The organism is Cytobacillus mangrovibacter, assembly GCF_042865275.1.
GTDB lineage: Bacteria > Bacillota > Bacilli > Bacillales > Cytobacillaceae > Cytobacillus > Cytobacillus mangrovibacter.
Window position 1 is genome coordinate 1 of sequence record NZ_JBIACJ010000021.1, and the last position, 48,100, is coordinate 48,100.

Consider the following 48,100-nt stretch of genomic DNA (forward strand, 5'->3'; position numbering starts at 1 on the left):
TACTTCTAAATCTAAAGGTAAAACTATTTGATTCATGTTATAATTTTTAAACATAAGGATCCTTCTTTCTGAGATTTGGTGTGGTAACTTTATCTTATCAGAAGTGGTCCTTATTTTTATGCAAAAATTAATCAAAGCCGGTGAAATTTTACTCGTCGTAAAATTCCACCGGCTTTTTCATTTCAGAGGTGGGTTTTGTCCCAGCCTCTTTTTTCTCATTATACAAGTTCAAATCTGTTTTGGATTTCTTTTAGTAATTGCTCTGCACCTTCACGGCTAACAATTAATTTACCGCTTGCTAGAGTAATATTATCGTCAGAAACTTCCCCAGTTACTTGACAAGTCATATTAGGCTTGTACTTCTTAAGGATAATTCTTTCATCATCTACATAAATTTCAAGTGCATCTTTCTCAGCTATATCTAATGTACGTCTTAATTCAATAGGGATAACAACGCGTCCAAGTTCATCAACTTTACGAACAATACCAGTAGATTTCATTTAATATTCTCCTCCTAAAATACATAATAATATTTTTCTATTTTTTATATCTATTCGTCAATATTCGACAAAATTCTTTGTACCTCAATAATACCAGTCATTCCAAAAAACGTCAATTATTTTATTTCTAATTTAAGTAGAAATTTTTACCTTCTTTATAGATGCTGGTACAAATGGATTTGTACGAAAATATTTGTATATTGTATCTCTTATTAAAGAATTGACATAAAAAATGGGAAATGTCAATAAAATCAACTTAATAATTCTTCGACAAACTCCTTTTTCTTTTGACAGATTGATATAATTATATTCGAAGATAAAAGAAGAGTTATTGAGGGCGTTTGTCTTGTCATTGTCATTATTCATTTTGTTGCACAAATACTAAATTTTAGGTATATTTTGATGGTATGAGCGGTAAAGATGATGGGTATGAGAATAGCCAGTTTTGATTTCTTTACATCTCTTCTTAGCAGCTTTAATATGTGAAGCTAAGGGTCTTTTCAAAGTATCACTAACTATTGATATCTATTCGTTTAAGGATATGGAGCTTTTATAAGGAGGGAAATTCCATGACGGAAAAAGCAAAAACTTTCTATTTAACAACACCTATTTATTATCCAAGCGGAAATCTACATATAGGGCATGCCTATACGACGGTTGCTGGGGATGCAATGGCTCGTTATAAGCGCATGCGCGGTTTTGATGTTATGTATCTTACTGGTACAGATGAACATGGCCAAAAGATTCAGGAAAAAGCAGAGGAAAAAGGAATAACGCCGCAAAGCTATGTGGATGAAATTGTTGAAGGGATCCAAGAGCTTTGGAAAAAGCTCGATATTTCTTATGATGACTTTATCCGTACAACACAGGATCGTCATAAGGAAATCGTGGAAAAAATCTTTGCTCAATTATTGGAGCAAGGGGATATTTATTTAGGAGAATATGAGGGTTGGTATTGTACTCCTTGTGAATCGTTTTTCACAGAACGCCAGCTTGAAGAAGGAAACTGCCCAGATTGCAGAAGACCTGTAAACAAAGTGAAGGAAGAATCTTATTTCTTCAAGGTTAGCAAATATGCAGATAGATTGCTTCAATATTATGAAGAGAATCCTTCCTTTATTCAGCCAGAGTCACGTAAAAATGAAATGGTAAATAATTTTATTAAGCCAGGCTTAGAAGATCTTGCCGTTTCAAGAACGACTTTTGATTGGGGAGTAAAGGTGCCTGGAAATCCAAAGCATGTCGTCTATGTTTGGATTGATGCATTATCCAACTATATTACTGCTCTTGGATATGGGACAGAAGAGGATTCGAAGTACAAGAAATACTGGCCGGCAGATGTTCATTTAGTGGGAAAGGAAATTGTCCGTTTCCATACGATCTATTGGCCGATTATGTTAATGGCTCTTGATCTTCCTCTTCCTAAAAAGGTATTTGGCCATGGATGGCTATTAATGAAAGATGGCAAAATGTCCAAGTCAAAGGGAAATGTCGTTGATCCTGTTACACTAATTGATCGCTATGGATTAGATGCTCTGCGTTATTATTTATTGCGTGAGGTTCCATTCGGCTCAGATGGTGTATTTACTCCAGAGGGGTTTGTTGAAAGGATTAATTTCGATCTTGCTAATGACCTAGGGAATTTATTAAATCGTACATTAGCCATGGTGGATAAATATTTTGATGGGGTCATTCCAACTTATAGTGGATCGACTGGTGAATTCGAACAACAATTATTGCAAGTAAATAAAGAGACGGTTACGAAATATGAAGAGGCAATGGAAAGTATGGAGTTTTCTGTTGCGTTAACAGCTGTGTGGCAATTAGTAAGCAAATCAAATAAATATATTGATGAAACACAGCCGTGGGCATTAGCTAAAGATGAGGAAAAGACGGAAGAACTAGGAAATGTAATGGTACACTTGGCAGAATCATTAAGAAGGATTGCTATCCTATTGCAGCCTTTCCTTACAAGAACACCTAAGGAAATATTCACTCAATTAAATGTGAATGAAGAGGGCTTGACCGCATGGGAGAGCCTAGATGAGTTCAGCTTAATTCCAGAAGGAACAAAAATTGCGAAGGGCAATCCTATTTTCCCACGTCTGGATTTAAATGAAGAAGTCGAGTATATCAAAACAAAGATGCAAGGTGCAGCACCAAAAGTAGAAGCAGTGGAAATAGAGGAAAAGCCTGATAGCGAAGAGATTACGATTGATGACTTTATGAAGGTGGACTTACGGGTAGCACAAGTCACTCATGCAGAACCAGTGAAAAAGGCAGATAAACTCCTTAAGCTTCAATTGGATTTAGGCTATGAAAAACGTCAAGTTGTTTCAGGAATTGCTAAGTTTTATAAACCAGAAGACTTAGTAGGAAGAAAGGTCATTTGTGTAACGAACTTAAAGCCTGTCAAGCTTCGTGGGGAGCTTTCTGAAGGGATGATCCTAGCTGGTGGAAAAGATGGGGAATTGTCTCTGGCAACGATTGCTGAGTCTCTTCCATTAGGCGCAAGGGTAAAATAATAAAAGTAAATAACATAGAAATGTTTCACGTGTAACATCTAGCGTTGGACATTTCTATGTTTTTCTTTTATAAAATAATTTATCTCGTGGGAAAATGTTGATAGGTGTGTAATTTGTGGATGTAATATAGTAACTTTTGTTATATTTACATACTGAATGAGAGAATTAAACTATTATTTCAAAAGAGTCATATTACTATTCGTTATCTCTATGAAATGAATGTAATTAAAAAATAATATTTGTTATAAAGGGGTGTTTTGATGTTATTCGACACACATGTACATTTGAATGCAGAACAATATAAAGAGGATTTAGAAGAGGTCATTGAACGGGCATTAAACGAGGGAATTTCTCGTATGGTTGTCGTTGGCTTCGATCGTCCAACCATTGAAAAGGCAATGGAATTAGTGGAGAAATATGATTTTATGTATGCAAGTGTTGGTTGGCATCCTGTTGATGCAATTGATATGAAGGATGAAGATCTTCTATGGATAGAGGAGCTTGCCAGTCATCCAAAGGTCGTTGCGATCGGAGAAATGGGATTGGATTATTATTGGGATAAATCTCCAAAGGAAATCCAGAAAGAAGTATTTAGAAGGCAAATTCAACTGGCGAAAAAGGTTAAATTGCCAATTGTTATCCATAATCGAGAGGCAACTGCTGATATTGTTGAGATTCTTAAAGAAGAGGGCGCAGAAGAAGTTGGAGGCATTATGCATTGCTTTAGCGGCAGTTCAGAGACGGCAAAGGAATGTGTGGATATGAATTTTTACATTTCACTGGGTGGGCCTGTTACGTTTAAAAATGCGAAAAAGCCAAAAGAAGTGGCAGAAGCTATTCCCCTAGAAAAGTTATTGATTGAGACGGATTGCCCTTATTTAGCCCCGCACCCATACAGAGGGAAGCGAAATGAACCGAGTTATGTAAAGTTAGTTGCTGAGCAGATTGCTGAAATTAAAGGGCTCTCTCTGGAAGAAGTAGCTGAAGTAACAACCGCCAATGCTCAAAAATTATTCGGCATAAACTGATAGGGAATATTGTCGCTTTTTCGGAAAGCTTGTCCCTTTATTTTCTATTTCTAAAAAGTTCTACATTTCTTCTCATTCTCATAGGATAACCATGTCGATAAGTCTCTCTTTCCAATCTCTTGAAACTTTTGCATAATAGGGAATATGTTTGAGGGGGTGGCTGGTTATTCTACTTGGAAAGAGAGATTTCGATTACTAGTTAGACAGTTTGCTTAACTCCCATATATTGGGGTAATTAAGACCGAGGAGTTGACAGTAAGCACGATTGTCTATATAATCACTCCGAGAGAAAAGGAGGCGTTTTTCATCGTATTCAAAAACATGAAAAACCTGTTATCCAAGTCTTTGAGTAAGAAGAAAGTAGCAATCATCACTGCTAGTTTCGTAGTTTTTGCAGCTGCATTTAGCTTCTTAATCTTTGAAACTACTAAGAAAACAGTAGCTATTACATTAGACGGCCAAGAAAGAAATATAAGAACCCATGCAGAAACGGTTAGTGAGCTACTTGCTGATCTAGATATTTCTTTACACTCAGCAGACTATGTGTTTCCTTCGAAAGGCACAAAGGTAAAAAACAATTCAGAAGTTGTTTGGAAACCGGCAAAACAGGTCTACATTGTCAAAGACAGCGAGAAGAAAACGATTTGGACAGTATCTGAAACAGTTAAAGAGCTATTGAATGAACAGAAGATCACTATATCTGAACATGATAAAGTTCAACCAAATCTCGAGGAAAAAATCAAAAATAACATAGAAATTGAAGTAGATACAGCTTTCCCATTAACATTATCAGATGGCGGAAATGAGAAGCAGGTATGGTCAACTTCGACTACGGTCGCTGACTTTTTAGAACTTCAGGGGATTGCACTAGGTGAATTAGATCGTGTTGAACCAAAAGCAGAAGAAAAGGTCAAAGAAAATGGCATCATTAAGGTCATTCGAGTAGAAAAGGTCACCGATGTAGTGGAAGAACCAATTCAGTTTGCGGTTGTAACAAAGAAGGATAGCAGTATGAATAAAGGCTCCGAAAAGGTTGTTAAGCAAGGAAAAGAAGGCCTTATAAGCAAGGAGTTTGAAGTTGTACTTGAGAACGGCAAAGAAGTCTCAAGAAAGTTAATTAGTGAGAAGAATGTTAGAGAAAAGGTAGATAAAGTAGTTGCTGTTGGTTCAAAGGTTGTTAAACAGGTTGTATCACGTAGCAATGATTCAAGCGGTGGTAAAGAAATTTATGTCGCTTCTACAGCGTATACTGCGTTTTGTAATGGCTGTTCCGGAAAAACGGCAACAGGCATTAATTTACGATCGAACCCAAATGTAAAAGTGATTGCAGTTGACCCAAGAATCATTCCTCTAGGAACAAAAGTATATGTAGAGGGTTATGGGTATGCAGTAGCTGCTGATACTGGATCTGCAATCAAAGGAAATAAGATTGACGTATTCTTCTCAACGAAAGCGGAAGCTTATCGCTGGGGACGTAAGACGGTTAAAATAAGAATCTTAAATTAATAATATTCTTTGGAGCAGGGGATTTAAAATCCTCTGCATTTTTTATTTTTTTTCTTTATAGGCTTTTTCATATATAATAAAAATCATTATTTAGTGTTCATAAATATAGACGTTTCATGTTACAGAAATGTTTCAGGTTTTTATCAATTATTTTATTTTAAATTATTTAGCACAGCCTAAGAGGTGCTGTTCGTTTTTCTAAGGAGGAAATATGAAGGTCAAAGAAATTATCGTTGTCGAGGGTAAAGATGATACGACAGCGATTAAAAGAGCATTAGATGCGGATACAATCGAGACAAATGGTTCAGCAATTAGTCAGGAAACGATTGAGAAAATAAAGCTAGCTCATCAAACAAGAGGAGTTATCGTACTAACTGATCCAGATTACCCCGGGCAAAAAATCCGTCACACAATTAAAGAGCAGGTTCCAGGCTGTAAACATGCTTTTATCGAAAAGGAAGATGCTATTCATAAATACGGGAAAGGGGTTGGTGTTGAACATGCAACTCCTGAAACCATTCGAAGGGCTCTCCAGCATGCGCATATGATGCATGAAGAGGTTGTGGAGGAAATTACTCAAGAGGATTTAATAATAGCAGGTCTAATTGGCGGCGAAGGGGCAAGAGAGCGAAGAGAGAAGTTAGGGAAGTTATTAAAAATTGGTTTTGCCAATGGAAAACAGCTGCATAAAAGGCTTATGATGTTCCAGATTAGCAAAGACGCATTTGCAGCAGCTATTCAAGCAATACGTCAGGAGGAAGAAAATGCATAAAGACATTGCAACACCCATTAGAACTAGCGCCATTCTTAAAAAATATGGTTTTTCCTTTAAAAAAAGCTTAGGCCAAAACTTCTTAATTGATACGAATATACTAAGGAGAATCGTTGATCATGCAGAGCTGACTGAAGAATCAGCTGCAATTGAAATTGGTCCAGGAATCGGTGCACTTACTGAGCAACTTGCCAAGAGAAGCAAAAAGGTCGTTGCATTTGAAATTGATCAGCGTTTGCTGCCCATTTTGGAGGAGACATTAGCTCCTTATCCAAATACGAAGATCATTCATCAGGATGTGTTAAAAGCAGATGTAAAAGGAATGATTGATCAGGAATTAGGTGGGATAGAGGATTTAATGGTTGTTGCCAACCTTCCTTACTATGTTACAACACCAATTATTATGAAGTTGCTTGAGGAAAAGCTGCCGATCAGAGGGATTGTCTGTATGCTTCAAAAGGAAGTAGCTGACCGTATCTCTGCAAAGCCAGGTACAAAAGATTATGGCTCACTTTCTATTGCCATCCAGTACTATACTGTGGCTGAAACAGTGATGATTGTACCAAAAACAGTATTTGTCCCTCAGCCTAATGTTGACTCAGCTGTCATCAGGTTAACAAGACGCAGTGAACCAGCTGTATCTGTAAGGAATGAGGATTTCTTCTTTCGATTAATAAAAATCAGCTTTGCCCAAAGACGAAAAACATTACTGAATAACCTAACGAATGGTTTGCCAGATGGTAAACAGAAGAAGGAGGCCATCCTTTCTGCATTAGCACAGGCAGAAATCGATCCTGGCAGAAGAGGGGAAACCTTATCTATGGAGGAATTTGCGCGATTAAGCGATAAACTAAACACTGAATTCTCTTAAGGTCTGCAATTTTGCAGATCTTTTTTTTATCTCTTAAAGAATAATGTTTTTTAAATAAATTGTGTGAATGAAAGCTGTGGACAAATAAGCTTGGTTGGTTGGAGCGAAATCAACCTTTACGAACTCATGCTAAAAAGCAACAATGCTCACATATTTATGGACATTTGCATATTTTATGAGATAAGAAACATTCAATTCGATTAGATAGCTCTATTATGTGTGGGCTAATTGGAGTGACGTTAGGTGAGCATAAACATCATGGATATTGTCGGCAGGATTTCTTATCATTGTGATATTTTGTTTCGAGTGATCGATATACGGGAGGAAAATGGCAGGAAATTTGCTGTTCTATACGGAGAAGATATTCGTCTGATTGCAGATGCACCTCTCGATGATTTGCTAGCCGTTAGCCAATCAACTAGGGAAAAGGCAGCTAAAGAATTCCATTCGATGGAAGAGCAATCTCTCCAATTGTTTCGTCAGGATGTGGATCTGCTAAAGCAAAGGCAAGAGTATGATGCAACAGATGGATATAGCAAAGCCTATAACTATTTCCAGATTCCAGGGAGAGTACTGCATTTAGATGGAGATCCCGCTTATTTGGAGAAATGCTTATCGTTATATGAAAAAATAGGTGTACCTGTTACGGGGATACATTGCAACGAAAAAGAAATGCCCGTTAAGATTGGCCAGCTTATTGATTATTACAGACCTGATATTTTAGTTATAACAGGGCATGATGCATACTCAAAGGCAAAGGGAAAAAAGGCAGATATTAATGCATATAGACATTCTAAGCATTTTGTTCAAACAGTTAAAGAAGCAAGGAAGAAGGTTCCTCATCTAGATCAGCTTGTAATATTTGCTGGTGCATGCCAATCACATTTCGAATCCATTATCCATGCAGGAGCAAATTTTGCAAGTTCTCCATACAGGGTGAATATCCATGCATTGGATCCTGTGTATATTGTGGCAAAAATCAGCTTTACCCCCTTCATGGAACGAATCAATGTGTGGGATGTACTAAGGAATACGTTAACAGGGGAAAAAGGATTAGGGGGAATAGAGACAAGAGGTGTGCTGAGGACAGGGATGCCTTATAATAGGGAACAAAATAATGAATCTTGATAATAAGCCGTTCGTTCTTTCAAACGGTTTATTTTTTTGTGAGAAGAGAATATAAAAGGTTTTATATGAATATACATATTACTTCTGGTATATGGATAACCTAAAAATGTTGAAAAATAGAAGATATTGCGGAAGAAAATATATTGACAATCTTTTTTAGTTCCTGTTATAATTTATATTTTTATTTGACTTCATGGTGTCAACGTGATATACTTAACATAGTGAGGTGGACCGAATGGGAAAAACATTATATGATATCAAAAAGGCTCTTGATTCAAACCTTGGGAAAAGACTTTTGCTCAAGGCGAATGGCGGACGGAGAAAGACCATTGAGCGTTCAGGTGTTTTAGCAGAAACGTATCCTTCCGTATTTGTAATTGAATTAGATCAGGAAGAAAATGCGTTTGAACGTGTATCTTACAGCTATGCAGATGTCTTAACAGAAACGGTTCAAATTACATTCTATGAAGATACAACAGGACAAGTTGCTTTAAATTAATATATTATGATTGACACGGGGCTACTGATAATTGTTGTGGCTCTTTTTTACAGGGTAAGGAATAATTACTTTCGGAGGCCAATCCTCACAAAAGGGTACAGAATACACCCTTTTGTGAGGATTGAGCCTTTTTATTTTCATGAAAAATCAAATATAACTCATACTATAATTACCGCAGCGTGGAAGGAGATGTTAATCATAGGCAAAAGAAGAGGGGTTATGTCAGAAGGGTTTAAAGAAGAACTTGCGAAGGAACTGGGATTTTATGATGTCGTCCAAAAAGAGGGATGGGGCGGCATTAAAGCTAGAGACGCCGGAAACATGGTAAAAAGAGCGGTTGAAATAGCACAGCAGAGTCTTCTGAAAAACAAATAACCTAAGCTTGCTTGATTAATGATTATAATGAATACACTGCGGTATGCCGGGGTAATATGCCCCGGCATATTTCTTTCTAAAAAGGACATCAAATAAATAATTTGTGACGAATGTGAGTTCAGAGGTCTTACTTTTGTTGTTTTGTGGTAAAATAGGACAAAAAATGGAGACGTTGAAATTTATAAAGTAGGTGGAAATGTTGAAGCTTATGGTAAAGGCACCGGCTAAAATCAACTTATCATTAGATGTTTTACACAAACGCGAAGATGGCTATCATGAAGTTGAAATGATTATGACAACAATTGATTTAGCGGATCGCCTGGAATTAACATTATTGGAACAGGATGAAATAAAAATTATCTCGCATAATCGCTTTGTACCAGATGATCAGCGAAATCTTGCTTATCAGGCTGCACTTCTTTTGAAAGAACGATTTAAAGTGAATAAAGGAGTGTCCATTACAATTGAAAAGACCATTCCTGTTGCGGCAGGCCTTGCGGGAGGAAGCAGTGATGCGGCGGCTGTCCTAAGAGGGCTGAATAAGCTCTGGGATCTTGGGCTTTCGATTGATCATCTCGCAGAAATTGGCGCAGAAATTGGGTCAGACGTTTCCTTCTGTGTCTATGGAGGGACTGCACTTGCGACCGGACGCGGGGAGATCATTACTGAACTACCAGCTGCACCAACATGCTGGATCGTTCTAGCTAAGCCATTTATCGGCGTTTCGACTGCAGATGTTTATCGCAGGCTGAATGTAAAGGGGATCGACCATCCAAAAACAAAGGAAATGATTCAAGCAATTGAAAAGGGAAGTTACGAGGGCGTATGTGGGCATCTTGGCAATGTCCTTGAAGAAGTAACCTTTTCGTTGCATCCAGAGGTCGAACAAATTAAAGAGCAAATGAAACGCTTTGGAGCGGATGCTGTATTGATGAGCGGCAGCGGGCCAACTGTGTTTGGACTTGTTCATCATGATTCAAGAATGCAGCGGGTCTATAATGGACTTAGGGGTTTTTGTGATCAGGTTTTTGCTGTTAGAATGCTTGGTGAAAGACATATGCTTGATTAAATCCGGATAATAATGATATATTAGCGATAAAATATTCGGATTTATTTGGGGGTCCTATGATGAAGTTTCGTCGAAGTGAACGTTTAATCGATATGACGAATTATTTACTAGAACATCCACATCAATTAGTTTCTTTAACATTATTTTCAGAAAGATACGGATCCGCTAAATCTTCTATTAGCGAAGATTTAGCTATAATTAAAGAGACTTTTGAACAAAGAAATATTGGTACTTTGCAAACAGTGCCAGGTGCAGCAGGTGGAGTAAGGTTCCAAGTAAAGGTGTCAGATGAAGAGGCAAGGCCATTTATTCAAGAACTTTGTGGATTAATTGCTAGTCCAGAAAGGCTATTGCCAGGCGGATATTTGTATATGACAGATATCCTAGGGGATCCAGCGATTGTCCAGAAGGTTGGGCGTTTGTTTGCTTCTGCCTATGCTGATACAAAGATTGATGTTGTTATGACTGTAGCAACAAAAGGGATTCCTTTAGCTTATGCTGTTGCTAATTATTTAAATGTCCCAGTGGTTATTGTTAGAAGAGATAGCAGGGTAACAGAGGGATCAACAGTAAGCATCAACTATGTATCAGGCTCTGCAAAAAGAATTCAGACGATGCTGCTCTCAAAAAGAAGTCTGGAGGAAGGCTCTAGGGTATTGATAGTAGACGACTTTATGAAAGCTGGCGGAACCGTCAATGGAATGGTTAGCATGCTCGAGGAGTTTAAAGCTCATGTAGCTGGTATTGCTGTATTAGTTGAGGCGGAGAAAGCTGAAAAGCGCCTAGTGGATGAGTATTTATCTTTAGTTAGGCTGTCAGATGTTGATGTAAATGAGAAAAAGATTAATGTAAGTGAAGGAAATTATTTTAAAAGATCTGTTTAGGGGGAAAGTCATATGAAAACAATTCAAACGCTTATGGCTCCAGCAGCAATAGGACCTTACTCACAAGGGATTATCGTAAATAATCTATTTTACAGCTCCGGCCAAATTCCGCTGACAGCTGATGGAGTAATGGTTGAGGGGGATATAAAAGCCCAGACCCATCAAGTTTTTAAAAACCTTCAAGCCGTTCTTGAAGAAGCAGGTGCCTCTTTAGATACTGTTGTAAAAGCGACCGTATTTATTAAAGATATGAACGAATTTGCAATGCTTAATGAAGTGTACAGTGAGTATTTCCATACTCATAAGCCTGCTCGCTCTTGTGTGGAAGTTGCTCGGCTTCCGAAAGATGCATTAGTAGAAATTGAAGTAGTTGCACTTGTAAAATAAAATATATGATTGTTTCCAGGCAAGCTTATTAATTAATGAGCTTGTTTTTTTATTATATAACTTAGCACATTTGTTCTATAGGACTATATATTTAGACCGATAAGGCATAATTGATTTTTTCTGTATATTATTAGGGGAATCTAGTCATAATGAATGAGGAGATATGAGGGAAATTATGACAACTTACACTATCAACAGAATAATTCGAAAAATTTTTTCCGTTTAAAGAAGGAGAAAAATAAACTATGTTGAATTTATACACTAGGTTTGTATCTTCTAGCAAAGGTGGTGAACAGGATGGAAGTAACTGACGTAAGATTACGCCGTGTTAATACAGATGGTCGGATGAGGGCTATTGCATCCATTACTTTAGATCATGAATTTGTTGTTCACGATATTCGAGTAATTGATGGGAATAACGGTCTATTTGTTGCAATGCCTAGCAAACGTACTCCAGATGGTGAATTTAGAGATATTGCCCACCCAATTAATTCAGGGACTAGAGGCAAAATTCAGGAGGCTGTATTATCGGAATACCACCGATTAGGTGAATTAGAAGTTGAATTTGAAGAAGCTGGAGCTTCCTAAATCATAAAACAGCAAGGGCCTACTTCCAAAGTACGGCTCTTTTTAATTATGGCCGTTTTCTAAAAGATTGCTGTTATTAAATAAGTTTTGTAAATACAAACTGTTACCAGAAAAGGCTGTTGATTGGAGCGGAAATCAACCTCTACCTTTCCCTCATTAATTACCACAAATGATCTGTATCTAAACCTATCCCATTTAAAAAAAGTGTTCACTAAATTGACAAAATTAAGTAGTTTCTCCTCACTCCTTGAAATAGAAGCCTATTTAAGATATATTTTTAATGGATAAAAAGGATATAATTGTGTTGGCATAATCGAGTTGCCTCCGTTTTATAGTAGGATGGCAGTATGACAATATATATTTTTTGGGAATGGAGGTCTGTCTATGTCTAATCGTTATGCGGTCATTTTAGCCGCGGGCCAGGGGACAAGAATGAAGTCAAAACTTTATAAAGTCCTTCATCCTGTGTGCGGCAAGCCAATGGTTCAACATGTGGTTGACCAAATTTCAAAGCTTAAGATGGAAAAAATCGTTACGATCATTGGCCATGGAGCAGAGCAAGTGCAAGCTCAACTTGGCAATGATATTTTATATGCATTGCAGAAGGAACAGCTGGGAACCGCTCATGCTGTTATGCAAGCGAAGGAAATGCTTAATGGGAAAGAGGGGGTAACGATTGTTGTATGTGGTGATACCCCACTGATCAAACATGATACAATGGAAGCGCTTTTTAAACATCATGAGGAGACTGGGGCAAAAGCAACTGTCTTAACAGTACAGGCAGAGGATCCAACTGGTTATGGCCGAATTGTTCGTGATGAGTTTGGACATGTTGAAAGAATTGTTGAACATAAGGACGCGACAGAAAAGGAACGGGAAATTCAAGAAATTAATTCTGGAACTTACTGTTTTGATAATGTGGCTCTATTCGATGCATTAAATCGAGTAGGAAATGATAATGTTCAAGGAGAATATTATCTGCCTGATGTCATCGAGATATTGAAGAATGATCAAGAAATTGTTACTGCTTATCAAACAGGAGACTTCGAAGAAACTCTTGGTGTAAATGATCGTGTAGCACTTTCTGAGGCAGAGCAATTTATGAAAAAACGAATCAATGAATGGCATATGAGAAATGGGGTTACAATTATTGACCCATTGAATACATATATTGGCCCAGATGTTACAATTGGAACAGATACGATCTTGCATCCAGGAACCATTCTTTCAGGTAATACAGTTATTGGTTCTGAATGTATCGTTGGTCCTCAAAGTGAAATTGTAGACTGTGAAGTTGGGGATCGTACAGTTATCCGCCAATCAGCGGCATTTGAAAGTCAGATTGGTTCTGATGTACAAATTGGCCCATTTGCTCATATTCGTCCACAATCAGACATTCATGGTCATGTGAAGATTGGTAATTTCGTTGAAGTGAAAAAAGCCGTTTTTGGCGAAGGAAGTAAAGCTTCGCATCTTAGTTATATAGGAGATGCAGAGGTCGGTCGTGATGTAAATATTGGCTGTGGAACAATCACAGTTAATTACGATGGAAAAAATAAATTCCTGACAAAAATAGAGGACGGCGTTTTTGTTGGCTGTAATTCGAATCTTGTTGCACCTGTAACAATAGGTAAAAATGCATATGTAGCAGCAGGCTCAACCATTACAGAGGATGTACCAGGTGAAGCGCTGTCAATTGCTCGAGCACGTCAAGTGAACAAAGAGAACTATGTTGATAAAATGAACAAAACGAAATAAATCGATGGAGGCTCAACATGTCTAACCAATATTTAGATCCTAATTTAAAGGTTTTTAGTCTTAATTCAAACCGTGATTTAGCAAGGGAGATCGCAAGTGTAATTGGAGTAGAATTAGGAAAGTGCTCCGTTCAGCGTTTTAGCGATGGTGAAATTCAAATCAATATCGAAGAGAGTATTCGTGGTTGTGATGTGTATGTTATTCAATCGACAAGCTCACCTGTGAATGAGCATTTAATGGAATTATTAATTATGATTGATGCTCTAAAGCGTGCCTCAGCAAAAACGATTAATATTGTTATGCCGTATTATGGTTATGCGCGTCAAGACCGCAAGGCAAGAGCACGTGAGCCAATTACGGCAAAACTAGCAGCAAATCTACTTGAAACAGCAGGAGCAACTCGTGTGATTACACTAGACTTGCATGCACCGCAAATTCAAGGTTTCTTTGATATCCCAATCGATCACTTAATGGGTGTACCTATTTTATCTGAGTACTTTAAAAATAAAGCAATGAATGGGGATCTTGTCATCGTATCACCAGATCACGGTGGTGTAACACGTGCCCGTAAGATGGCCGAACGTTTAAAAGCGCCAATTGCTATTATTGATAAGCGCCGTCCGAAGCCGAATGTGGCTGAAGTGATGAACATCGTCGGGAATATTGATGGAAAGGTAGCCATCTTAATTGATGATATCATTGATACAGCAGGAACCATTACTCTAGCAGCAAATGCACTTGTAGAGAATGGGGCATCTGAAGTGTATGCATGCTGTACACATCCAGTTTTATCAGGACCTGCTATTGAGCGAATCGAGAATTCAAATATTAAAGAATTAGTAGTTACTAATTCAATTGCACTACCAGAGGAAAAGAAAATTGGCAAGATTGTTGAGCTGTCTGTCGCACCGCTAATTGGTGAAGCGATCATTCGTGTTCACGAAGAACAATCAGTAAGTACATTATTTGATTGATTGACTAATTAAAGACTAGTAACTAGGCTTGCTATTTAGCAGGCCTAGAATTGTCCTATCTAAATCTAGTGTTAATGAATTTGAAGGTTTAGATTCCCTCCTTTTAGGGCATTTTTTATATAGAGTGCTTCGATTATAAATGAGGAAGGGGATCTATTAATGACAGCTGTATTGCAAGCGCAGGAAAGAAAAGAATTTCGAGGATCTGCTTTAACACATATTCGCCGGGATGGAAATATTCCAGCGGTCGTCTATGGAGCCAAATTGGAAAGTAAATCCATTTATTTTAGCGAGACAGATTTCACAAAGGTCATTCGAAAAGTAGGCAGGAATGGTGTGATTTCATTAGATTTGGCTGGTAATAAATATAATGTCGTGTTAAGCGACTATCAGGCTGATCCGATTAAAAATGAGGTTATTCATGTTGATTTTCTTGCTGTAGATCTATCGCAGGATATAACGGCCAATGTTCGTGTGAATTTGGTTGGGGATGCGGCAGGCGTTAAGGATGGTGGGGTCATGCAGCAATCCATGCATGAGGTATCTGTCACCGCGACTCCAGATAATATTCCTCAATCAGTTGATATTGATGTAACAAGCATTCAAGTGAATGAAACGATTACGATTGCAGATATTAAAGCAAATCGGGCTTATAAAATAAATGACAGTGATGAAGAAGTGGTTGCCTCCATCCTTCCTCCTAGACAGGAAGAAGAAATTAACAGTGGGGAGAAGCAGGAAGCTGGGACCCCTGAAAATGAGGAAGGCAGAGAAACAAAGTCAAGTGAAGTATAAAGGCTAATCGTGCAAATGCCTTGCAAAAAGAAAAGGGGCTAGGCTGATATCATTATTGGTCAGCCCCTTCTTTTCGTATAAAGAGGTGGAAAGATGAAATTATTTGTTGGGTTGGGGAATCCGGGTAAGCAGTATGAAAAAACAAGACATAATATCGGATTTGAAGTAATAGATGCACTAGCTGAGCGTTTAAACATCCCTTTGAATCAAGCGAAATTTCAAGGAATCTATGGGATGGGTATTGTGAATGGAGAAAAGGTATATTTATTAAAACCGCTTACATATATGAATTTATCAGGTGAATCTATTTCTGCTATAATGGATTACTTTCAAATTGAGGATGAAGAGCTTGTTGTTATATACGATGATTTAGACTTGCCAGTTGGTAAAATTAGATTGCGTCAAAAAGGCAGTGCAGGTGGTCATAACGGGATTAAATCCACTATTGCTCACCTTGGTACACAAGAGTTTAACAGAATAAGAGTTGGTATCGATAGACCGCCAAGTGGGATGAAGGTTCCGGACTATGTATTAGGGCGATTTTCGAAAGAGGAGCAAGAAGCGATGGGTGAAGTTATTCAAAGATGTGCCAATGCATGTGAAGACTGGATATCTACCCCATTTTTGCAAATTATGAATGAATATAATCAGTAATCCTTCATATTCTCTTATAAGTATCATAAAATGGTATATCTCTATATTTTAGAAAGATACAATCTAGTCGTCTTGTCTTATGCTATGCCTGAGTCTGAACGAGCCGCTTCCGCTTTTCGAATTGTCTAGCTTCAGCGCCTACCCCCTCGAGGTCACAAGCCAATCCTCCCAGAAAGGTAAAAAGCACCTTTCCGTGAGGCTCGTCTTGTGCTTGTCGGGGGTGAGCAAGGCGCTTCCGCTTTTCGAGTGAATAAGTTTCATGTAAAGCGTTCATACTATTTGTATTGAACTGTTTTGCAGGGAGGGACAGGCATGGCTATTCATTATCATTGCCGTCATTGTGGAATGAAAATAGGTACGATTGAAAATACAGCCATAACCACTGAAAATCTAGGATTTCATCTATTAAATCATACAGAACGGCAGGAAATGATTTCATATGATCAATCTGGTGATCTTCAAGTTAAGGCGATATGCGAGGATTGTCAAGAGCTGCTTGAACGTAATCCCGATTATCATCAGCATGACTTTCTAATTCAGTAACAGGCTTTGGACCACCATCCAAAGCGTTTTTCTATTTCTAATTATTATAGACTGTCTAGCACTAGCGGCCGATCCTCGAGCCATAAGCCAATTCGTCTTGTCTTATGCTTGTTGGATCTGACTAGACCGCTTGCGCATTTCAGATTGGAGGGTAGCCATGATTGGGCTTAAACATATGATAAGTCAGCAAGATGATGTAAGGTCTGTCTTGTCTGGTATTAAAGAGGGATTGAAGGAACAGCTAATATCTGGCTTATCCGGTTCTGCACGTACACTATTTCTTGCTGCTGTTTATGAGCAGACAAGAAAGCCGATGCTTGTTGTTACACACAATCTTCTACAAGCACAGAAGCTGTATGAGGATGTTGCCCACTTGGCTGGGGAGTCAGAAGTGTTTTTGTATCCAGCCAATGAATTGATTGCAGCGGAAATTAGCATTGCTAGCCCTGAATTAAAGGCGCAGCGAATAGAAGTGCTTAACTATTGGAGCAAAAGCAAAAAGGGAATTATGATTGCGCCGATGGCAGGATTGAGGAAGATCCTTCCGCCGGCACCACTTTGGAAATCTTGTCAGTTAACTTTAAAAGTAGGTGATGAGCTTCTCGAAGAGCAATTCATGCAATTCATCCAAATGGGGTATGCTCGGGTTGAAATGGTTTCGTCACCTGGTGAATTTAGTGTAAGAGGCGGGATATTGGATATCTATCCCTTAACGGAAAATGATCCGGTTCGAATAGAATTATTTGATACGGAAGTGGACTCGATCCGTTCTTTTTCATTGGAGGATCAACGTTCAAAAGAGAAACTAGCAGAAGTAACTATTGGGCCTGCAACAGAATATCCTTTACAGGCTGAGCATGTTCAGAAAATCATAGAAAAGCTTGAGTCAGGTCTTGGAGCTAGTTTGAAAAAGTTAAAAGATGAGAAGGCCAAGACTTTACTAGCACAAAATATTGGGTACGATCTAGAACGGCTGAGAACAGGCAGTAAACCAGAGCAATTATTTAAGTATTTATCTTTTGCCTATGAAGAAGGAAATAGTTTAATAGACTATCTTCCCGATAATGGACTAATATTTATCGATGAAATCAGCCGTGTTCAGGAAATGAATGACTCTCTAGAAAAAGAAGAAGCTGAATGGTATACAAGTCTATTAAGTGAGGGCCAAATTATCCATGACGTGAAGATATCCCATAGCTTGCGTGGATTTTTGCATAAGAAAAAGCAGCCTGTTATTTATATGTCACTTTTCCTAAGACATGTCCCAAACACGAATCCAGAAAATATCATTAATGTGACTTGTAAGCAAATGCAAAATTTCCATGGCCAAATGAATGTATTAAAAGGGGAACTGGATCGTTGGAAAAAGGGGAATTATACCGTTATCTTATTAGGTCCTGGAGAAGAGCATGTAAAGAAGCTGAAAAGGGTATTAGAGGATTATGACATCGAGGTCCTATTTATCGATGAAAAACAGCCTCTCCTTTTAGGTAAAGCCCAGATTGTCGAGGGCAATCTTCAAACGGGATTTGAACTGCCGACCCAAAAGCTTGCTGTGATCACAGAAGAAGAGCTTTTTAATAAAAGGACAAAGAAGAAGCCCCGCCGTCAGAAGCTGTCTAATGCAGAGCGTATCAAAAGCTATTCAGAACTAAAAATTGGCGATCATGTTGTTCATGTTAATCATGGAATCGGAAAATATTTAGGAATTGAAACACTAGAGATCAATGGTGTTCATAAAGATTATCTCCACATTCGCTATCAAGGCAGTGATAAGCTTTATGTGCCTGTTGAGCAAATTGACCTTGTTCAGAAATATGTAGGCTCTGAAGCGAAAGAGCCAAAGATTTATAAATTAGGCGGAAACGATTGGAAGCGTGTTAAAAAGAAAGTCGAATCCTCTGTTCAAGATATTGCGGATGATCTGATCAAGCTATATGCGGAAAGGGAAGCCTCAAAAGGACATGCCTTTAGCCCAGATGGGGAGATGCAGCGGGAATTTGAAGCAGCCTTTGCCTATCAGGAGACAGAAGATCAACTTCGTTCTATCCATGAGATTAAGAAGGACATGGAAAGAGAGCGCCCGATGGACCGCTTGCTCTGTGGAGATGTTGGCTATGGGAAAACAGAGGTTGCCATTCGAGCTGTCTTCAAAGCGATTGCTGATGGAAAACAAGCAGCCATCCTTGTTCCAACAACAATCCTTGCTCAGCAGCATTATGAAACGATGAGAGAGCGCTTTCAGGACTTTCCAATTGAGATTGGTCTCTTAAGTCGTTTTCGATCAAGGAAACAGCAAACAGAGACGATTAAAGGGTTAAAGACAGGATCTGTTGATGTAGTAGTTGGGACGCATCGTATTTTATCAAAGGATATCTCTTATCGTGATCTCGGTTTGTTAATCGTGGATGAGGAACAGCGATTTGGTGTTACACATAAAGAGAAAATTAAACAGCTCAAGACAAATGTTGATGTATTAACACTTACTGCTACTCCAATTCCAAGAACCCTTCATATGTCCATGTTAGGGGTAAGGGATCTGTCTGTCATTGAAACCCCTCCAGAGAATCGTTTCCCGATCCAGACATATGTCATGGAGTATAACGGAGGAATGGTTCGCGAGGCGATTGAAAGGGAGCTAGCCAGGGATGGCCAAGTGTATTTCCTTTATAATCGAGTCGAGGATATTGAAAGAAAAGCAGAGGAAATTTCAATGCTTGTTCCAGATGCAAGGGTTACGTATGCACATGGGCAAATGTCGGAAAATGAATTAGAATCTGTGATGCTAAGCTTCCTTTCTGGTGAATTTGATGTGCTTGTTAGTACCACGATAATCGAAACAGGCGTGGATATTCCGAATGTAAATACATTGATTGTCCATGATGCTGATAAAATGGGACTTTCACAGCTTTATCAGCTTAGAGGACGGGTAGGCCGTTCTAATCGGGTTGCCTATGCCTATTTTACCTATCGAAAAGATAAGGTACTGACAGAAGTGGCGGAAAAGCGACTTCAAGCGATTAAGGAATTCACAGAATTAGGGTCCGGTTTTAAAATTGCCATGCGAGATTTATCGATCAGGGGAGCAGGGAATCTGTTAGGAGCTGAGCAGCATGGCTTTATTGACTCCGTTGGCTTTGATCTGTATTCGCAAATGTTAAAAGAAGCGATTGAGGATAGAAAAGGCGATTTGCATGAAGAGGCAAAACAGCGGACTGAAGTAGACCTTGAAATTGATGCTTATATTCCTGACTCCTATATTGCTGATGGCCATCAAAAGATTGAGATGTATAAACGGTTTAGGGGTGCTCACTCTTTAGAAGATATGGAAGAATTAAATGAAGAGATGCTCGACCGTTTTGGTGAATATCCAAACGAAGTAGCCTATTTGTTCCAAATGACTGAAATGAAGGTTTATGGAGAGAACATTGGCATTGAGACAATAAAGCAGTCAAAAAATGAGGTTTTAATTCTTTTATCTGAAAAGGCAAGTGCGCAAATCGATGGGCAGAAGATCTTCCAGCTTACTAGTAAATATGGGCGAACAGTCGGCCTAGGAATGGAAGGGAAAAAGCTAAAGGCTGTTCTTCACATAAAAGGAATAAAACCAAGTGAATGGTTAACTATTGCATTTGAAATTGTTCGGGGACTTTATGAATCAAAGAAAGAAGAACAGAGTCAAATGATGCAGTAGAAAATGTTTGTTTCTATATAGATTTGGGTATTTTTAATGATAACTAATTTGGAGTATTGAATGATTAAGGGAATAATTTTCCAACACGAGAAAAAATAATTCAACGTGTATATAACTTTCCAGATGAAAGATACTAAGTTCAAACATGGCGTTGTATTCATTTTCTCCCAAAAGTGGATCAAAGCTAAAGAGGGGAAGTATCCCTTAGTTGGATTCTTATCTAGCTCTAGGTGCTTCCACTTTTTTAAAATCATCAGATGAAAGAGAGGCAACATTAGATGAAAGCAACTGGTATTGTTCGTCGAATCGATGATTTAGGACGTGTGGTTATTCCTAAGGAAATACGTAGGACATTACGTATTCGTGAAGGTGACCCATTAGAAATTTTCGTGGATCGTGATGGAGAGGTTATTCTAAAGAAATATTCGCCAATAAGTGAGCTAAGTGACTTTGCTAAAGAGTATGCAGAAGCGTTATATGACAGCCTAGGCAATCCTGTCCTGATTTGTGACAGAGATACATTCATCGCCATTGCAGGAGGGTCAAAGAAGGACTACTTGAACAAAGCTGTCAGTGAATTAATTGAGAAAACCATGGAGGACCGCAATTCGGTTCTTATCAATCAGCCTGGTGAGGTCTCCCTTGTTGATGGGAATACGGAAGCTACTTCTGCTTACACAATGAGTCCAATTATTGCAAATGGAGATCCAATTGGCGCAGTCATAATTTATGCGAAAGAGGGCTCCTTAGGCGAAGTAGAACAAAAAGCGGTTGAGACAGCTGCAAGCTTCTTAGCAAGACAAATGGAGTCTTAAGAATGAGGAGGCTTCTTCTACTTTGCAAAAGAAATGGATATTTCGAAAAAAGGTAGCTGGAATGCTACCTTTTTTCGTTGTTATTATAAAGATTTTGGCATTCTTTGATATGATAATATAGGTTTGAATTGGATTTTGGGAGGAGTTGGGCTTATGGGGCCCGAGAAGCATTCAAGGGATTTTTTCAGGGGAGCGCTTATTTTAACGGTTGCTGCTCTAATAACAAAAATATTAAGCGCGATTTATCGTGTGCCATTTCAAAATATTGTTGGAGATATTGGGTTTTATATTTATCAGCAGGTTTACCCATTTTACGGAGTGGCGTTAGTGTTGGCTACAACCGGATTCCCGGTCGTTATTTCAAAGCTGTATGCTGAGCAAGTAGTAATGAACGGAAAGCAAGGCGTACGAAGTTTATTTGTTGTTTCCGCCATCTTTTTAATGGCTATTGGCCTTTTTGGTTTTTCTGCTCTTTATTGGGGTTCCGATTGGCTTGCCCGGCATATGCATGATCCAGATCTGGCCATCCTGTTAAAGGTGATCTCTGTTGTTTTTCTTATTTTCCCGGTTGTTTCGTTGCTAAGAGGATACTTTCAAGGAATGGGCAATATGATTCCAACAGCTGTGTCACAAGTAGGCGAGCAGCTTATCCGTGTGGTTACTATTTTCCTGGCAGCCATTCTTCTAACAACTAAAGGGTATAGCTTATATATGGTTGGAAGTGGAGCGGCTCTAGGTTCGGTTACTGGTGGAATTGCTGCAATGCTTATTTTGATTATTTCTTATTGGATTTGGGGAAGAACGTCACTAGGTATTGGAAAAATGGATTTTAAAGAAAGCGGAAAAATAGCTAAGGCTCTTTTCATTCAAGGCTTTGCAGTTTGTATAAGCAGTTTGGTGCTTATTTTTATGCAGCTGGCTGACTCATTAAATCTTTATTCCATCCTTGCCTCGACAGGCTTGAGTAGCGAGAGCGCGAAAGAACTGAAGGGGATCTATGATCGGGGGCAGCCGCTCATTCAAATAGGAACAGTTGTTGCAACGTCCATGTCGTTATCACTTGTTCCGATCATCACAAGTGAAAAATTGAAGGAAAAAAAGGCAATCATGCATGAGAAAATCCGTCTCGCTCTCCAGATCGCTCTTTTCGTTGGCGTCGGTGCATCAGTGGGGCTATGGAGTATTATTCAGCCAACCAATCGGATGCTGTTTGAGAATAGTGATGGATCTGATGTACTATCAGTGTTAAGCCTATTGATCTTGTTCACCTCCTTAATCATAACAACAACGGCTATTTTGCAGGGGTTAGGCATGATTCTATTCCCCGCATGTGTCATTCTCTTTGGTTTTGGAGTGAAGTATGGATTGAATATTGTACTTGTTCCATCCTTTGGTACAATGGGAGCGGCGATTGCATCATGTGTCGCATTAAGTATGATCATGGTTGTTTTGCTTTATAAGCTTCGTAGCTATTTAAAAACAGCCATAATAAATATTCGTTTTATTATTGTCCTATGTACGGCTGCTCTTGCTATGGCGATGATTTTGAAGGCCTATTTATATTTGACTGGCTATATTCCTCTTGTTGAACATCACCGCCTGATTGCAGGTATTCAAGCATTAAGTGCAGTAGTCATAGGAGGCATTATATATGTAGGGGTTGTATTAAGAGGAAAAACCTTTAACGAGGAAGAGCTTGCTATGCTGCCATTCGGGAGCAAGCTATTGTTTTTCCTGCCGAAAAGGAATAGGAGATGACGATCAGTTGAAAAAAATTCGTATTCTTGGTCTTGGTGCTGGAGATTTAGAACAGCTCCCATTAGGTGTATATCGAGCGTTAAAAAATGCATCACCGCTTTATTTGCGGACAAAAGAGCATCCGGTTGTAAAGGAGCTCGAACAAGAGGGATTGGTATTTACTTCGTTTGATTCTACTTACGAAAAGCATGAGCAATTTCAAGCAGTATATGAGGAGATTTGCAGCAATCTACTAGAAGCCGCTGAAAAAGGTGAAATTACTTATGTGGTTCCTGGGCATCCGCTTGTTGCTGAGCAAACTGTACAGCTATTGTTAGAAAAAGGACCTAACAAAGGGGTGACCATTGAAATTGGCGGAGGGCAGAGCTTCCTTGATGCCTTGTTTCAAGCAATGAAAATTGATCCAATTGAAGGCTTTCAGCTTCTTGATGGAACTAGTCTGAAAAGGAATGAGATAGAAGTGAAGCAGCATCTGATTATTGGTCAAGTGTATGATCAATTTGTTGCTTCAGAAGTGAAGCTTGCATTAATGGATATCCTTCCATATGACTATGATACATATATTGTAACTGCTGCGGGAAGCAAGGCTGAACGAATTAAGAAGGTGCCATTATATGAACTTGACCGAGAAGTTGAGTTAAATAATTTAACCTCAGTCTATATCCCGCCAGTCAAGGATGAAACCATTTTATATAAGCGCTTTGCTAAGATTCGGGAAATTATTGCTGAATTGCGTGGACCTAATGGCTGTCCTTGGGATAAGAAACAAACACATGAATCATTGAAGAAGTATTTAATTGAGGAAGCGTATGAGCTAATCGAGGCGATTAATGAAGATGATATCGATCATATCATTGAAGAGCTTGGTGATGTCCTTCTTCAAGTTCTTCTTCATGCACAAATTGGTGAGGATGATGGATTTTTCTCAATAGATGATGTAATTGAAGGTCTATCCGATAAAATGATTCGCCGCCATCCACATGTGTTCGGAGATAAAACAGCGGAAACAGAAGCGGATGTACTGAAGAATTGGCAGGAGATAAAGAATGAAGAAAAGGGTGGCACAGATGAAAGCTCGCTCCTTGATCAAGTTGGGAAGTCTCTGCCTAATTTAATGGCTGCAGAAGAAATTCAAAAGAAGGCGGCAAAAGTTGGCTTTGATTGGAAGGAAGTAGAGCCTGCTTGGGAGAAAGTTAAAGAAGAGCTTCGTGAATTTGAAGTAGAAGCATTAAAGGGCAGTGATCAAATGCCAAATGAATTTGGTGATATTCTCTTTGCATTGGTTAATATTGCCCGCTTCTACAAAATTGATCCTGAGGAAGCGCTATTTCAGACAAATCAAAAGTTCAGACGGCGATTTTTCTATGTGGAACAAAGGGTTAGAGAAAGTGGAAGAACATTTGAAGACTTTGAACTCGAGCAATTAGATCAGTTTTGGGAAGAAGCAAAAGAAAAAGGATTATAAATAGAGGAGTGCGTTAAATGAGATTAGATAAATTTCTGAAGGTGTCACGGTTAATAAAGAGAAGAACACTAGCCAAAGAGGTTTCTGACCAAGGAAGGATTTCGGTGAACGGCCAACAGGCGAAAGCAAGCACAACTGTAAAAGTTGGTGATGAGCTAACGGTTCGATTCGGTCAAAAATTAGTTACGGTGAAAATTGATCGTTTACAGGAAACAACAAGGAAAGAAGAGGCGGCAGAAATGTATACGATCATCAAAGAAGAAAAGGTAGAAACAGAAGCGTAAGGGTCATCCCTTCCGCTTTTCTTTGTCCAGCTCCAGCGGCTAGGGGCTCGAGTCATAAGCCATCTCGTCATGAAGGTTAAAGGACAACCTCCCTGCCGATCTGTCTTATGCTTATCGCCCCTGGGCAAGCCGCTTCCGCATTTCTTTATTGTCTAGCTCCAGGCGCCTTCCGCATTTCAGTGTTCTATTTCACCTCATATTTTCATAAACATGTACAAAAAGCTTGTACTATGTGAATGTGAGGGATGAACGAATGAGTCAATATTATGAGACAAATTCAACAGCGAAAACGAATGTTCAGGAACATGATGTCATTATGCGAAGCAGAAGACTTTTAGACATTACAGGGGTTAAGCAAGTAGAAAGCTTTGATAATGAGGAGTTTTTACTAGATACAGTGATGGGCTTTCTAGCAATTAAGGGTCAGAATTTACAAATGAAAAACCTGGATGTAGATAAGGGTGTTGTCTCGATTAAAGGGAAAATCTTTGATCTTGTCTATCTTGATGATCAGCATGGAGATAAAGCTAAAGGGTTCTTTAGCAAGTTATTCCGATGACATTAACGACGCAGTTTATGACTATGCTGGCCATGGTTGGCATGGGAAGTGTTTTTGGCGCTGCCCTTGATACGTATAATCGATTCCTAAAGCGTACGAAGCGAAACCGCTTGCTAGTCTTTATGAACGATATCCTTTTCTGGATCGTGCAAGGGCTGGCGATTTTTTATATATTATTTTTAGTGAATAGCGGAGAACTGAGGTTTTATATTTTTATCGCTCTCTTATGTGGATTTGCGGCGTATCAAAGTTTATTTAAAGGGGTATATCTCCGAATATTAGAGATTTTGATCTCTATCGTTATTTCTTTTTATCGCTTTATGCTGAAAGTATTCCACTTTGTTATTTATAAACCGATCTACATGTTAGTTGCTGCAGTTATTTCTCTTATAATAATGCTAGGAAAAGGTCTTTTATCACTGTTAAAAGTAGTATGGAAACTATTATTATTTATATTGAAGATCGTTTTACTACCTGTACAATGGACTTTTAGACTAATTTGGAAACTTTTGCCGAAACGTATTAAAAAATTGGTCGATAAGATCTATAATAAAATGGCAGGAATTTTCAAACAAATAAAGAATTACTTTCATATACGGATTTCAAGATGGAAAAAAGATAAAAAGTAAGGAGGGGTGCGAAGTGGGTGCCATCAAGAAGAAAAATGTAGCCAAAATACAAACAAGCTATGCCAAGCAGCAAGAAGCAGCAGAGATCAATGTAGGCAGTAAAAAAAAGCGTCTATACAGAAGATTAACGGTCTTTTTTATAGGGGCTGTTATGCTTTCTGTTCTCATGATCTCCACACTCGTTTCGCAATCCTCTGCTCTTGATGAAAAAAGGGCGGAAAAAGAGAAGCTTGATCAGGAGTTAGCTTTATTAAAGCAGAGGGAAGTTATTTTAGAAGAAGAAATTGTGAAACTAAATGATGATGAGTACATCGCTAAGCTTGCCAGGAAGGATTATTTCCTTTCTGAAAATGATGAAGTAATCTTTAATATTCCAGAGAAAAAGGAAAAGAATGAGGAAAAGGAAAAATCAACTAATTAGACCTTGTATTGAACTCTTTTTTTATATTCTGTATAATATAGAGTAAGTTTGATTTTTTATATCATTCAAGGAGGCAATTTCTTTTTATGTCAATCGAAGTGGGCAGCAAGTTACAGGGTAAGGTAACAGGTATTACAAATTTCGGAGCGTTTGTGGAGTTACCGGAAGGCTCAACAGGTCTGGTACACATTAGTGAAGTCGCAGACAATTATGTAAAGGATATTAATGATCACCTTAAGGTCGGTGACCAAGTTGAGGTTAAAGTCATTAATGTCGAAAAGGATGGAAAGATTGGTTTATCCATTAAAAAGGCGAAAGACCGGCCTGAAAGAACAGAGCGTCCTGAAAGAGGCGACAGAAGAGAGTCAAGGGGACAATCACAATCTCAACGTCCACGTCAAGGCAGATCAAACGATAACCGTCCTACTAGAGAGAATTTCGAATCAAAAATGGCTCGTTTCTTAAAGGATAGTGAAGATCGTTTATCATCTTTAAAACGTAATACTGAATCAAAACGTGGGGGAAGAGGCGCTAGACGAGGTTAACTTGCTGCTTAGTTAATTTATATAGCAGGGTTTATCGTTTATTATTCCCATAGTAAAAAGACAAGTCTATTAAAGGACTTGTCTTTTTTTGTTTTCAATGAAATTTTTAAAGGATCATGTCGTATCTGTTTTCATTGTTTCGCCAATCTTTTCATGCAAAAAAAGCAATCATTCGTATGAATTGGTCAATTTCCACATTTATTTTAAATATAAGAGGGATGGAGTGTCATAATATCATCCATCTCTTTTTGTATTTTGTTCTCTTTTTGGGTATTACAGGGAAAAGCGTCGAACAAAAAATGTAAGCTTGTCCACCATTTTGACAAACTTCTATCTCATTCAAACTTATAATGATTGACAACATGGAATCAATCCCTTTGGAAACGGAACTAGACGAATGTCTAACTTTAGTGGGGGATGTTATCTAATTATAAAATGAGGGAGTGTAGTTAACATGGCAAATGCAGAGAGGAATGTAATCGAACCGCTCGGAGAAGTAAATTTTGGCAAACCTAAACTAGAACTTTCAAGAGGTTTCAATAAATTTCAACTAGGGTTAGAAACCTTCTTTCTGAAAAAAGGCTACCTTCTTTTGCTCATTGGCTTTTTACTTGGAAGAGCATTGATTTTGGCACAGCTTACTCCTTTTAGTCTCCCGTTTTTTGCGGCTGTCTACTTTATTAGAAAGGATAAAGCGCCAATCGCTTTAATTGGATTGGTTGCTGGTGCAGCGACATTATCTATTTCGAATGCGGTGTCCGCATTTGGGATTACTTTTCTATTTTTATTTGCCTTTCGAATTGCAAAAAAATGGCTGCATAATGAAATAAGGGCTTTGCCATTCTTTGTGTTTTTTACATTACTTGCCGGAAAACTATTAGAGGACTTTATTTTATCACAGCAACTTACTCTTTATGATGGAATGATGGCTGGTGTGGAGGCAAGCTTAGGTTTTATCCTTACGCTTATCTTTGTACAAAGCCTCCCTTTATTATCAATTAGTAAACGAAGACAGTCTTTAAAGGTTGAAGAAATTGTCTGTTTAATCATTATGCTGGCTTCTGTTATGACTGGAACAATCGGCTGGTCTGTTTACGAGCTTTCCGTTGAACATATCATGTCGAGATATTTAGTGTTATTGTTTGCGTTTGTCGCTGGAGCAACAGTTGGCTCAACAGTGGGTGTAGTGACCGGGCTGATCTTTAGCCTTGCCAATGTAACAAGTTTCTATCATATGAGCTTACTCGCCTTTGCAGGATTGCTCGGTGGTTTATTAAAAGAAGGAAGGAAAATTGGTGTAGCCGCCGGCCTTCTGATTGCTACCCTCTTAATAGGGATGTATGGAGAAGGGGGAGGCAATCTTACGAAAACCTTATTAGAAACAGCTGCGGCTATTCTTTTGTTTATACTTACTCCACATGTATTGCTTTCGAAGCTAGCAAAGCATATTCCGGGAACATCTGAATATGCGGCAGAGCAGCAGCAATATATGCGGAAAATGCGTGATGTTACGGCCCAAAGGGTTGCACAATTCTCTAACGTATTTCAAGCCCTTTCGAAAAGCTTCTCATCTTATGATGAACCATCCGAATGGGAGGAGAGCGATGGAACGAGGGAGTTAGATTATTTTCTAAGCAATGTGACTGAAAAAACATGTCAAACTTGCTTTAAGAAGGATCATTGTTGGACAAGGAACTTTGATACAACATATGACTATATGAAAGAGATTATGAATGAAATGGATGAAAATCATGGTGAAATCACATCAAGACTCTCAAAGGAATGGGACAAGCATTGTAGACGTTCGAAAAAGGTAACAGATACAATCCAACAGGAGCTAACATTTTATCATGCGAACCAAAGGCTAAAAAAACAAGTACAGGAGAGTAGAAGATTAGTAGCGGAACAATTATTAGGTGTGTCAGAGGTGATGGGTGACTTTGCAAAGGAAATTCAAAGAGAAAGGGAAAACCATCACAAACAAGAGGAGCTAATTTTTGAAGCATTACAGGAATGCGGCATTCATATTGAACAGGTCGAGATTTATAGCTTAGAAAAAGGAAATGTAGATATTGATATGTCGATTCCCTTTTGTAATGGACATGGAGAATGTGAGAAACTAATTGCCCCAATGCTGTCCGATATACTTAAAGAAACAGTGGTTGTGAACTTAGAGGAATGTTCAGCCTACCCGAATGGCTTCTGTCATGTTACCTTCCGTTCAGCAAAGGCATTTACTGTTGATAGTGCCGTTGCCCATGCAGCAAAAGACGGTGGATTTCTTTCTGGCGACAGTTACTCGACGATGGAGCTTGGATGTGGAAAGTACGCGATTGCGATTAGCGATGGGATGGGGAATGGCGAAAGGGCTCATATAGAGAGTAAAGAGACTCTTCAATTACTGCAAAAGATTCTTCAGTCAGGCATTGAGGAGAAGGTAGCCATTAAATCAGTCAATTCGGTATTATCTTTACGGACAACCGATGAGATCTTCTCAACATTAGATTTGGCAATGATTGACCTGCAAAATGCAGGAGCTGAGTTTTTGAAGATTGGTTCAACACCAAGTTTTATTAAAAGAGGAAATAAGGTAATCAAAATCCAAGCTAGTAATTTGCCAATGGGCATTATCCAGGAATTTGAGGTGGATGTGGTCAGTGAACAGTTAAAAGCAGGTGATTTACTGATAATGATGAGTGACGGAATTTTCGAAGGACCGAAGCATGTCGAGAATTTTGACTTATGGATGAAGAGAAAAATTGTTGAATTAAAAACAGAGGAGCCACAAGCTGTAGCTGACTTGATAATGGAAGAAGTAATTCGTTCAAGATCTGGATATATTGAAGATGATATGACGGTCATTGTAGCAAAAATTAAACATAATACACCGAAGTGGACGAGTATCCCTGTTCAAAAAATTCGCCAAAAGGCTAATTAGTTATTTTAACCTAATAAGCTTACAATATGTATAATTCCTCAACATATAGACGAAAATGGTAGCAACTAAAGATATGGAGGGGAGTTTCATGAAAACGGGAACGTTAAAGCAAATTTTGTTAATTACTGATGGCTGTTCAAACCAAGGGGAGGATCCTATTGCGATGGCAGCTTTGGCAAAAGAACAAGGGATTACTGTTAATGTCATCGGTGTAATGGAACATGATGTGATAGATGAGAAGGGTATGAGAGAAATTGAAAACATTGCCCTTTCAGGTGGAGGGGTCAGTCAGGTTGTTTATGCTAAGCAATTGTCACAGACCGTCCAAATGGTTACAAGAAAGGCAATGACCCAAACCCTGCAGGGGGTAGTCAATCGAGAATTGCAGCAAATCCTCGGCGGCAACAAACAAGTGGAGGATCTCCCTCCTGATCAAAGGGGAGAAGTAATGGAAGTTGTTGATGAACTTGGTGAAACGGTGGAGCTGGAAGTACTAATATTAGTTGATACAAGTGCAAGTATGGAAAAGAAGCTTCCTACCGTAAAGGAAGCCTTGCTCGATCTATCCTTAAGCTTAAATGCCCGATCAGGTGATAATCACTTTTCTGTGTTTGTTTTCCCAGCTAGAAAGAAAGAAGTGGAAAACATTCTAGACTGGACGCCAAACCTCGGCTCATTAACAAGTGTATTTAGTAAATTAACAACTGGTGGTATCACACCGACTGGCCCCGCAATTCGTGTAGCGTTAAGCCATTTTAAGAAGAAACGCTCAATAAGGAGTTTATTTTCTCGTGATGATGAATCATTCTTTGAAGAATCCGTTTAATGTTCATCCAGGCACGGTGATTGTAGGGAAATGGCATCGTAATCACTATACAATTGTTAAAGAGCTTGGGTTTGGAGCAAATGGAATTGTTTATTTAGCTCGATCCGGCAATCAGCAGGTAGCGCTGAAAATGAGTGAGAATGGGATTTCTATTACCTCTGAGGTGAATGTCCTAAAATCCTTTGCAAAGGTCCAAGGGTCTGCCCTCGGGCCTTCTTTACTTGATGTCGATGATTGGCCACAAAGAGATGGGCAGATATCCTTCTATGTGATGGAGTATATTCAAGGCCCGGATTTATTAACATTTATCCAGCAGAATGGACATGTATGGACTGAAGTCCTCATGTTACAGCTTCTAAACGACTTGCACACCCTACATCAAAATGGGTGGGTATTCGGTGACCTTAAACCAGAGAATTTAATTGTAACGGGCCCTCCTGCTCGTATTCGCTGTATTGATGTGGGTGGAACGACCATTCAAGGAAGGGCAATAAAGGAGTTCACAGAGTTTTTTGATCGCGGGTATTGGGGGCTTGGAACAAGGAAGGCTGACCCCAGCTATGATCTTTTTGCCGTTGCGATGATTCTAATCAATATTGCTTATCCTAAACGTTTTAATAAAACATCAGGTGATTTAAAACAGCTTACATCCATGATTCAGGAGAAAAAGGAATTAAAGAAATATGAGGGGATCCTATTAAATGCTCTAAAAGGGAAGTTTATGAGTGCAAATGACATGAGGTCATCCCTGCTGCAGTGCAGCCAGCCTCAGCCGGATCACTCAACAGCTCAGCCGCAAAAGGGGCCGTCCAAAACAAGGCAAAGCAAAGGGAATGTAAGTAGACAAACCTATGCAAAAAGGAAAAAAAGAGGCGGTATTTTTGAAACTACCATCATTTTCATCATTATCTCTCTCCTCTATATGTTCTATATTTATGGCCAGTTAATATAAGAAGGGAAAAGAATAGTTCTCCTCTATTAATATATGCTATGCTCAAGGAAGAATGGATAAAGACAATATATGATGATAAGGAAGAAGCATATGCTAGATGCAAAGGTCAGTGCTTTTCTGCAACGAAAAGGCATAGAATTAAACAATATGAGGCTTTTAATCGGAGTGTCAGGCGGGCCAGACTCATTGGCGCTTCTCCACTATTTATGGGGTAAGAAACAAGTATTTAATCTTTCGATAGTGGCTGCACATGTGGATCATATGTTTAGAGGAGAAGAATCCTTTGAAGAAGCTAGGTTTGTTCAGAGATTTTGTGAAGATAGGAAGATCCCTTTCGAAATGACCCGAATAAATGTTCCTAACTATATAGAAGAAACCGGAAAAAGTTCACAAATTGCTTCAAGAGAGTGCAGATATCAATTTTATAAAGAAATGATGGAAAAGCATGAGTTGAATTATCTTGCTCTTGGTCATCATGGAGATGATCAAGTTGAAACGATTCTTATGCGGTTAACAAGAGGAAGCACTGGAGAAGCTAGAGGGGGGATGGCCTTTAGTAGACCGTTTGGCAGCGGGCAAATCATTCGCCCCTTCTTATGCATCAATCGCTTGGAAATTGAAGACTATTGTTTAAAGCATGAGTTGGATCCTAGAAGAGATCCAAGCAATGAAAAGGGGATATATGTCCGCAATCGGTTTCGCAAGGAAGTTATGCCTTTTTTAAAAAGGGAAAATCCGCTTGTTCATGAACATTTCTTACGATTTAGTGAGGAAATTCAAAATGATGAAGCTTTTTTGCAGGAATTAACAGTTCAAAAAATGAATAAGGTAATGGAAAAGAATACCCCTGGGGAAATAATAATAAGTATTAACGCGTTTCAAGCAATGCCAATACCTTTACAAAGGAGAGGTATTCAACTAATATTAAACTATCTTTATCAGGAAAAACCTACTTCTTTATCTGCCTTACATATTGAGAAAGTTATTTCATTAATGAGCAGTCCCCATCCTTCCGGAACACTTCATTTCCCAAACGGTTTATATGTTGTACGCTCATACGAGAAATGTCATTTCCTTTTTCGTCTTCAACAAGTACAATCCTATCGTTTCGAAATGATCAAGCCCGGAAAAGTTGAATTGCCTAACGGTGATAGTATTATGATGGAATTCATAAGCGATCCTACGGGTATGGTTCAATCTAACACCTTTCTATTAAATCGTGATGATCTTATCTTTCCTCTTGTTATACGAACAAGAAGAGCGGGAGACCGCATGACATTGAAAGGAATGCAGGGTACGAAGAAAGTGAAAGATATTTTTATTGATCTGAAAGTACCTTTGCAAAAGAGAAATACTTGGCCAATCGTAACAGATAGCAATGGCCAAATATTATGGGTGCCAGGACTAAAAAAATCTCATTACTCAATAAGGCAACAATCTAATTCAAGCTTTATTCTTTTAACGTACATAAGGCAATGATCTTCTAGGGGGCTTACTAAATATGATGAAAAACGATATTGAAAAAGTGTTAATAACAGAAGAAGAAATTCAAGAAAAAATAAAGGTTCTTTCTGCAGAGCTTACAGAGGATTATAAAGATAGCTTTCCTCTAGCAATTGGCGTTTTAAAAGGAGCTATGCCATTCATGGGCGACTTGTTAAAACGTATGGATACCTACCTGGAAATGGACTTTATGGATGTTTCCAGCTATGGAAAATCGACTGTTTCATCTGGAGAGGTCAAAATTGTGAAAGACCTTGACACTTCTGTTGAAGGCAGAGATATCTTAATCATTGAAGATATTATCGATAGTGGGTTAACTTTAAGCTATTTAGTTGAGTTATTCCGTTATCGAAAGGCAAAATCCATCAAAATTGTTACACTGCTCGATAAACCAACTGGCCGCAAAGCAAATATTCAAGCGGATTATGTAGGATTTATTGTACCTGATGCATTTGTTGTTGGATATGGTCTGGATTACGCTGAAAAGTATCGAAACCTCCCATATATTGGAGTGCTTAAGCCTGAAGTATATAGCAATAATAATTAAGTGAATAATGACATCCAAGTATAACCCTTTCTACAGCATGAGGTGACTGAGTTTTGTCAAGTGCAATTCCTTGTATTGGCATGTTTTTCTATGATACTATACATTATAGTTTGTTTACCGTGGGAGGAGGTAAGGGATGAATCGGATCTTCCGGAATACCATCTTTTATTTATTAATATTTTTAGTAATTATTGGTGTCGTTAGCTTTTTTAATGGGAATAATGAACCAACTGATCAAGTCTCTTATGATAAATTTGTTAGCTACTTGGAAAGTGGAGAAATTACATCCATTACCATGCAGCCTGAAAGAGGCGTATTTGAAGTAAGAGGCCAACTAGAAGGTTATGAAGAGGGTAAATACTTCATCACTTATGTTGTAAATAGTGATAGTATCCTTGAACGGATTGATGCACTTGCAGCGCAAAATGGCAAGGTAGATTTCCAGCCTGCTAAAGAAACGAGTGGCTGGGTAACATTCTTTACTTCAATTATACCTTTTATTATTATCTTTATTTTATTCTTCTTCTTACTAAACCAAGCTCAAGGCGGTGGAAGCCGTGTTATGAACTTTGGCAAAAGTAAAGCAAAGCTTTACGATGACAGTAAAAAGAAGGTTCGCTTTAAAGATGTAGCTGGAGCGGATGAAGAAAAGCAAGAGCTAGTTGAAGTAGTTGAATTTTTAAAGGATCCTAGAAAGTTTGCTGAACTAGGAGCAAGAATTCCTAAAGGAGTCTTGCTTGTAGGACCTCCAGGTACAGGTAAAACATTACTTGCACGTGCAGCTGCTGGTGAAGCAGGTGTGCCATTCTTCTCCATTAGTGGATCTGATTTCGTTGAAATGTTTGTAGGTGTGGGTGCTTCGCGTGTTCGTGATTTATTTGAAAATGCGAAGAAGAATGCACCATGTATTATTTTTATTGATGAAATAGATGCGGTTGGACGTCAGCGTGGAGCAGGTTTAGGTGGTGGGCATGATGAACGTGAGCAAACCCTTAACCAATTGCTTGTTGAGATGGATGGGTTTGGAGCAAACGAGGGAATTATCATTGTGGCAGCAACGAACCGTCCAGATATTCTAGACCCTGCATTACTGCGTCCAGGACGTTTTGACCGTCAAATTACAGTAGACCGTCCAGATGTAATTGGCCGTGAAGCAGTACTTAAAGTACATGCCCGCAATAAGCCATTAGATGAAGGCGTCAACTTGAAAGCTATTGCACAGCGTACTCCTGGTTTCTCTGGAGCTGATTTAGAAAACTTATTGAATGAGGCAGCGCTTGTTGCAGCTCGCCGAGATAAGAAAAAGATAGACATGACTGATTTAGATGAAGCATCAGACCGAGTAATTGCTGGTCCGGCGAAGAAAAGTCGTGTCATATCGAAGAAAGAAAGAAATATTGTTGCTTTCCATGAAGCGGGACATACCGTAATTGGTACTGTTCTTGAGGATGCGGAAATCGTTCATAAAGTAACCATCGTCCCTCGTGGGCAGGCTGGTGGATATGCAGTTATGCTTCCTAAAGAAGATCGTTTCTTTATGACTAAGCCGGAGCTTCTTGATAAAATTGTTGGTTTGCTCGGTGGACGTGTGGCAGAGGAAGTTGTCTTTGGTGAAGTAAGTACTGGAGCACATAATGACTTCCAACGTGCAACAGGTATTGCAAGACGAATGGTGACGGAATTTGGAATGAGTGACAAGCTTGGACCATTACAATTTGGTCAGTCACAAGGCGGCCAAGTCTTCTTAGGAAGAGATTTCAATAATGATCAGAACTATTCAGATGCGATCGCATACGAGATTGATCTAGAAATTCAACGAATCATTAAAGAATGTTATGAGAAGGCAAGAAAAGTCCTTACAGAGAATCGTGATAAGCTAGATCTTATTGCCAATACACTTCTTGAAGTGGAAACACTAGATGCAGAACAAATTAAACATTTAGTGGATCATGGCACATTGCCTGAGCGTCCTGTGAAAACGGATGATTTATCCACTGAGACAGTAAAAGTTAATATTAATGTAAATAAAGAAGAACTTCCTGAAGAAACACCAGAAACAAAGGAAGATCATAAAGAATAATTTGAAAAGCGCTCATAACTGAGCGCTTTTTCTGTGTGGAAAATTGTTGGTCGTTAGCTACTTATGTTATGATATTTTCAGTGAAAAAAATGTCTTTTCTTAAGGTTGTTTTCTAAATAAATTGTGTAAATGGAAACCGTTGATGGATAAAGTTAGTTGATTGGAGCGGAAGGTGCGAGACTCCAGCGGGAGTAGTGGGACAGGTGAGACCCCGCAGGCGCTTTAGCGCTGAGGAGGCTCACCGCCCACCCCGCGGAAAGCGAGCGGCCTGGAGCGGAAATCAACCTTTACTCATTCATGTTAATGGCCAATGTTTACGAAAACAGCCTTTCCTACAATAAATAAAGTGGTGAGTATATTGATATTTGTTTTTGATATAGGGAATACGAATATGGTTTTGGGTGTATATGATGGAGATGTACTGAAATACCATTGGAGAATTGAAACAAACCGTAATAAAACAGAAGATGAATATGGAATGCTGATCAAATCGCTGTTTGATCACGTGGAACTTACATTTGCTGATATAGATGGGATTATCATTTCCTCTGTAGTTCCGCCAATTATGAATGCACTCGAAAGAATGTGCCATAAATATTTCCACATTAAACCGCTTATCGTCGGACCAGGTATGAAGACAGGGCTAAATATTAAATATGAAAACCCAAGAGAAGTAGGGGCAGATCGAATTGTTAATGCAATTGCAGCCATTCACGATTATGGCAGTCCACTCATTATTGTTGACTTTGGAACAGCAACTACTTATTGTTATGTGAATGAGCATAAACAATATATGGGTGGTGCAATTGCTCCAGGGATCGGAATTTCGACAGAAGCTTTATACTCAAAAGCTGCAAAACTGCCAAGAATTGAAATAGCCCGTCCTGATGATATTATTGGAAAGAACACAGTCGCTGCTATGCAGGCAGGAATATTGTTTGGTTATGTTGGACAAGTAGAGGGAATTGTTAAAAGAATGAAAGACCAGGCAAAGGGAAATCCTACCGTCATTGCAACAGGAGGATTGGCAACTCTTATTTCTAAAGAATCGGCAATTATTGATATTGTTGACCCATTTTTAACATTAAAGGGTCTGCAAATTATTTATAAACGTAATATGGAAACGATAAAATAGCAAACATCATAGAATGACTATCGAAAGGAGTTTACACATGAGCGATTATTTAATTAAAGCACTTGCTTTTAATGGTCAAGTGAGAGCATATGCAGTTCGAACAACAGAAACAGTAGGGGAGGCTCAGCGTCGGCATCATACATGGCCAACTGCTTCTGCTGCTCTTGGGAGAGCAATGTCTGCAGGTGTCATGATGGGTGCCATGCTAAAAGGTGAGGAAAAGATCACGATCAAAATTGACGGTGGAGGCCCTATTGGCCCTATTTTAGTAGATAGTAATACAAAAGGTGAAGTTCGTGGGTATGTGACAAATCCACAAACTCATTTTGATTTAAATGAACAAGGGAAGCTTGATGTCCGCCGTGCGGTAGGGACAACAGGTACATTGACTGTTGTGAAAGATATTGGAATGAAGGAACATTTTACTGGACAGGTTCCAATTGTATCAGGTGAGTTAGGAGAAGATTTCACATACTACTTCGTTATATCTGAACAAACACCATCTTCCGTTGGTGTGGGAGTACTAGTCAATCCTGATAATACAATTCTTGCTTCAGGTGGCTTTATTCTGCAGCTAATGCCAGGAACAGATGAGGAGACAATTAGTGATATAGAAAACCGTCTAAAGGCGATTCCTCCTGTATCGAAATTAATTCAGAGAGGACTTACGCCAGAAGAATTATTAATGGAGTTATTAGGAAAAGAAAATGTGAAGATTATGGAGAAGCTACCTGTTGCTTTCTCATGTACATGTTCAAAAGAAAGATTTGGGGCTGCTATTATAAGTCTCGGCGAAGATGAAATAGAGGATATGATTAAGACGGAAGGCAAGGCTGAGGCACAATGCCATTTCTGTAATGAATTATATCATTATTCGGAAGAAGAGCTACAAGAACTAAAACGAGAAGCTAAGTAAATTTATAGGTGATATTGGTAGCTTGTAGGGGGAGGAAAAGGTGAAAAAGGAGAGGCTAAAAAGAGAAAAGCTTTGGATTGTAATTGCTGGACTAATTTTAATGAATTGCCTAACCGTGGCCTTTTTTCTTTCTAAAGGAGATACGGGAAATAATGAGGTTGTAGCGAAAGTCGGTAAGGAAAAGATTACTCGTCAGGATTGGCTGAGTGAAATGGAATCAAGATATGGCAAAGAAATATTAAGTGAATTAGTCGATCAGAAAATTATTGAAACAGCTGGGGAAAAGTATGGAATAAAGATTCCTGACCGCGCAGTTGAACGTGAACTAATGATCGTTAAAACAATGTATGGTTCATCCAATGGATATCAATCAGCTGATGAGAAAAAATGGCGGCAGCAAATCAAAAATAATCTAATGCTAGAAGAACTCCTTACAAGGGATGTAAATGTGCCAGAGAAAGAAATGAAAAACTATTACGAGCAAAATAGCAGGCAATTTCGTTTGCCTGATTCCTATCATATATCCAAAATTATCGTCAAAACCAAAAAGGAAGCAGAGCAAACATTAAAGGAATTAGAGCAGGGGTCTAGTTTCTCGGTATTAGCAATGGAACGCTCGATTGATGAATTCACAGCGAATCTTGGTGGAGACGCTGGTTATGTAAATGAAGAAAGTGAGCATTATTCGAAGGAATTCATCAATTCGATAAAGAAGCTAAAGCCAGGCAAATGGAGTAAACCAATCAAGCTGGAGGATAGTTATGCTATTGTCACAGTCCATGAATTTGTCGAAGGTAAGGAATACGCATACAAAGAAGTAAAGGATCAGATTAGAAGGCAGATTGCATTAGAGCAGATGGATATACCTGTATCTGCAAAGCCGCTCTGGAGTGAAACTGATATCGAATGGTTCTATGGGGAACTAGAGGCACAATAACACGGACTTGTCCGTGTTTTTTTTTCAAAAGAAGCGAAGAATTACCTATTCTCCTGAGTATGATATAAGGGGAGGAAATTAGGCAAAAGAATGAAATTGTTTGAAAAACTAATTTTTCCAGACAAAGCAATTGACTTTATAGGCTAGAATTGATAAGTTTTAATTAAACCAATACAAATACTCGGAATAAGAGGTGGATCACGTGGTACGTGTAGCAAATTCGATCGCAGAATTAGTAGGTCAGACACCAATTGTGAAACTTAATCGCATCATTGATGAGAACAGCGCAGATGTATATTTGAAATTAGAGTATATGAACCCTGGAAGCAGTGTGAAAGATCGTATTGCTCTTGCGATGATTGAAGCGGCAGAAGAAAGTGGAGAATTAAAAGAAGGAGCCACAATCATTGAGCCGACAAGTGGAAATACAGGGATTGGGCTTGCAATGATTGCCGCAGCGAAAGGTTATAAGGCAGTTTTGGTTATGCCGGATACAATGAGTATGGAACGTCGAAACCTCCTGCGTGCTTATGGTGCAGAACTTGTTCTAACTCCTGGAGCAGAAGGGATGAATGGGGCTATTCGTAAGGCGGATGAGTTAGCTAAGAGCCAAGGCTATTTCTTACCACAACAATTTAAAAATCTATCTAACCCAGAAATCCACCGCAAAACAACGGGGAAAGAAATTACTGAGCAAATGGGCGATCAGCTTGATGCATTTATCTCTGGGATCGGTACGGGTGGTACGATTACGGGTGCAGGCGAAGTCCTTCGCGAGAAATACGAAAATATTAAAATTTATGCTGTAGAGCCAACTGATTCACCAGTCCTTTCAGGTGGAAAGCCTGGTCCACACAAAATTCAAGGAATTGGAGCAGGGTTTGTTCCAGATATTCTTAATACCGAAATCTATGATGAAGTGATACAGGTAACAAATGACGAAGCATTTGAATACGCCCGTCGCGCTGCGAAAGAGGAAGGAATCCTTGGAGGGATTTCATCAGGTGCAGCCATCTTCGCTGCATTGAAGATCGCTAAAGAACTTGGAAAAGGCAAGAAGGTACTTGCTATTCTTCCTAGTAATGGAGAACGATATTTAAGCACACCATTATATCAATTTGAAGAAGAATAATAAATTTAGAAACAACAGTCAACAGAGGCTGTTGTTTTTTTAATCTTTTTAATTTAAGAAATGAAAGCAAGGCATTCTTCATGTATGATAAAAACAGAGAAAACATGTGGGGTGACATGCCGTTGAAGAAATATAAATTATATGCCGAAAAAATTCCTTTTTCTTATAGCCTTTTTTTTAAGCAATACCAGCATATTTCGGCTGGGAAACAGCATCATGTTTTATTAGAAAGCGGGCGAGGCGGCCGTTACAGCATTGCTGCTTTTGACCCTGAAACTGTCCTCATTGGGAAAAACTCAAAGTTGGAAATTATACATAGGGATGGGAAGCAAATCCTTGAAGGAAATCCTTTACACTTATTGAAAGAGTGGCTTAGTCAATATGAGATGGAAAGGCTTGAAGACCTGCCTGACTTTCAAGGAGGTGCAATCGGCTTAATCAGCTATGATTATGGCCGTTATATTGAGCGTCTCCCTCGTTTAGCTGAGGATGATCTACATATACCGGATATACATTTTTTTGTTTTTAAAGAGTGGTTTGTATTTGATCATGAGTCAGAAATATTGTGGCTTATGTCTCTTTATCGTGAGCATGAAGATATGCTTACTGTAGAAAAGAAGATGGAAGAATGGAAGGGGCGTTGGCAAGCGGAATATTCCGCTCCTAAGTCGAAAAAGGCAATAAACGTTAATAGTCAAAGAAATGTTTCGATGAGTGAAGAGGCATTTATTCAGGCTGTCCAGCGTGTTCAGCAATATATTTCTTGTGGGGATGTATTCCAAGTAAATTTATCTGTACGTCAAAGTCAGCCAATTAACATTCCGGCAATGGATGTTTATGAGCAATTAAGGATATTAAACCCTTCACCATATATGGGATTTATCCATACTCCTGATTATCAGCTTGTCAGTGCATCTCCAGAGCTTCTGATTAAGAAAAAGGGGAAAGAAGTCAGCACTCGTCCAATAGCAGGAACACGGTCACGCGGCAGGGATGCTGCTGAAGATCTTGAACTGGCGAATGAATTAATTGAAAATGAAAAAGAACGGGCAGAACATGTGATGCTTGTTGACTTAGAAAGAAATGATCTCGGGCGTGTGTGTAAGTTTGGTTCTGTAAAAGTGGATGAATTTATGGTGATTGAGAAATACTCCCATGTGATGCATATTGTCTCTAATGTGAGAGGGGAAATAGCAGATGGGAAAGATGGATTTGATCTAATCGACGCCGTATTCCCTGGTGGAACCATCACGGGGGCGCCAAAGGTAAGGACGATGGAGATTATTGAAGAGCTGGAGCCTGTAACAAGAGGACCGTATACGGGTTCGTTCGGATGGATTAATTTTAATGGAGATCTCGAATTGAATATTATTATCCGAACCATGCTGGTGAAGGAAGGACAAGCTCATGTTCAGGCAGGAGCAGGTGTTGTAATTGATTCGAATCCAAAAAATGAATATAAAGAGTCATTGAAAAAAGCCATCGCATTATGGAAGGCGAAAGAAATGGCTGAACAAGAAAAGGGTGATAACATATGATCTTCATAATCGATAATTATGATTCATTCACATATAATCTTGTGCAATATCTTGGTGAATTAGGAGAAGATTTGCTGGTGAAAAGAAATGATGAAACATCCATTGAAGAAATCCGTCAATTAGCTCCTCAGTTTTTATTGATTTCTCCAGGACCCTGCAGCCCGAATGAGGCGGGAATCAGCCTTGAGGTAATTCGGGCCTTTGCGGGTGAGATTCCCATATTCGGAGTGTGCCTTGGGCATCAATCGATTGCACAAGTTTTTGGCGGAGAGATTGTTCAAGCTGAACGTTTAATGCATGGAAAAACATCAGAAATGCACCATGATGGGAGAACGATTTTTCAAGGCTTACCCAATCCCTTTCCGGCAACAAGGTATCACTCCTTAATCGTCAAGAAGGAATCGGTGCCTTCCTGTTTAGAGGTGACCGCATGGACTTCGGAAGGGGAAATCATGGCAATTCGCCATAAGGAGCTGCCGATAGAGGGGGTCCAGTTTCATCCTGAATCGATTATGACAGCTGCAGGGAAGGATTTACTGAAGAATTTCCTCCATACTTATTCAAGTTTTGAAGTAGTAAAGGGGTAATGAACGATGTTTATCTATCTGAATGGCGATCTGGTTAGGAAAGAAGATGCAGTCATCTCCCCGTTTGATCATGGCTTTTTATACGGAATGGGTCTTTTTGAGACAATTAGAGTCTATAATGGGCATCCCTTTTTGCTAGATGACCATTTGCAGCGTTTAAATAACAGTCTAGAAGTGTTGAATATAAAGACTAGATATACAAGAGATGAAATACTGGAGATCCTTCACCCACTACTTAAGATAAACGAGTTAACAGATGCATATGTCCGATTAAATGTTTCTGCTGGTATTGGTGAGATTGGATTGCAAACAGAGCCATATGTGCATCCTAATTTAATTATTTTCGCAAAGCCGTTGCCGCCAGCAAAAGGTTTGCAGGAAAAGAAGTCCGTTATTCTTCAGTTGAAGCGAAATACCCCTGAAGGATTTGAACGACTAAAGTCACATCACTATTTAAATAATATTTTGGCGAAGCGAGAAATAGGCGATCATCCGGAATGTGAAGGGATCTTTTTGACAGAAGATGGCTATTTAGCTGAAGGAATTGTCTCGAATCTGTTTTGGATAAAGGACCAAAAGCTTTATACTCCAGCACTTGAAACGGGTATTCTAGATGGAATTACAAGACAGTTTGTAATGAAACTTGCTAGTAAACGAGGAATGAGGTTGGAAGAGGGATTTTTTACATTAGATGAAGCTAAAGTAGCTGATGAGGTTTTTGTTACAAATTCCATTCAGGAAATTGTCCCTCTTTCATTATTTGACCAAGAACAGAAGCCAGGGAATCAAGGGGTCATTGTGAACGACTTGCAGCTTCAATATAAGCAATATACTACTTATGTATGGAGTAGAGATGAACTTTAAGGAGGTAAAAGTGAATGTCTAATGTCATTCAATGCGGCCCCCATTCATTAGATTATGGCCGAAGAACACTCATAATGGGGATTTTAAACATCACTCCCGATTCTTTTTCCGACGGTGGGAAGTTTAATCATTTGGATCAGGCAGTGGAGCGGGCCTTGCAGATGGTGAGAGATGGTGCAGATATTATCGATATTGGTGGGGAATCAACAAGGCCTGGATTTATACGTGTATCGGCTGAAGAGGAAATAGAAAGAATTGTCCCTGTCATCAATAAGATTGCTGAGGAAGTAGATATCCCAATTTCTATTGATACATATAAGGCAGAAGTTGCTAGACAGGCGATTAAAGCAGGTGCACATATCATTAATGATATTTGGGGTGCGAAAGCTGATCCTGATATGGCTCATGTTGCTGCTGACCTTCGAGTGCCGATTATATTAATGCATAATCGGAATAATCAAGATTATACCGTTTTTTACCGTGATGTCGTGAATGATTTATATGAAAGTATTTCACAGGTAAAGCATGCTGGTGTTCTGGATGAAAATATTATCCTAGACCCAGGAATTGGCTTTGCTAAGGATCTGAATTATAATCTAGAAATGATGAGAGACTTGGATAAGCTTGTCTCGCTTGGATACCCAGTTTTACTAGGAACCTCTCGGAAGTCAATGATTGGCGGCGTGTTAGACTTACCTGTCGATGAACGGATGGAAGGTACAGGGGCAACTGTTTGTTATGGCATTCAGAAAGGGTGTCAAATCATTCGAGTTCATGATGTGAAGGAAATGGCTCGAATGGCAAAAATGATGGATGCATTAATAGGTAAGGGTGAAAATCATGGATAAAATTATACTTAATAAAATGGCCTTTTATGGCTATCACGGAGTTTTCCCAGAGGAGACTCGTCTTGGGCAGCGCTTTGTGATTGATTTAATAGTTGAAACCAATTTACAAAAAGCGGGGGAAACAGATCATCTTGAGGACTCCATTAATTATGGAGAGATCTATCAAGTCTGTAAAGAGATTGTGGAAGGGAAACCGTTTAAGCTTGTTGAAGCGGTCGCTGAAAAGATTGCCAGGGAAATGCTTGGACGCTACGACGCTATTCACCAGGTGACGGTCAAAGTGATAAAGCCGGATCCTCCTATCCCTGGCCATTATGAGTCAGTTGCAGTTGAAATTATAAGGAGTAGACAGCAATGAATAATGAGGCATATATTGCTCTGGGCTCTAATATTGGTGACCGCTTTGAAAATCTAAAACAAGCAATAGAATGCTTAAAGGCCATATCTGAAGTAGATTTGGTAAGTGTTTCTTCCGTTTACGAAACAGATCCTGTGGGCTATGAGGATCAGGAACAATTTTTAAATATGGTCATACAAGTAAAGACGGGGTTCACGCCTTTTAAGTTACTTGATGTTTGTTTAGAAATTGAAAAGGAACTTGGGAGAAAAAGGGATATCCGCTGGGGGCCGCGAACTATAGACCTTGACATTTTATTGTATAATCAAGAAAATATTAAAACAGAGAAATTATTTATTCCTCATCCTCGGATGCAAGAGAGAGCTTTTGTTATCATCCCGCTGCTAGAGATTCAGCCGAACATCAAGCTTCCGTCGATGGAAATACCTCTTCAAGCAATTTTAGAGGATATACCTGATAGAGAGGGAGTACGAATATGGAAGCGGAAAAATGGGGAAGACGTATTCGCGCTTTTCGTAAATTAAAAGGCTATACCCAAGAGAGTTTCGCTAAGGAGCTTGGTGTATCTGTTTCGATTCTTGGTGAAATTGAAAGAGGAAACAGAATGCCTGCTGTTGATTTTCTAGAGCGGGCTGCCTATATGTTAAAGATTACTGTGGAGGATCTGATTCCTCCAGAGGAAAATAGATAATTATTTATTTGGTATTTAAGGGTTAGATTGTCATCTAACGACAGCGCCTCTGATCAAGGTGTTTTGCAATACAATTTAGGAGGTTTACCGTGTTTAAAATCGGTGATATCGAATTAAAAAACCGTGTCGTTCTTGCACCAATGGCAGGAGTGTGTAACTCCGCGTTTCGTTTGACTGTCAAGGAATTCGGTGCTGGATTGGTTTGTGCTGAAATGGTTAGCGACAAGGGCATTATTTTAAAAAACGAAAGAACAATGAACATGCTCTATATCGATGAACAAGAAAAGCCTCTAAGCCTGCAAATCTTTGGCGGTGAAAAAGAAACATTGGTGGAAGCAGCTAGGTTCGTTGATAAAAATACGAATGCAGATATTATAGATATTAATATGGGCTGTCCTGTTCCGAAGATCACAAAATGTGATGCTGGTGCAAAATGGCTGCTTGATCCAGATAAAATTTATGAAATGGTCTCGGCAGTAACAGATGTGGTTGAAAAACCAGTTACAGTGAAAATGCGCATGGGTTGGGACGAAGACCATATTTATGCAGTGCGAAATGCGCAGGCTGTTGAACGAGCAGGAGGAAAAGCTGTTTCACTGCACGGACGTACACGTGTGCAAATGTATGAAGGTCAAGCAAACTGGGATATCATTCGTGAAGTAAAGCAAAGCATCAACATTCCATTGATCGGAAATGGCGATGTGCAAACACCGCAGGATGCGAAGCGTATGCTTGAGGAAACAGGCTGTGACGGCGTTATGATTGGACGGGCTGCACTAGGAGATCCGTGGATGATTTATCGGACGGTTAAATATCTTGAATCAGGCAAATTAATGGAACCACCAAGTATCCGTGAGAAAATTGACGTATGTATTCTTCATTTGGATCGTTTAATTGCCTTGAAGAATGAAAATATTGCTGTTCGCGAAATGCGAAAGCACACTGCTTGGTATTTAAAAGGAATTCGTGGCAATGCGAAAGCGCGAAATGCGGTCAATGAATGCCAAACAAGAGAAGAACTTGTTATGTTATTAAATGCGCTTGTCTTAGAAGAAGAGGAGAAGGAACGTAGTCAAATCCAAGCTGGTTAACGGTATATCGGTTTGACATTGAAAATTTCTTTCACTATAATTTTGGTACAGAGAGAACTGCCAGTGAACTTACTGGCAGTTTTTATTCGATTTAATCATAATATTGATGTCTGTGCTGTCCACTTTGTGTAAAATAATATAAGTATGAGGAATCTTTTATTCACAGATAGGTTTTACATAAAAAGATTTACAAAATAATGGAGATGATACAAGTGAGTCAGAGTCATGAAGAATTAAATGACCAATTACAGGTAAGAAGGGAAAAAATGAATAGCCTAAGAGACAAAGGGCTAGATCCATTTGGAAAACGTTTTGACCGTTCACACCAATCAAAGGAATTAATAGAACAGTACGAGGCTTTAGAAAAAGAAGAGATCGAAGAGAAAAACATTTCTGTAACCCTTGCTGGACGTATAATGACCAAGCGAGGAAAAGGAAAAGCGGGCTTTGCTCATGTACAAGATTTATCAGGGCAAATTCAAATTTATGTACGTAAAGATGCAATTGGTGACGAAAATTACGAAATTTTTGATTCAGTAGATCTTGGAGATATTGTAGGTGTTTCAGGAATACTTTTTAAAACAAAAGTAGGCGAACTTTCAATTAAGGTTCAAGATTTTGAGTTATTGACGAAATCCTTACGTCCGCTTCCTGATAAGTTCCATGGTTTAAAAGATGTTGAACAGCGTTACCGTCAACGTTATTTGGATTTAATTATGAGCGAGGAAAGCAAGAAGACATTCATAGACCGTAGTCGCATCATTCAATCTATGCGCCGTTACCTTGATAGCCAAGGGTATTTAGAAGTAGAGACGCCTATGATGCACTCGATTGCTGGAGGGGCTTCAGCGCGTCCGTTTATTACACATCATAATGCGCTTGATATGGAATTGTATATGCGTATTGCGATTGAGCTTCATCTGAAGCGCTTGATTGTTGGCGGATTAGAGAAGGTATATGAAATTGGCCGTGTATTCCGTAATGAAGGTGTTTCAACACGTCATAATCCGGAATTTACAATGATCGAATTGTATGAGGCGTATGCAGACTACCGTGACATCATGAGCTTAACAGAAAATCTTATTGCACATATTGCACAAGAGGTATTAGGAACAACGACTGTTCAATATGGTGAGTATGAAGTGAATCTCAAGCCTGAGTGGAAAAGACTTCATATGGTAGATGCGATTAAGGAATATACTGGGGTAGACTTCTGGAAAGAGATGAGCAAGGAAGAAGCACAGCAATTAGCGAAAGAGCATGGGGTAGAAATTACTGAACATATGCTTTATGGCCATATTGTCAATGAGTTTTTTGAACAAAAGGTAGAAGAGAAATTAATTCAGCCAACATTTATTTTTGGACATCCGGTTGAAATTTCTCCACTTGCAAAGAAAAATGATGAAGACCCACGGTTTACGGACCGGTTTGAGTTATTTATTGTTGCGCGTGAGCATGCAAATGCATTTACAGAACTTAATGATCCTATCGATCAAAGACAACGTTTTGAAGCTCAGCTTAAAGAACGTGAACAGGGTAATGATGAAGCTCATATGATGGACGATGATTTCATTGAAGCATTAGAATATGGAATGCCTCCAACAGGTGGACTTGGAATCGGTATTGATCGTCTAGTTATGCTTTTAACAAACTCTCCTTCTATTAGAGATGTGTTGTTATTCCCGTTAATGCGTCATCGTTAATATTTAATAAAAGGGGTAAAGCGCTGCTACCCCTTTTATTATTCCTTTGAATTGCATGAATATTTTTTCTTTAATTATAAAAGAAAAATCTTTAAAAAACATGTTGCAACCGATTAGAGATGGTGGTATATTAATATCTGTTGCTGCGAGACATCAACTTAAACAAAAAAGATTTTAAAAAGTTGTTGACTTAAAGTAGTGAAATGTGATAGTATTTAAAAGTCGTCTTGAGCGACATTAAATAAAATTGCTCTTTGAAAACTGAACGAACAAAAAACGTCAACGTTTTAAATTTTTATTTATGAGCTAATCAACTCTTTATTGGAGAGTTTGATCCTGGCTCAGGACGAACGCTGGCGGCGTGCCTAATACATGCAAGTCGAGCGAATCTGAGGGAGCTTGCTCCCGAAGATTAGCGGCGGACGGGT

Annotated in this window: 46 protein-coding genes and 1 rRNA gene; 46 read left to right on the top strand and 1 reads right to left on the bottom strand. The window is 38.9% G+C overall.

The features are described from left to right. Positions 1-218: 218 nt before the first annotated feature. On the bottom strand, positions 219-500 hold the full coding sequence (locus ACFYKT_RS21160) for an AbrB/MazE/SpoVT family DNA-binding domain-containing protein (RefSeq protein ID WP_389223802.1): 282 nt from the start codon (positions 498-500) through the stop codon (positions 219-221). A gap of 539 nt (positions 501-1,039) precedes the next feature. On the opposite strand from ACFYKT_RS21160, the gene metG reads away from it, so the two are divergent. The 46 genes from metG to ACFYKT_RS21390 form a co-directional block, all read left to right on the top strand. After that, positions 1,040-3,025, top strand: coding sequence for a methionine--tRNA ligase (gene metG, locus ACFYKT_RS21165; RefSeq protein WP_389223923.1), 1,986 nt, complete (start codon positions 1,040-1,042; stop codon positions 3,023-3,025). A gap of 260 nt (positions 3,026-3,285) precedes the next feature. Further along, complete coding sequence (locus tag ACFYKT_RS21170) at positions 3,286-4,053, top strand: TatD family hydrolase (RefSeq protein WP_389223805.1); 768 nt, start codon at positions 3,286-3,288, stop codon at positions 4,051-4,053. Positions 4,054-4,374: 321 nt separating this feature from the next. Beyond that, positions 4,375-5,559, top strand: a complete 1,185-nt coding sequence (locus ACFYKT_RS21175; RefSeq protein WP_389223808.1) for a ubiquitin-like domain-containing protein — start codon at positions 4,375-4,377, stop codon at positions 5,557-5,559. A gap of 211 nt (positions 5,560-5,770) precedes the next feature. After that, on the top strand, positions 5,771-6,331 hold the full coding sequence (rnmV, locus tag ACFYKT_RS21180) for a ribonuclease M5 (protein WP_389223811.1): 561 nt from the start codon (positions 5,771-5,773) through the stop codon (positions 6,329-6,331). Further along, the gene (rsmA, locus tag ACFYKT_RS21185; protein WP_389223814.1) at positions 6,324-7,202 is read left to right on the top strand and encodes a 16S rRNA (adenine(1518)-N(6)/adenine(1519)-N(6))-dimethyltransferase RsmA; all 879 of its coding nucleotides are present in this window, start codon (positions 6,324-6,326) and stop codon (positions 7,200-7,202) included. Before rnmV ends, rsmA begins: the two co-directional genes overlap by 8 nt. A 243-nt stretch (positions 7,203-7,445) precedes the next feature. Continuing rightward, on the top strand, positions 7,446-8,330 hold the full coding sequence (gene yabG, locus ACFYKT_RS21190; protein WP_449257600.1) for a sporulation peptidase YabG: 885 nt from the start codon (positions 7,446-7,448) through the stop codon (positions 8,328-8,330). A 235-nt stretch (positions 8,331-8,565) separates the two neighbouring features. Beyond that, positions 8,566-8,829, top strand: coding sequence for a biofilm formation stimulator Veg (gene veg, locus ACFYKT_RS21195; protein ID WP_389223817.1), 264 nt, complete (start codon positions 8,566-8,568; stop codon positions 8,827-8,829). 198 nt (positions 8,830-9,027) lie between these two features. Next, positions 9,028-9,204 (top strand): small, acid-soluble spore protein, alpha/beta type, encoded by a 177-nt coding sequence (locus ACFYKT_RS21200; RefSeq protein ID WP_389223929.1) that lies wholly within the window; start codon positions 9,028-9,030, stop codon positions 9,202-9,204. Positions 9,205-9,403: 199 nt separating this feature from the next. Continuing rightward, on the top strand, positions 9,404-10,273 hold the full coding sequence (gene ispE / locus ACFYKT_RS21205; RefSeq protein WP_389223931.1) for a 4-(cytidine 5'-diphospho)-2-C-methyl-D-erythritol kinase: 870 nt from the start codon (positions 9,404-9,406) through the stop codon (positions 10,271-10,273). A gap of 59 nt (positions 10,274-10,332) precedes the next feature. Further along, the gene (gene purR / locus ACFYKT_RS21210) at positions 10,333-11,157 is read left to right on the top strand and encodes a pur operon repressor (RefSeq protein WP_389223820.1); all 825 of its coding nucleotides are present in this window, start codon (positions 10,333-10,335) and stop codon (positions 11,155-11,157) included. 12 nt (positions 11,158-11,169) lie between these two features. After that, complete coding sequence (gene ridA / locus ACFYKT_RS21215) at positions 11,170-11,544, top strand: 2-iminobutanoate/2-iminopropanoate deaminase (protein WP_389223823.1); 375 nt, start codon at positions 11,170-11,172, stop codon at positions 11,542-11,544. Between the two features lie 297 nt (positions 11,545-11,841). After that, positions 11,842-12,132 (top strand): septation regulator SpoVG, encoded by a 291-nt coding sequence (spoVG, locus tag ACFYKT_RS21220; RefSeq protein ID WP_053479353.1) that lies wholly within the window; start codon positions 11,842-11,844, stop codon positions 12,130-12,132. Between the two features lie 384 nt (positions 12,133-12,516). Then, positions 12,517-13,890 carry a bifunctional UDP-N-acetylglucosamine diphosphorylase/glucosamine-1-phosphate N-acetyltransferase GlmU gene (gene glmU, locus ACFYKT_RS21225; protein ID WP_389223827.1) on the top strand — a complete coding sequence of 458 codons (1,374 nt, stop codon included), beginning with the start codon at positions 12,517-12,519 and terminating at the stop codon, positions 13,888-13,890. A 17-nt stretch (positions 13,891-13,907) separates the two neighbouring features. After that, entirely contained in the window at positions 13,908-14,864 is a 957-nt protein-coding gene (locus ACFYKT_RS21230) for a ribose-phosphate diphosphokinase (protein ID WP_389223830.1), read from the top strand. A gap of 159 nt (positions 14,865-15,023) precedes the next feature. Beyond that, positions 15,024-15,659 (top strand): 50S ribosomal protein L25/general stress protein Ctc, encoded by a 636-nt coding sequence (locus tag ACFYKT_RS21235; RefSeq protein ID WP_389223833.1) that lies wholly within the window; start codon positions 15,024-15,026, stop codon positions 15,657-15,659. A 93-nt stretch (positions 15,660-15,752) separates the two neighbouring features. Next, entirely contained in the window at positions 15,753-16,313 is a 561-nt protein-coding gene (pth, locus tag ACFYKT_RS21240; RefSeq protein ID WP_389223836.1) for an aminoacyl-tRNA hydrolase, read from the top strand. Positions 16,314-16,625: 312 nt separating this feature from the next. Next, complete coding sequence (locus ACFYKT_RS21245; protein WP_389223840.1) at positions 16,626-16,856, top strand: anti-sigma-F factor Fin family protein; 231 nt, start codon at positions 16,626-16,628, stop codon at positions 16,854-16,856. 157 nt (positions 16,857-17,013) lie between these two features. Then, the gene (mfd, locus tag ACFYKT_RS21250) at positions 17,014-20,550 is read left to right on the top strand and encodes a transcription-repair coupling factor (protein WP_389223843.1); all 3,537 of its coding nucleotides are present in this window, start codon (positions 17,014-17,016) and stop codon (positions 20,548-20,550) included. 278 nt (positions 20,551-20,828) lie between these two features. Beyond that, on the top strand, positions 20,829-21,365 hold the full coding sequence (spoVT, locus tag ACFYKT_RS21255; RefSeq protein WP_389223846.1) for a stage V sporulation protein T: 537 nt from the start codon (positions 20,829-20,831) through the stop codon (positions 21,363-21,365). A 153-nt stretch (positions 21,366-21,518) separates the two neighbouring features. Beyond that, entirely contained in the window at positions 21,519-23,123 is a 1,605-nt protein-coding gene (locus tag ACFYKT_RS21260) for a putative polysaccharide biosynthesis protein (protein ID WP_389223849.1), read from the top strand. Positions 23,124-23,130: 7 nt separating this feature from the next. Beyond that, positions 23,131-24,588, top strand: a complete 1,458-nt coding sequence (locus tag ACFYKT_RS21265) for a bifunctional methyltransferase/pyrophosphohydrolase YabN (protein ID WP_389223852.1) — start codon at positions 23,131-23,133, stop codon at positions 24,586-24,588. Between the two features lie 17 nt (positions 24,589-24,605). Continuing rightward, positions 24,606-24,872 (top strand): RNA-binding S4 domain-containing protein, encoded by a 267-nt coding sequence (locus ACFYKT_RS21270; protein ID WP_389223855.1) that lies wholly within the window; start codon positions 24,606-24,608, stop codon positions 24,870-24,872. Between the two features lie 253 nt (positions 24,873-25,125). Continuing rightward, positions 25,126-25,431, top strand: coding sequence for a sporulation protein YabP (gene yabP, locus ACFYKT_RS21275; protein ID WP_389223858.1), 306 nt, complete (start codon positions 25,126-25,128; stop codon positions 25,429-25,431). After that, a complete protein-coding gene (yabQ, locus tag ACFYKT_RS21280; RefSeq protein WP_389223861.1) occupies positions 25,428-26,060 on the top strand; it encodes a spore cortex biosynthesis protein YabQ in 633 nt (210 codons plus the stop codon). The genes yabP and yabQ overlap by 4 nt, the downstream gene beginning before the upstream one ends. A 13-nt stretch (positions 26,061-26,073) precedes the next feature. Further along, the gene (locus ACFYKT_RS21285) at positions 26,074-26,481 is read left to right on the top strand and encodes an FtsB family cell division protein (protein ID WP_389223864.1); all 408 of its coding nucleotides are present in this window, start codon (positions 26,074-26,076) and stop codon (positions 26,479-26,481) included. Positions 26,482-26,567: 86 nt separating this feature from the next. After that, positions 26,568-27,026 carry a S1 domain-containing RNA-binding protein gene (locus ACFYKT_RS21290; protein WP_389223867.1) on the top strand — a complete coding sequence of 153 codons (459 nt, stop codon included), beginning with the start codon at positions 26,568-26,570 and terminating at the stop codon, positions 27,024-27,026. Between the two features lie 454 nt (positions 27,027-27,480). Further along, on the top strand, positions 27,481-29,964 hold the full coding sequence (gene spoIIE / locus ACFYKT_RS21295) for a stage II sporulation protein E (protein WP_389223870.1): 2,484 nt from the start codon (positions 27,481-27,483) through the stop codon (positions 29,962-29,964). A gap of 73 nt (positions 29,965-30,037) precedes the next feature. Continuing rightward, the gene (locus ACFYKT_RS21300; protein ID WP_389223934.1) at positions 30,038-30,790 is read left to right on the top strand and encodes a VWA domain-containing protein; all 753 of its coding nucleotides are present in this window, start codon (positions 30,038-30,040) and stop codon (positions 30,788-30,790) included. Next, on the top strand, positions 30,759-31,742 hold the full coding sequence (locus tag ACFYKT_RS21305; RefSeq protein ID WP_389223873.1) for a serine/threonine protein kinase: 984 nt from the start codon (positions 30,759-30,761) through the stop codon (positions 31,740-31,742). Before ACFYKT_RS21300 ends, ACFYKT_RS21305 begins: the two co-directional genes overlap by 32 nt. Positions 31,743-31,832: 90 nt before the next feature. Then, entirely contained in the window at positions 31,833-33,221 is a 1,389-nt protein-coding gene (tilS, locus tag ACFYKT_RS21310) for a tRNA lysidine(34) synthetase TilS (RefSeq protein ID WP_389223876.1), read from the top strand. Positions 33,222-33,246: 25 nt separating this feature from the next. After that, positions 33,247-33,792: a hypoxanthine phosphoribosyltransferase gene (gene hpt, locus ACFYKT_RS21315; RefSeq protein WP_449257601.1), complete on the top strand. Its 546-nt coding sequence runs from the start codon at positions 33,247-33,249 to the stop codon at positions 33,790-33,792. A gap of 136 nt (positions 33,793-33,928) precedes the next feature. Further along, on the top strand, positions 33,929-35,872 hold the full coding sequence (ftsH, locus tag ACFYKT_RS21320) for an ATP-dependent zinc metalloprotease FtsH (RefSeq protein ID WP_389223882.1): 1,944 nt from the start codon (positions 33,929-33,931) through the stop codon (positions 35,870-35,872). Positions 35,873-36,230: 358 nt separating this feature from the next. After that, positions 36,231-37,007, top strand: coding sequence for a type III pantothenate kinase (locus tag ACFYKT_RS21325; protein WP_389223885.1), 777 nt, complete (start codon positions 36,231-36,233; stop codon positions 37,005-37,007). A 37-nt stretch (positions 37,008-37,044) separates the two neighbouring features. After that, complete coding sequence (hslO, locus tag ACFYKT_RS21330; protein ID WP_389223888.1) at positions 37,045-37,923, top strand: Hsp33 family molecular chaperone HslO; 879 nt, start codon at positions 37,045-37,047, stop codon at positions 37,921-37,923. 40 nt (positions 37,924-37,963) lie between these two features. Beyond that, positions 37,964-38,860 carry a peptidyl-prolyl cis-trans isomerase gene (locus tag ACFYKT_RS21335; protein ID WP_389223892.1) on the top strand — a complete coding sequence of 299 codons (897 nt, stop codon included), beginning with the start codon at positions 37,964-37,966 and terminating at the stop codon, positions 38,858-38,860. 202 nt (positions 38,861-39,062) lie between these two features. Then, positions 39,063-39,992 (top strand): cysteine synthase A, encoded by a 930-nt coding sequence (gene cysK, locus ACFYKT_RS21340; protein WP_389223895.1) that lies wholly within the window; start codon positions 39,063-39,065, stop codon positions 39,990-39,992. Between the two features lie 122 nt (positions 39,993-40,114). After that, positions 40,115-41,530: an aminodeoxychorismate synthase, component I gene (gene pabB / locus ACFYKT_RS21345; protein ID WP_389223898.1), complete on the top strand. Its 1,416-nt coding sequence runs from the start codon at positions 40,115-40,117 to the stop codon at positions 41,528-41,530. Then, on the top strand, positions 41,527-42,117 hold the full coding sequence (pabA, locus tag ACFYKT_RS21350; protein ID WP_389223901.1) for an aminodeoxychorismate/anthranilate synthase component II: 591 nt from the start codon (positions 41,527-41,529) through the stop codon (positions 42,115-42,117). The genes pabB and pabA overlap by 4 nt, the downstream gene beginning before the upstream one ends. Before the next feature lie 6 nt (positions 42,118-42,123). Beyond that, positions 42,124-42,981, top strand: coding sequence for an aminodeoxychorismate lyase (gene pabC / locus ACFYKT_RS21355; RefSeq protein ID WP_389223904.1), 858 nt, complete (start codon positions 42,124-42,126; stop codon positions 42,979-42,981). A 14-nt stretch (positions 42,982-42,995) separates the two neighbouring features. Next, entirely contained in the window at positions 42,996-43,829 is an 834-nt protein-coding gene (gene folP / locus ACFYKT_RS21360; RefSeq protein ID WP_389223907.1) for a dihydropteroate synthase, read from the top strand. Next, positions 43,822-44,187, top strand: a complete 366-nt coding sequence (gene folB, locus ACFYKT_RS21365) for a dihydroneopterin aldolase (RefSeq protein WP_389223910.1) — start codon at positions 43,822-43,824, stop codon at positions 44,185-44,187. The genes folP and folB overlap by 8 nt, the downstream gene beginning before the upstream one ends. Further along, positions 44,184-44,711: a 2-amino-4-hydroxy-6-hydroxymethyldihydropteridine diphosphokinase gene (folK, locus tag ACFYKT_RS21370; protein WP_389223914.1), complete on the top strand. Its 528-nt coding sequence runs from the start codon at positions 44,184-44,186 to the stop codon at positions 44,709-44,711. Before folB ends, folK begins: the two co-directional genes overlap by 4 nt. Beyond that, complete coding sequence (locus ACFYKT_RS21375) at positions 44,663-44,878, top strand: helix-turn-helix domain-containing protein (RefSeq protein ID WP_389223917.1); 216 nt, start codon at positions 44,663-44,665, stop codon at positions 44,876-44,878. Before folK ends, ACFYKT_RS21375 begins: the two co-directional genes overlap by 49 nt. Positions 44,879-44,967: 89 nt before the next feature. Continuing rightward, the gene (dusB, locus tag ACFYKT_RS21380) at positions 44,968-45,969 is read left to right on the top strand and encodes a tRNA dihydrouridine synthase DusB (protein ID WP_389223920.1); all 1,002 of its coding nucleotides are present in this window, start codon (positions 44,968-44,970) and stop codon (positions 45,967-45,969) included. Between the two features lie 203 nt (positions 45,970-46,172). Then, on the top strand, positions 46,173-47,672 hold the full coding sequence (gene lysS, locus ACFYKT_RS21385) for a lysine--tRNA ligase (RefSeq protein ID WP_389223937.1): 1,500 nt from the start codon (positions 46,173-46,175) through the stop codon (positions 47,670-47,672). Between the two features lie 318 nt (positions 47,673-47,990). Beyond that, positions 47,991-48,100: ribosomal RNA gene (locus tag ACFYKT_RS21390) — 16S ribosomal RNA — on the top strand; the annotation flags it as partial.

Coding starts and splice junctions, on each gene's coding strand:
- ACFYKT_RS21160 (WP_389223802.1), bottom strand. CDS start 500: ATGAAATCTACTGGTATTGTTCGTAAAGTTGATGAACTTGGACGCGTT.
- yabQ (WP_389223861.1), top strand. CDS start 25,428: ATGACATTAACGACGCAGTTTATGACTATGCTGGCCATGGTTGGCATG.
- lysS (WP_389223937.1), top strand. CDS start 46,173: ATGATACAAGTGAGTCAGAGTCATGAAGAATTAAATGACCAATTACAG.
- rsmA (WP_389223814.1), top strand. CDS start 6,324: ATGCATAAAGACATTGCAACACCCATTAGAACTAGCGCCATTCTTAAA.
- mfd (WP_389223843.1), top strand. CDS start 17,014: ATGATTGGGCTTAAACATATGATAAGTCAGCAAGATGATGTAAGGTCT.
- ACFYKT_RS21245 (WP_389223840.1), top strand. CDS start 16,626: ATGGCTATTCATTATCATTGCCGTCATTGTGGAATGAAAATAGGTACG.
- yabP (WP_389223858.1), top strand. CDS start 25,126: ATGAGTCAATATTATGAGACAAATTCAACAGCGAAAACGAATGTTCAG.
- ftsH (WP_389223882.1), top strand. CDS start 33,929: ATGAATCGGATCTTCCGGAATACCATCTTTTATTTATTAATATTTTTA.
- tilS (WP_389223876.1), top strand. CDS start 31,833: ATGCTAGATGCAAAGGTCAGTGCTTTTCTGCAACGAAAAGGCATAGAA.
- spoVG (WP_053479353.1), top strand. CDS start 11,842: ATGGAAGTAACTGACGTAAGATTACGCCGTGTTAATACAGATGGTCGG.
- ACFYKT_RS21175 (WP_389223808.1), top strand. CDS start 4,375: ATGAAAAACCTGTTATCCAAGTCTTTGAGTAAGAAGAAAGTAGCAATC.
- rnmV (WP_389223811.1), top strand. CDS start 5,771: ATGAAGGTCAAAGAAATTATCGTTGTCGAGGGTAAAGATGATACGACA.
- purR (WP_389223820.1), top strand. CDS start 10,333: ATGAAGTTTCGTCGAAGTGAACGTTTAATCGATATGACGAATTATTTA.
- hslO (WP_389223888.1), top strand. CDS start 37,045: ATGAGCGATTATTTAATTAAAGCACTTGCTTTTAATGGTCAAGTGAGA.
- glmU (WP_389223827.1), top strand. CDS start 12,517: ATGTCTAATCGTTATGCGGTCATTTTAGCCGCGGGCCAGGGGACAAGA.
- spoIIE (WP_389223870.1), top strand. CDS start 27,481: ATGGCAAATGCAGAGAGGAATGTAATCGAACCGCTCGGAGAAGTAAAT.
- ACFYKT_RS21270 (WP_389223855.1), top strand. CDS start 24,606: ATGAGATTAGATAAATTTCTGAAGGTGTCACGGTTAATAAAGAGAAGA.
- ACFYKT_RS21305 (WP_389223873.1), top strand. CDS start 30,759: ATGATGAATCATTCTTTGAAGAATCCGTTTAATGTTCATCCAGGCACG.
- folB (WP_389223910.1), top strand. CDS start 43,822: ATGGATAAAATTATACTTAATAAAATGGCCTTTTATGGCTATCACGGA.
- ridA (WP_389223823.1), top strand. CDS start 11,170: ATGAAAACAATTCAAACGCTTATGGCTCCAGCAGCAATAGGACCTTAC.
- pth (WP_389223836.1), top strand. CDS start 15,753: ATGAAATTATTTGTTGGGTTGGGGAATCCGGGTAAGCAGTATGAAAAA.
- ACFYKT_RS21235 (WP_389223833.1), top strand. CDS start 15,024: ATGACAGCTGTATTGCAAGCGCAGGAAAGAAAAGAATTTCGAGGATCT.
- pabC (WP_389223904.1), top strand. CDS start 42,124: ATGTTTATCTATCTGAATGGCGATCTGGTTAGGAAAGAAGATGCAGTC.
- veg (WP_389223817.1), top strand. CDS start 8,566: ATGGGAAAAACATTATATGATATCAAAAAGGCTCTTGATTCAAACCTT.
- ACFYKT_RS21230 (WP_389223830.1), top strand. CDS start 13,908: ATGTCTAACCAATATTTAGATCCTAATTTAAAGGTTTTTAGTCTTAAT.
- spoVT (WP_389223846.1), top strand. CDS start 20,829: ATGAAAGCAACTGGTATTGTTCGTCGAATCGATGATTTAGGACGTGTG.
- ACFYKT_RS21290 (WP_389223867.1), top strand. CDS start 26,568: ATGTCAATCGAAGTGGGCAGCAAGTTACAGGGTAAGGTAACAGGTATT.
- ACFYKT_RS21170 (WP_389223805.1), top strand. CDS start 3,286: ATGTTATTCGACACACATGTACATTTGAATGCAGAACAATATAAAGAG.
- ACFYKT_RS21300 (WP_389223934.1), top strand. CDS start 30,038: ATGGAGGGGAGTTTCATGAAAACGGGAACGTTAAAGCAAATTTTGTTA.
- ACFYKT_RS21375 (WP_389223917.1), top strand. CDS start 44,663: ATGGAAGCGGAAAAATGGGGAAGACGTATTCGCGCTTTTCGTAAATTA.
- pabA (WP_389223901.1), top strand. CDS start 41,527: ATGATCTTCATAATCGATAATTATGATTCATTCACATATAATCTTGTG.
- folK (WP_389223914.1), top strand. CDS start 44,184: ATGAATAATGAGGCATATATTGCTCTGGGCTCTAATATTGGTGACCGC.
- ACFYKT_RS21260 (WP_389223849.1), top strand. CDS start 21,519: ATGGGGCCCGAGAAGCATTCAAGGGATTTTTTCAGGGGAGCGCTTATT.
- folP (WP_389223907.1), top strand. CDS start 42,996: ATGTCTAATGTCATTCAATGCGGCCCCCATTCATTAGATTATGGCCGA.
- hpt (WP_449257601.1), top strand. CDS start 33,247: ATGAAAAACGATATTGAAAAAGTGTTAATAACAGAAGAAGAAATTCAA.